Raw genomic sequence first — 57,671 nt, 5'->3', positions numbered from 1 at the left:
AAGCGGGCTCGGTCGCCGTCGAGGCGGCGATCTTCCCGGGCGACGAGGCGCCGGCGTGACGCGAATCTACAAGCTGCTGTCCCGTGCCGAGTGGGACCATGCCCTGGCGCTCGGACGGTTCGAGGGCTCCGAGGTCGACCTCGCCGACGGCTACATCCACTTTTCCACCGCCCCCCAGGCGCCGGAGACCGCGCGACGCTACTTTTCCGGTCGCACCGACCTGATGCTGGTCGCCGTCGAGGCCGAGCCGCTGGGCGAGGCCCTGAAGTGGGAGCCGTCTCGCGGCGGCGATCTTTTCCCGCATCTCTACGCGCCGCTCGAAGTCGCCTCGGCGCTCGAAGCGCGGCCCCTGGGGCTCGGTCCGGATGGGACGCCCGATCTTGGAGAGTTGATTTGAGCGTCTTGCACGGCTTGGCGACCGCGGCCCTGCGCCGGCTCGATCCGGAAGACGCTCACCGCCTGGCGATCCGGGGGCTGAAGGCCGGCTTCGGTCCGCGCGCCGGCGCCGCCGACCCGATCCTGGCGACCGAGATCGCGGGTCTCGCCCTGCCCAACTGCATCGGCCTCGCCGCCGGCTTCGACAAGGACGCCGAGGCGCCCGACGCCATGCTGGCGGCGGGCTTCGGCTTCGTGGAATGCGGCTCGGTGACCCCTCTGCCCCAGGCCGGCAACCCGCGCCCCCGTCTGTTTCGCCTGACCGAGGACCGGGCGGTGATCAACCGCATGGGCTTCAACAACGGCGGTCTTGAGGCCTTCGCCGCCAACCTGGCCCGCCGCGGTCGCAAGGGCGTGGTCGGGGCCAACATCGGCGCCAACAAGGATGCGGCCGACCGCATGGCCGACTACGTGGCCGGGCTACAGCGACTCTGGCCCCTGGCGGACTATTTCACGGTCAACATCTCCTCGCCCAACACGCCCGGTCTGCGCGCCCTGCAGACCCGCGAAGCCCTGGCCGAGCTGCTCGGCCGTCTGGCCGAGGCGCGGGCCCCGCTGACCGCCGCCGCCGGCCCCCGCCCGGTGTTCCTGAAGGTCGCGCCCGATCTCGAGGACGGCGAGGTCGAGGCCATCGTCGAGACGGTGGCCCGGGCCGCCTTCGACGGGATCATCGTTTCCAACACGACCGTGTCGCGCCCGGCGAGCCTGCGTTCGGCTCAGGCCGGGGAGATGGGCGGCCTGTCCGGAGCGCCGCTGACGGCGCTCTCCACCCAGGTGCTGGCTCGTTTCCATGCGGCGTCGCGAGGCCGGCTGACCCTGATCGGGGCGGGGGGGATCGGATCGGGCGCCGACGCCTACGCGAAGATCCGCGCCGGGGCGCACGCCGTGCAGCTCTACTCGGCCCTGGTCTATGAAGGCCCCGGACTCGTCACCCGCATCGCCCGTGAGCTGGCCGAGCGTCTGCGGGCCGACGGCTTCAAGACCGTCGCCGAGGCCGTGGGGGCATGAAGATCGTGGCCGAACAGGCCCTGGAGTTTTTCCAGCGCTTCGGTCTGCTGATCGCCTGCGCGGTCGCCCTCGTCGTCGTTCTTTCCAGCGGCGTGCTCGACCACCTGACCCTCGCCGAGCTGTCGATGCGACGGACCGAACTCGTCGCCTACGCCGCCGCCCATCCGCTGCGCACCGTGGCGATCTACATCGGCCTCTATGTCGTGGTGGTCTCGCTCTCCCTGCCGTTCGCCCTGATCTTCACCCTGACGGGCGGGCTGCTGTTCGGTCCGATCTGGGGCGGGCTGGCGGCGGTGACCGGGGCGACCCTCGGCTCGACGGTGATGTTCCTGGCCTGCCGCACCGCGATCGGCGACTGGCTGCGCGGCAAGGCCGGCCCGCGTCTGCAGCGGATCGAGAACGCCATCCTGGCCGACGCCTTCACCTGCATCATCGCCCTGCGCCTGATCCCGGCCTTTCCGCTTTGGATCATCAACATCGGCGCGGGGCTCGTCGCCATTCCGCTGCGCACCTACGTCGTCGCCTCCTTCCTGGGCATGGTCCCGTCCAGTCTGGTCTACGCCAGCGTCGGCTCGGGCTTTGGTCACGTGCTGGCCAAGGGTGATGCGATCGATCTGCGGCTGCTCACCGAACCCCAGGTCTGGGCGCCGCTCCTCGGCCTCGGCCTGCTGTCCCTGACCCCGCTCCTCTACCGCCGACTGCGCGGGCGCGTTGCCGGGGAGCCGCCGGCGGCGTAACACCTAGATCGATGGCCGAGGCGGCGCCGAGCCCTGAACCCGTAACGGAACAAACCGACCCGCAGCCCGCGCGGCGGCGGCTGAGGCTGACTCTGCCCGGCGGCCTCTCGGCGCGGCTGTTGATGGTCACCGCCCTATTCGTGGTCGGCGCGGGCCTCCTGGTGCTGCCGCCCGCCCTGGCGGCCTTCGAGGAGCGCTGGCTGCTCGACCGGGTGCGGGCCGGAGAGCTGGCGTCCCTCGCCGCCGAGGTCGATCCCGAACGCGGCGTCACCGAGCGTCTGTCTCAGGAACTTCTCGACGGCGCCGGGGTGATCAGCGTGGCGGTGCAGACCGAGGGCGTGCGACGCCTGGTGCTGGCGGGGCCGCGCTACGGCGATCCGCCCTATCTCGTCGACCTGCGGCGGCGTCAGTTCGGGTCCTGGCTGGCGGCGCCCTTCTACACGCTGTTCGCCGGCAACGGCATGGTGCGGGCGGTGGCCGAGCCGCGTTTCCGCCAGGCCGACTTTGTGGAGATCGTCACGCCCGACCGGCCGCTGAAGGCCGAGCTGGTCGGCTATCTTGTGCGTCTGATCGCCGGCGTCGCCGCCGCCTCGCTGCTGATCGGGTCGGTGATCTACTTCTCCCTGAACGTCTTCCTCGTCCGTCCCATGCAACGCATTACCCGCGCCATCGAGCGGTTCCGCGTCGCGCCGGAGGATCCGGCGGCCCGGGTGAGCCCTTCCGGCCGTCGCGACGAGATCGGCCGCGCCGAGGCTGAGCTCGACCGCATGCAGGCCGACCTGCTGGCCGCCCTCAACTCCCGCGCCCGCCTGGCCGCCCTCGGCGAAGCGGTGGCCAAGATCAATCACGATCTGCGCAACATGCTGACCAGTGCACAGATCGCCTCCGACCGCCTCGCCGCCCTGGACGACCCAAAGGTCAGCCGCGCCCTGCCGCGCCTGGAGCGGGCGCTGGACCGCGCCGTAACCCTGGCCACCGACGTCATGGCCTATGGCCGCAGCGAGGAGCCGGCGGCGGTCGCCAAGCCGACGCCGCTGCGCGCGGCCGTCGAGGCGGCGGCGGAGGACGCCGGGCTGGGGATCGGCGTCGCGCTGAAGACGGTGATCGACCCACGCGATCAGGTGCTGGCCGATGGCGAGCAACTGCACCGCATCCTGGTCAATCTGATGCGCAACGCGCGTGAGGCCATCGAAGGCGCGCCGGATCGCAACGGACGCGGCACGGTCTTCGCCGAGCTGAAGCGGGACGCCGCCGCCGAGACCAGCATCATCCGCTTGACCGATGATGGCCCCGGCCTGCCGGCGCGGGCGCTGGAGCATCTGTTCCGCCCGTTCGTGGGCTCCTCGCGACGCGGCGGCACAGGTCTTGGCCTGGCCATCGCTCGCGAGCTGGCCCAGGGCCATGGCGGCGACCTGGCGCTGGTCGAGACGGGGGCCGGCGGTTCGGTGTTCGAGCTTACCCTGCCGGGCGTTCCGCCGCAGGCCGCGAAGCCCGGACGCCGCAAACCGGCCGCGGATGCGGCCGACGCCTAGAAGCTGAGAACCACGCCTTCGCGGCGCGGATCGGCGCCGCCTTCCAACCCGGTCGGCCGGCGGATGATGCCGTGCAGACCGGAATTTTCGTTCTGGCCCTCGCGCACCGTCACCCCCCGAGCCTGAAGGGCGGCCGACAGTTCAGGCCCGAACAGGTTGGTCTCGCCCGAGAAGTTGTTCCCCCGCGCCACCAGGTTGGGCAGGCTGATCGCCTCCTGCATCGACAGTCCCCAGTCGAAGACCCCGATCATGGCCTTCAGATTGTAGGAGATGATCGCCGGCCCGCCGGGCGAGCCCATGGCGGCGACGAAGCGGCGGTCCTTGTCGAGCACGATCACCGGCGACATGGCCGAGCGCGGACGCTTGCCGGGCGCGACGGCGTTGGCCACCGGCAGGCCCTGGGCGTCCTTCGGGGCCAGGGAGAAGTCGGTCAGCTGGTTATTGAGGAAGAAGCCGCGCACGAAGCGGCCCGAGCCGAACACGCTCTCCACCGTGGTGGTCATCGACAGCGCATTCCCGTCGGCGTCGATGATGACCATGTGGGTGGTGCCGCCGGGCTCCAGGCTGCCGTCCATGCCGCGCTTGGGCGCGCCGGGCGGGGTTCCGGGTTGCGGCGGGGGACCGGCCGTCTGGCCGATCAGCTTGGCGCGCTCGGCGATATAGCCGTCGCTCAGCAGACCGGCGGTCGGCACGGGCACCACGTCGGGGTCGGCCATGTACTTGTCGCGGTCGGCGTACATCAGGCGTTCCGCCTCGGCCATCTGCACCCAGGCGACAGGGTCCTTCGGGCCGCGGCTGGCGATGTCGGTCTTTTCCAGCAGCTTCAGGGCTTCGAGCAGGCTGGCTCCACCCGACGGCGGCGGCGGGGTGCAGACGATGTAGACCCGCCAGGGGACGCAGAGTCCGTCGCTCTTCAGCGGCTTGTAGGCGGCCATGTCGGCGAGGGTCAGGGTCCCCGCCAGACCCTCATGCACCTTGGCGACGATCGCCTCACCCACCGGCCCGGCCAGCAGGCCCTTGGGGCCTTCGGCGGCGATGCGGCGCAGGGTGTCGGCGTAGGCCGGATTCCTCAGGGTGTCGCCGGCCTTGTAGAGCGCGCCGTCGGGCTTGGTGAAATAGGCGCGGGCGTCGGCGCCGCGCGCCTGGGCGCCGTTCGAGGCGATCATTCCCGCCAGGCGAGGGCTGACGACGAAGCCGTCGTCGGCCAGTTTCTCGGCGTCGACGAACAGGCTCGACCACGGCAGCTTGCCATAGTCCCTTTGAGCCATGGCCAGCATGGCGATGGCCCCGGGCGCCCCGGTCGAGCGGCCGCTGGTCACGGCTTGGGGGAAGGGCATGGGGCGGCCGTCCGGGCCGAGGAACATATCGGGCGTGGCGCCGGCCGGGGCGGTCTCGCGGCCGTTGTAGGCGATCACTTTGCGGGTCTTGGCGTCGTAGAAGGTCATGAAGGCGCCGCCGCCGAGGCCGGAGCTCTGCGGCTCCACGAGCCCCAGCACCGCCTGCACGGCCACGGCGGCGTCCGCCGCCGAGCCGCCATCCTTCAGCACCCGGATCGCCGCCTGGGTGGCCAGGGGATTGGCCGCCGAGGCCATCACCCGCGGACCGGCGGTGGTCGCCGGCGGCGCGGCGGCGGTCGAGGCGGCCGTCGACGGCGAGGAGGAGGAAGCGCAACTCGCCAGCAAACCGGCGCCGAGCGCCAGGGCGAGCGTGAACGACGCGATACGAGACGCGGGAAGCAGCATGGAGCGATCCGACCATCGGCCCTGGAGAGCGGGCTTCACCGTGAACATAGTCCGACACGACCGCCGGGCAATCGTCCGGGCGCGGCGCCGGTCGAAGCTTGTTCGAATGCCGCGGAATTCAGCGCAAAAAGAGGGTTGCCTTCCCAGGACCCGCAAACTAGGTTCCGCGCCCTCGCCGGACCCCTACAAGGTCCTCCGCGAAGTGCGCGCCCGTAGCTCAGCTGGATAGAGCATCAGACTACGAATCTGAGGGTCGGACGTTCGAATCGTTCCGGGCGCGCCATTTTCCTCGGCCGACTCAGTCGGCTGGACTCCGACGCAGATCACTGAACTGGGCGGGCTTTCTTCGTCGCCGGAGCTCTCGCACGGGGGCGGTGAGCTTTCTGTCGCGAATTTCCGGTTTTCTAACGCCCCGATGTCCACGGTAAGCGTCCGGGCGCCTCGGCGATCGAACGGAAGTAGCGACGTTTTCAATGAAGCCCGCGGACACGTCCGATAGGAAGGGGCCGCGCGGCTTGGCTCCCGATCCGGTCTGGGTCGAAGACGAAGCCCGCCTGCGCAAGGCGATCGACCTCGCTCCCGATTCAGCGACGGCTCATGCCGATCTCGCCGCCCTGCTGGGACGGCTCGACCGCGCCCCAGAGGCGCTGGCCCTGCTTGATGAGGCGTTCGCCAGGCGGCCCGAAAGCCTCTGGGCGCTATCGCTCAAGGCCGCGGTCCTTGAATCCGAACGTCGCAGCGGCGAGGCGTTGGGCGTCCACGAAGCCCTGATCGCGCGGGCGGCGCGGGCCTCCGTCCCGTGGATGAACTACGGTCGCGCCTTGAACGCCGTCGGTCGCCTGAACGATTCGGAACTCGCCTACCGGCGGGCGGTCGATCTCGATCCGGCGAACGGCTTCGCCTGGTGGGGGCTCGCCAACCTTCGCACCATCCGGCTCGGGCCGGAGGATGTCAGGCGGATGGAAGCGGCCCTTCCGCGCGCCGTGCATGCGCTGAGCCGATGCCAGCTTCACTATGCGCTCGGGCGCGCCCTGGGCGATCAGGAGCGGTTCGAAAGCTCGTTCCGCCATTACGAGACGGCGAACGCCCTACGCGGCCGTATGTCCCCGTACGACGCCCCCGAGCTGAGCGACCTCGTCCGGCGGGCGGAGGCAGTGTTCACCCCCGAGTTCCTGGCCAAGAGCCGGGGCCACGGATGCGCCGACCCCAGTCCGATCTTCATCATCGGCATGCCGCGGTCCGGCTCGACGCTGGTCGAACAGATTCTCGCGAGCCATCCGTTGATCGAGGGCGCGGGCGAGCTTCCCGAGTTCGGCGAGATCGCTGCGAAGGTGGTCCCCGCGGAACTCGGCGCCGGAGAGTTCCGCGCCCTCGGCGAACGGTACCTCGCCGCGACTCAGCGATACAGACGCGTCGGCCGGCCCTTCTTCACCGACAAAATGCCGGCGAACTGGCGCCACGTCGGGCTTATCCGGCTCGTCCTGCCGAACGCCAGGATCATCGATGTCCGCCGCCGGCCGCTCGCCTCCTGTTTCTCCAGCTTTTCGACCTACTTCAGCAGGACAACGAGCTTCCCGACGACGCTGGCGGACATGGCTCGATATCACCAGGACTATGTCCGCCTGATCGAGCATTTCGAGACGACGGCGCCGGGCGCAATCCACCGGGTGCGATATGAGCGTCTGGTCGAGGATCTGGAGGGCGAGGTGCGGCGTCTGCTCGCCTATCTGGGCCTGCCGTTCGATCCGGCTTGCCTGCGCTTCCACGAGACCCGGCGGGAAATCCACACGCCCAGCGCGCAGCAGGTTCGCCGGCCGATCAATCGGGACGGCCTCGACCGCTGGCGGAACTATGAGCCCTGGCTGGGGCCGTTGAAGGACGGCCTCGGCGGCGTCGCCGAGGCGGTCGTATAGGCCGGCGGCGCGAGCGGACCGGTCCCCCGCGGTCAGCCGAGCAGCCGATTTCCGATACGTAAATTTACAGTTGAGTTTTCGGGACGTGCTCGACCTGTGGTTTACCTGCTAACACATTGAATTCTCGTGACTATATTTGTCTCGACGGTGTCGGTTGACGTTATTGGAGCCGTAAAGGTTCACCCCGTTTGTTAGGAGTTTGTGCACATTCGGGTCAGATTGTCGCACCCGGGCGCTCAACCTGTGGTGTGCTTTCTTGAGCGGCCTTCAGCGTGGCGTCGGGGTGGCTTGCGCGCCAAGCGTGCAGTCCGTGTGAGTTTGGGGGCGTTCATGTTCAGTAAGGCCAAAGCGGCGACCCGCGTCGACCGGGCCCGTCGCCTACTGTGCGGCGCTTCGCTCAGCGTGCTCGCCCTGGTCGTGGTCTCTCCGGCGGCCCGGGCCCAGGACGCCACCCGCTATTGGGACGCGAACGGCGCCCAGCCCACCGGCGGCGGCAGCGGGAATTGGGACACGACCAGTCAGCTCTGGAGCGAAAGCAACAGCGACGTCCTGGGCCCCTACCACACCTGGAATAACGCAGGGCTCGACAACGTCATCTTCGGTTCCGTCCCCGCTGGGACGACGAGCACGGTGGGCACGATCGGGCTGACGACGCCGATCACGGTCCACAACATGACCTTCCAGACCTTCAATGGCTGGACGCTGAACGGCGGCGCGCTCACGCTGGGCGGCGCGGCCCCCACGATCAATACCGCCAGCAACGCCGTGATCAACTCGATCATCGCGGGAACCGCCGGGCTGACGAAGACGGGCGCCGCTCAACTGCAGCTCACGGGGGCCAACACCTTCAGTGGCGGGATCACCCTGAGCGGAGGCGGCCTGCGCGTCACCAACGACGCCTCGCTCGGCGCCGCGAGCAACGGCGTCACCACCACGGCCAACGCCAGCCTGACCATCGATGCCGGCACGACCAACCGGACCGTCACCATCGGCGCCGGCACGACCCTCACGATCGGCGGCCTCGGAGCCGGATCGGCGCTATATACTGGCAGCGGCGGCCTCAGCGCCCTTTCCGGCGTGCGCCTGACCAACGATGCGAACACCTACACGGGGCCCACGCGGCTGAACGGCGTGAACCAGGGATCGGGGGCCGTCTACTTCAGCTCGGTCCGAAATCTCGGCGAGGCGAGTTCGCTGGGCGCACCGACCACGGTCGAGAACGGCACGATCACCTTCGCCGGCGGCAGCCAGTATTCCGACAACATCATCTACACCGGCGACGGCGACAGCTCGGATCGCAAGTGGGTGCTGTCGGGCGGACCTACCCGCGTTTTCAGGCAGCGAGGAACCGGCACGCTTACGCTCCTCGGCGACATCTCGCTGACCAACTCGCAGTTCATTGCGGAGACGGCCGACTTCGAGCTGCTGGGCGTGCTCAGCGGGACCGGCTCCGCCACTTTCACGGGCAGTGCGACGAGCAGCATCACCCTCGCAGGCGCCAACACTTTCGCAGGGAATGCCGGCGTTTCCGGGGGAGTCGTCCGCGCGTCGGTCCTTGCCGACTCGGGTTTGGCGAGCTCCCTCGGCGCCGGGACGGCGATCAGCCTCGGCCATCTCGGCCAGCTCAGCTACACGGGTGTGGGCGGCGCCAGCAATCGCACCTGGGCCAGCGACGGCGCCACCTCCATCCTGAACGACGGCTCGGGCGGGTTGAGCTTCAGCGGCGATCTGGCCTTCAACGCCGCCGGGTCCGCCGATACCCTGACCTTCGGCGGCGGCTTCGCTGGAACCAACACATTTTCGGGCGTCATTTCGGGCGCCGGCAACCTCGCCAGCAGCGGCTCCGGCACGTGGGTGCTGAGCGGCGCCAACACACGGACCGGCACGGTCACGGTGAGCGGCGGGACCCTGCGGGCCGGCGATGCTTCGGCCCTCGGCACGACCACCGGCGTGACGGTCAACGGCGGCGTCCTCGACCTGAACGACTTCAGCCTGACCACGCCCGTGCTCCATGGAACCGGCGGCGTGATCGCCCTCGGCTCGAATCCCGCGACCACCTTCACCGTCGACGGCCCGGCGGCCAGCGACTACGCCGGCGCCATCACCGGCGCGGGTGGGCTGACCAAGCTCGGCGCGAGCACGCTGACGCTCACCGGCGCCAATACCTATACGGGCCCGACGACCATCGGCGGCGGTACGCTGGCCCTAAGCTTCGCCGGCGCGGGCGCGCCCGCGAACAACATCATCGCGAGCGGCTCTTCCCTGAACCTGACGGGCGGAACGCTGAAGGTGACGGGAGCGGCCGGCGTCGCCAACGCGCAGACTTTCGCCAGCACGACGATCAGCGCCGGCGCCAACACCGTCCAGGCGGTTTCCGGGACGGGCGGCGGCATGGACATAGACCTGGGCGCGATCTCGCGCACCAGCGGCCTGGTCAACTTCGTCCTGCCGACCAGCGGGAGCATCAAGACTTCAAGCGTCAGCCTCGGCGGCTGGGCGACCATCAACGGGACTGACTACGCGAAAGTGGTCGGCGGCGAGATCCTTCCGTTCGTCGACACCGACTACACCGACCAGGACGATGTCTCGCAGTGGGCGGCCGGACAGTTCATCTCCGACAGCGACGGGGACGGCCTAGGCTACGTCGGCACGCTCGGCAGCAGCATGCAGCTCGGCGGCCTGCAGTTCACCGAGGCGGCGGCGGGCAACGTCGCCCTGGGAGGGCAGACCCTCGGCGTCGACGGCGCCATCATTGTTGCGCCTTCGGTCGGCGGCGCCGGCCAGACGATCAGCGGAGGGAATCTCACCGGGGCCTCGGGCGGCGTCCTCGGTATCCAGCAGAACGGCACGGGCATTTTCACGGTTGGGGCGACTATCGTCGATAACGGCGGCGCCACCGGCTTCACCAAGGGTGGGGCTGGCATCGTTCGGCTGACTGGCGCCAACACCTATACCGGCGTCACGACATTGAGCGCCGGCCGGCTGGTGATCTACAGCCTCGCCGACGGCGGCTCTGCGAGTAGCATCGGCCAGTCGGGCTCCGGCTCCGGCAATCTCGTCCTCCAGGGCGGGACCCTCGCCTGGGCGGGCGGGACGGATGCCGCGACGAACCGAGGTTTCACGCTGGTGAACGGTGGCGCGGGCGATCCGACAATCGAGGTCGGGAATCCCTATACCGTTGAGTTTTCGGGCCTGGTGACCAGCCCGGACGACGCCGGCCTGACCAAGACCGGTTGGGGAACGCTGGTCCTTTCCAATCCTGCCAACGACTACATCGGCGTCACCAAGATCACCGGCTCCGGCGGGAGCGGGAGCAATAGCAGCACCCTTTCGGTCAACACCCTCGCAGACGGCGGTCAGGTCAGCGGGATCGGCAAGTCGTCGGCCGCCTCGTCCAACCTCGTGTTGGATGCCGGGGGGCAGCTTCTCTACACCGGCGCTACCGACAGCACCGACCGAGGCTTCACCCTGTCCGGCGGCGGACGGATCGGCGTGTCGCAGGCCAGCACGACCCTGACCGTCAGCGGAGTGGCGGTGGGGACCGGGGGCTTCACCAAGGAAGGCGACGGCACGCTGGTGCTCTCGGGGACGAACACCTACGCCGGCGGGACCACCGTGAACGGGGGGAAGCTGGTCGCCGGCTCCAACCAGGCCTTCGGCGGCGCGGCCAACGGGTCCGGCGCGGGCCGGTTGACGGTCAACGCGCCCGGCAGCGTCGACTTCGGCGCCTTCGACGTCTATGTCGCCGGGTTGCAGGGCGATGGTAATGCAAGCGTCGGCGCCGGGGGCACGCTGCAGATCAACGGCAGCGGCGCGTTCACGGGCGCTGTCAGCGGCGCCGGCGCCGTGAAGACGACGGCCGGCACGCAGGTCATGACCGGCTGCACCAATACCTACACCGGACCGACGACGATCGGCGGAATCCTCAGCACCGATTGCCTGGCCGACGGCTTGCAGGCCAGCGGCATCGGCGCCTCGGGTCCGGGCTCGGCGAACCTCGTGTTCAGCGGCGGCACGCTCACCTACACCGGAGGAAGCGTCAGCATCGATCGTGGCGCCCAACTGCTCAGCAACGGCGCCGTCACCGTCCAGAACGCCGCGACCACGCTGGGAATCGAAGGACCGATCATCGGCGCAGGCAACTTGGCCAAGAACGGCGCCGGCGTCTTGGAGCTGTCCGGCGCCAACACCTACTCCGGCGGGACGAACGTTAACGCAGGCACACTACGAGCGCTGTCGGCCAGCGCCCTCGGGACCGGTGGCGTGCGGCTGGGGCCGACCGGAACGCTGCTCGACCTCACCGCCGTTCCCGGCTCGGCTATCTCGGTCCTGTGGCTCGACGACATCACCCTCAACGCCAACGCCGCGAGCGTGGGCAATGTCGAGCTGGGCGCCACGACCTTGACGATCACGGGGGGCGGCGCCCCGCAAGGGGTGGGCTCCACTGTGAACTACGCCGGCGTGATCAGCGGGACTGGCGGGATCACCAAGACCAGCGCGAATATCCAGCAGTTCTCAGGATGCAACAGCACCTATACCGGCGCCACCACGGTTAGCGGCGGCATCCTGGCGATCGATTGCCTGGTCGACGGCGGCGCCAACAGCAGCATCGGCTCCTCGTCAGGCGCCGCTGCTAACCTGATCCTGAACGGGGGTACGCTGCGTTACATCGGCGCGGGTGACACCACCAACCGCCTGTTCACCCTCGGCGCCTCGGCGACGAGCGCCCTCGACGCCTCCGGCACGGGCGCGGTGGTGTTTTCCAACACCGCCCCGATCACCTTCAGCAGCGTAAACACCAACCAGACCGTGACCCTGACCGGGACCAGCTCGGCGGACAACAAGCTGGGCCTGCAGATCACCGAGAACGGGACCGGCAAGACGGGGCTGACCAAGTCCGGCCTCGGCACGTGGATCCTGACCAATGCCGCCAGCACCTACACCGGCGTGACCAGGATCAACGGCGGCGTGCTGGGCGTGGACAAGCTCGCCGACGGCGGCGAGGCCAGCAGCCTCGGCCAATCCACCAACCTCGCCTCGAACCTGGTGATCGGCGGCGGCGGGACGCTGCGCTACACCGGCGCCGGCGACACCACGGACCGCCGATTCACCCTGGGCGTCGGGACCACCGCCATCGAGTCTTCGGGCTCCGGCGCGGTGGTGTTCGGCGCCACGGAGGCGATCTCCTACACCGGCAACGGACAACGGGTCGTCTCGCTGGGAGGAACCAACACCGGCGACAATGTCATGGGCGCCACGATCGGCAACCAGACCGCCGCCAATATCAGCTCGCTGGCCAAGAACGGCGCGGGCAAGTGGATCCTTACCGGAAGCAACACCTATACGGGGGTCACCAACATCAACGCCGGCGCGCTGGTCCTCGGCGATGGCGGGACCAACGGCTCCATCGCCAGCCAGACGGTCAACAACTTCGGCGTTCTGGGCTTTGACCGCTCGGACACGCTGACCTACGGCGGCGTCATCTCCCAGACCGGCTCGGTCGAGCAGATCGGCGCGGGCATGACCCAGCTCACCGGAACCAACACCTACACCGGAGGCACGACGATCAGCGCCGGCACGCTGGAGCTCGGCGCGGGCGGCTCCACCGGCTCGATCCTCGGCGACGTGACGGACAACGGCGTTCTGTCGTTCAACCGCGACAACCATTACGCCTTCACCGGCTTGGTTTCAGGCTCCGGCGAGCTGCGGCAGGCGGGATCGGGCGTAACCGTCCTGTCCGCCGCCAACAGCTACCTTGGCGCCACGAACGTCATGGCCGGGACGCTGCGGATCAACGGGGACCAGTCGGCGGCCACCGGGCTGACCACGGTGTTCACCGGCGGCACGCTGGGCGGCTCCGGCACGGTCGGCGGCGACGTGATCGTGCAGAACGGCGGCGTGCTCTCACCGGGCAACAGCCCGGGCACCCTGACGATCAACGGCGACCTGACGCTGAACAGCGCCTCGGTGCTGAACATGGAGTTCGGCCAGGCGAACGTCGCCGGCGGGCCGCTGAACGACCTGATCAAGGTCAACGGCGACCTGACCCTCGACGGAACGCTCAACGTCACCGAGCCGGTCGGCGGCCTGTTCTCCGCCGGCGTTTACCGGGTGATCGACTACACGGGCGCGCTGACGAACAACACGCTGGACGTCGGCGCGTTGCCGGCCGGCTCGAGCGCCACGGTGCAGACCTCGGTGGTCGGCCAAGTGAATCTGGTCAACACCGCCGGTCAGTCGCTGTTCTTCTGGGACGGGCCGACGGGCGGCAAGAACGACAGCATCGTCACCGGCGGCGCCGGGACCTGGCGCCTGGGCGGCGGCGCGAACGACTGGACCAACTTCACCGGCTCGGCGAACAGCGACTACCAGCAGGACGCCTATGCGGTGTTCCAAGGAACGCCCGGGATCGTGGCGGTGGACAACGTCGGCGGCGCGGTCGGCGTTTCGGGCATGCAGTTCGCGGTGGACGGCTACACGGTGACCGGCGCCGGCCTGACGCTGGCAGGACCCGAGACGCCGATCCGCGTCGGCGACGGCACGGTGGCGGGCGCGGGCATGACCGCCACCATCAGCTCCGTGCTCTCGGGCGCGGGACAGCTCGTCAAGGTCGACGACGGCGCGCTGGTGCTCTCCGGAACCAACACCTACACCGGCGGAACGCTCGTCGCCGGCGGCGTGCTCAGCATCTCGAACGACTCGAACCTTGGGGACGCGGCGGGCGGCCTCACCCTGGATGGCGGGACCCTGAGGACCACCTCGACGGCGACGTTGGGCCGGGCGATCACGCTGGCGGCGGGAGGAGGCACGATCGCGCCCGTTGTCGGCGTCACCCTCTCGGGCGCCATCACCGGGGGCGGTGGGCTCACGAAGGGCGGCGCGAGCGTTCTCAGGCTGACTGCGACCAACACCTATTTGGGCGGCACGACCATCTCGGCCGGTACGCTGGTCCTTGGCGATGGCGTCGCGACGGGATCCATCGTGGGCGACGTCCTGAACAACGCCCAGCTGGTGTTCAACAACCCGGGCGTGCAGACCTTCGACGGCCTGATCTCCGGCAGCGGCCAGGTGAGGAAAGCCGGGGCCGGCACGCAGATCGTCACCGGCGCCAACACCTACACCGGCGCAACCACGGTCGCGGGCGGGTCGCTGCTGATCAACGGCGATCAGTCCGGCGCGACGGGCCTGACGAATGTGACTTCCGGGACTCTGGGCGGTTCGGGGACCATAGGCGGTGACGTCACGGTCGCGGCCGGCGCCGCGCTCGCCCCAGGTGGCGCGGCCGGCGCGGCGGGCACGCTGACCATCGTCGGAGACCTCACGCTCGGAGGGGTGACGACCACGCTCAACTACGAGTTCGACCAGGCCAACCTGCCTGGCGGCACGCTCAACGACCTGACCAAGGTGGGCGGGAACGTCGATCTCGGCGGGGCCACGATCGATGTCGCCTCAAGCGCGCCGAGTTTCGGCCCGGGCCTCTATCGGGTGATCGACTACGCCGGAACCCGGACCGGGACCCTGACGCTGGGCGCGATGCCGGCCGGCGCGAACTTCACGGTGCAGACCTCTGTCGACAAGCAGGTCAACCTGGTCAACACCGCCGGCCTGACCCTGAACCTCTGGGACGGCGACGCGGGCGTGCGCAACGACGGCGACATCGCCGGCGGCGGCGGGACTTGGCAGGGCGGCGGGGCCGGCGGCAACGACAACTGGACAACCGCCGACGGTTCCCTCAACGCGCCGTTCCAGGACAACGCCTTCGCCATCTTCACCAAGACCGGTGGGACGGTGACGGTCGATGCGACCACGGCCGGCCCAATCAACGTCTCGGGCATGCAGTTCGCGGTCGGGGGCTATCAGCTCGACGGCGGCCCGATCAACCTCACGGCGCCGCAGTCCAACATCTGGGTCGGCGACGGCACGGCCAACAGCGCGACCATGTCCGCCCTGATCAACGCCACCCTCGGCGGGACCGGAGGGCTGGTGAAGACCGACGCCGGCACGCTTCTTCTCACCGGAAACAACATCTACAGCGGCGAGACGATCGTGAACGGCGGCACGCTGGTGCTCAACGGCGACCAGTCGAGCGCGACGGGGGCGACCACTATCAACAGCGGCGGCGTGCTCCAGGGCAACGGGGTCATCGGCGGGGACGTGACCGTCAACGCCGGCGGGACCCTGTCGCCCGGCTTCCTGTATGGACAGATGACCATCAACGGCGGGCTGACGCTGACTTCCGGCGCGACCCTGGCCATGGAGCTCGGCCAGGCGGGAACCTCGGGCGGATCGCTGAATGACCTGATCACGGTGGGCGGCGACCTCACCCTCGACGGCGCGCTGAACGTGACCGAGAGCGCCGGCGGGACCTTCGGACCGGGCGTCTACCGGCTGATCGACTACACCGGCGCCCTGGTCGACAACGGGCTGACGGTGGCAAGCGCCCCGGGCGGGGTCGCGGGGCTGAGCGTGCAGACCGCGGTCGCCGGCCAGGTCAACCTGATCAACAGCGCCGGCCAGTTGCTGAGCTTCTGGGACCGGGCCGGCGCCGACAACGACGGCGTGGTTTCCGGCGGCGCCGGGGCCTGGCGCCTCGGCGGCGGCGGCACCGATTGGACCAACGAGACCGGGTCGGCCAACACCGACTACGCGCAGGACACCTTCGCGGTATTCCAGGGAACGGCGGGCACGGTCACGGTCGACAACAGCGCGGGCAATGTTCGCGCCACCGGGCTGCAGTTCGCGACAGACGGCTATCTACTTACCGGCGGACCGCTCGAGATGACGGGCTCCAACGCGTTGATCCGCGTGGGTGACGGCAATGCGACGGGAGCCGCCTATACCGCGACGATCGCGGCGGCGATGACGGGCGCCGCCGATTTCGAGAAGGCGGATCTCGGCACGCTGGTGCTGACCGGGGCCAGCAACTTTGGCGGCGATCTTTATGTCAGCGCGGGCGAACTGCGGCTGGCCGACGGCGGCTCGCTGGAAAGCGCTGGCGGCTGGATTGGCGGGAGCGTCGCCGATCAAGCCAGGCTCACCGTAACGGGCCACGATGGCGGCGGCGCCGCCTCGATCTTGACCGTTGGCGGCGACCTGGCGGTCGGCTCCGGCGATACCGGGATGTTGAACGTCGCCGATGGCGGTAAGGTCGTCAGCGACCGGATCAGCGTCGGCCTTGGCGGCGTTGGAACCTTGCGCGTCGAAGACGGCGCTGCGGTGTCGAACGGCGATGGGATCGTCGGCGCCTCCTCGCAGGGCGACGCCGTCATCACGGGGCCGGGCACGACCTGGGTCAACGCCGGGCAGCTGGTCGTAGGCAGTTTCGGCGCCGGCGCCTTGCGCATCGAAGACGGCGCGAGCGTCACCAGCAACCAGGGCTATGTCGGGGCCAACGCCGACGGCGCCGCCGTCGTGACCGGCGTGGGGTCCCAGTGGCTGACGGCGACAACCCTGACCGTCGGCAACATCGGGAACGGCGCGTTGACGATCGAAAGCGGCGGACTTGTTCGGGCTGCGGACGGCATTCTCCTCGGCATGGCGGCTGGCTCCAGCGGCGCGCTGACCTCGCAGGGGACGACGGCCGATCGCGCGGTTCTGGAGACTGCCGGGTTCCGTGGCGGCTCCGGGGCGGTTGACGTCGCCTTTGACGGCGGTCTGTTGCGCGCCACTCAGGACAACCTCACGTTTTTCGACGGCTTCGACACCCACGACGTTACCCTGGGCGCCAACGGAGTCGTCGTCGATACCGATGGCCACTCCGTCGGCATTTCACCTCGCCTCGTCGGGGTCGGCGGCCTGACCAAAGCCGGCGCGGGCGCGCTCACCCTGACCGGCGCCAATGCCTACGGCGGCGAGACCACGGTTACAGGCGGGACGCTGCTGGTCAACGGCGACCAGTCGCTGGCGACCGGTCTGACGACCGTCTCGGCCGCGACGCTCGGCGGTTCTGGAGCCATCGGCGGCGACGTCGTCCTCGCCGATGGGGCGACCTTGACCCCGGGCTCGGCGGGGCCGGGCACGCTCACCATCGGCGGCGACCTGTCGTTGGCGGCGGGCGCGAGGCTTGCTTACGAATTCGGTCAGGCCGGCGTCGTCGGCGGCCCGCTCAACGACCTCGTCAAGGTGGGCGGCGACCTCACTCTCGACGGCGTGATCGACGTGACCACGTCGGCCGGCGGCGCGTTCGACGTCGGCGTCTATCGCGTCTTCAACTACGCCGGCGCGCTCATCGACAACGGCCTCACCGTCGGTTCCCTGCCGGGCGGCGGGGCGGCGACCGTGCAGACCTCGATCGCCGGACAGGTGAATCTGGTGAATTCGGCCGGCCTCGCACTCCACTTCTGGGACGGCGCGGCCGGTCCCAAGAACGACGGCGCCGTCAATGGCGGCGATGGCGTCTGGCAGAACGTCTTGGGCAACGACAACTGGACGGACGGCGACGGTTCGGTGAACGGCTCCTTTGCGGATCGCGCCTTCGCCGTGTTCCAGGGCGCCGGCGGCGCGGTGACGGTCGACAACAGCCTTGGGCAGGTCGTGACGAGCGGCATGCAGTTCGCCGCGGACGGGTACAAGATCGTTGGCGAGACGATCTTGTCGTCCGGGCCGCAGACGGTCGTCCGCGTCGGCGACGGCAGCGCCGCGGGAGCCGGCTTTACCGCCACGATCAACGCCACGCTCTCGGGCGGCGCCCAGCTTGTGAAGACCGATGCGGGCACGCTCGTGCTCGCCGGCTCCAACAGCTACACGGGCGGCACGGCGATCAATGGCGGCGCCGTGCAGATCGCGAGCGACAGCAACCTCGGCGACGCGGCCGGTGATGTAACGTTCAACGGCGGAACGCTCGTCACCAGCGCCGACATGGCGAGCACGCGTGACATGACGATGGCGGGCGCGGGCGCGATCTCGACCATGGGGGGCACGACGTTCTCCTTGGGCGGCCTGCTGTCCGGGCCTGGCGCGCTCACCAAGACCGGCGCGGGTACGCTGCTCCTCACCGGAGACAACGGCGGTTACGCCGGGGCGACGACGGTCGCCGCCGGTACGCTCGCGGTCACCGGCAAGCTTGGCGGGGCGGTTGCGGTCGAGAGCGACGGCCGCCTGGAAGGCGTCGGGTCGGTCGGCGACCTCATCAACGCCGGCGTCGTGGCGCCGGGCCGCGACGGTTTCGGCACGCTGACGGTGACCGGCGCCTACGCGGGTTCGGGCGGGCGGCTCGAGATCGAGACCGCGCTGGGCGGCGACGACGCTCAGACCGACCGGCTTGTGATCACGAACGGCGCCGCTGGTGCGACGCAGCTTGTCGTCACCAATCGCGGCGGCTTGGGCGCCCAGACGGTCGAGGGCATCAAGATCATCGACGTGACCGGCGACAGCGCGGGGGGCGCCTTCACGCTCAAGAGCGACTACACCTTCGAAGGCGATCCGGCGGTGATCGCCGGGGCCTATGGCTACCGTTTGTACCAGGGCGGCGTGTCCACGCCCGCCGATGGGGACTGGTATCTCCGTTCCGCGCTCCTGGATCCGCAAGAGGAGCCGCAAGGCCCGCTCTACCAGCCCGGCGTTCCCATCTACGAGAGCTATCCGGCGACGCTGCAGGCGCTGAATCGTCCGGGGAGCCTCCAGGAGCGCGTCGGCAACCGTCAGTGGTCGGGCTTCACCCAGGCCGGGGTTGGAATGTGGGCTCGAGTCGAAGGCGTTCGCTACCGGTCCGAAGCCGCCGTCTCGACCAGCGGGAGCGATCTCCAGGTCGACAACTGGTCGTTCCAGGCGGGGTTCGATGGGGCGCTGCACGACAGCACGGCGGGGACGCTCATCGCCGGCGTCAACGCCCGCTACGGCGAGGCGAACGCCGGTGTGCGCTCGCGGTTCGGCGATGGCGGCATCGATACCCAGGGGTACGGCGTCGGCGCGACGCTGACCTGGTACGGCCAGGCCGGCCTCTATGCCGACGCCCAGGCGCAGGTCAACTGGTACCGTAGCGACCTCGCGTCCGCCGCGCTTGGCGAACTCGTCGACCAGAACCACGGCTCGGGAGAGATGTTGAGCCTCGAAGTCGGCGACCGCGCGCCGCTGGGCGGAGGTCTCAGCATCACGCCGCAGGCGCAGGTCGTGTATTCCAACGTTCGCTTCGACCGGTTCGCCGATCCGAGCACGGCGACGGTTTCATCCGACGACGCCGACAGCCTGAGAAGCCGCTTGGGCGTGTCGTTCGATCACCAACGGAGCTGGGAGAGCGGCGCGGCGACGCGGCAGCGCCACCTCTATGGGATCGTCAATCTCAACTACGAATGGCTCGACGGGAGCGTCGTGGGCGTGTCCGGCGCGCCGCTTGCGCGCCGTGACGATCGGCTGTGGGGCGAGGTCGGGTTCGGGGGGAGTTACAGCTGGCGGGACGGGCGGTTCACGGTCTTTTCGGAAATCTCCGCCAGCGCCGCGGTCGACAACGCCGACGACAGTAACCGCCTGCGCGGCAACGCCGGTTTCCGGATGCGGTTCTAGACTGTGCCGCCGATCGCATCTCTACGACAAAAAGGCGGCCGCCGTGCTGAACACGGTGAACACCGCGCCGGCCACGCCCCATTCCAGGCCGAAGTTTAATAGGCCGCCGCGGCGCTCGGCGGCAGCGCGAGCGCGCTCGATGCTGTCCATGACGTGGCCGAGGCGCCAGTATTCGGCGTCTTCCACCTCGAATGTTTCGAGCTCCGCGGTCGTCCAGAACGTCGGCGTGACGCCCGGCAAGCCGATGCTGCGTGTCCCTATGCCCGCGGCGCAGAACGCGGCGCCGGCGGCGAAGCAAAGGGTGGACGCCAGGGCCGCGATCCTTGCAAGCTCGGGCGCCTTGTCGTTGAAGGCCAGACCGGCGGCGAAGGCGGTCGCGGTGAGCATGAAGGCGGCCCCTTGCGCGAGCCGCTGCTCCAGGGCGCCGCTCAAAGCCAGTCGAGCCTGCAGGTTGAGTTCCCCCTGTGAGAGGATCAGTTGTCGAACCCCCGGTCGTTTCGCGCGCCAATAGGCCGCCAGGGCGGCCGTCTTTTCAGGAGAGTCTACCGTGTCGGAACCGCGAGACCGCCCGCCGCCGCCGCCGCCGCCCCCTCCGCCCACGGAGAAGGGCAGCGTGACCTGGCCCAGCCAGCCACGCCCCACCGGGCGCTGAGCCGCTGGCATGCGTTTCGTCGTCCAGAGCATGAGCAGGGCCGCCGCATAGGCGGAGACGCCGATCAGGCCCAGGCCGACGCCGACAAAGATCATCGAATCGGAGGGCATCTCGGGTCCCCGGTCACTCGCAGGATGGTAGCTCGACCGCGGCCGCGAGAATTGGACCTTCGCCTGAGGGGCGAACCGCGCGGAGGGGCCGACCAGGTTCCGGCTTTGGAGCCTGCCGAACCGCGAGCCGGTCTCGGAGAGAGCTCACAAACTCTGGCGCTTATTTTGCGGGGAGGCCGGCAACCGTCTCAGATGGAGAATGGTTAACGAGGCGTAGACCTTGGAGCTGCCGATGAACACGAAGATCGTTGCGGGATTTACCCTGTCCGCGGTGCTGTGGAGTTCCCTTCTCGCCGGCGTTACCGCCATTGTCTCCGCGGCGCTCGCCTGATGTGTCTTGCGGAGGGCATCCTGTGACAGGCGCGGCAGCCACGCTTGCCGGATGGGTTATCGGAGCCGTCGGCGTCGTCGCCTACTTGGTCGTGGCGGCGCAGCTGGCGTTCCGTACGACCCCGCGGTGACACGCGCCTAAAATCGGGCCGCCGGCGCCGTGCGCGCGAGCAATTATCGGCCTGGAAGGCTGAATACGGCTGTCCGCCTATCAAGCGCCCAATTCATATCCGTATAACATAAGGGATATACCGCCATCGTAAGTCGATGGCGCGCACGCGTGCCGCAATGCGGAGCTGTGATTATGCCCAATACCGACTTCCAATTGTCAAGCTTCGTGCCGGATGATGCTCCGCCCGGATCCGAAATCGGCGTCTACTCAATTCCAGACGGATTCGACGCCTCAAGTCTGACGCTGCTTTGGGATGAGGCGGGCGCTTTCGCCCTGGACGGCGACAAGCTGGTGGTCGGGTCGACATTGCTGACTCCCGGATCCTACCAACCCATTGCCCGCATCCGTTCCCTCGCGACGCCCTATACCTACGCGATCTTCTCGGAAGACATCGTCGTGACGCCCCGTTGGGCCCCATCGCAGCTCAGCAGCTACGTGACCGGTTGGTATCCCGAGGCCGGCTTGACGGTGAACGACCTGAACCAGGTCACGTCGTGGATCAGCGACACGGGCGACTACACGGCGTCCCAGGCGGCCGGGAGCGCCTGCCCCACGCTGGAGCCGGGCTACGGCCCAGGCGGCAAGGATGTCGTCAAGTTCGATGGAACCCAGTCGCAGTTCCTGAACATCAGCCCCGCGCTGCCCTTCAGCGACGGCGCCATCGTGGCGATTTACCAGCCCCGCAGCACATCGGCCAACAAGACGCTGCTGGGTCAGACGTCCGGCGGGCGCTTTCTTTGGCAGACCTCGGCGACGTCCGTCAGCCTCAACATGGGAACGACGCGGGCGGTGACGCCGGTAGCGGCGGCGGCGCTTTCGACGAACCGGCTTTCCTGCCTGATCCTGTCGTATGATGGAGCGACCGGCGCGCTCTCGGCGGAGGTCGACGGCGTCCCCACGGGCGGCGGCGGCGGCGCCGGCGTGTCACCGGCCAACTTCACCCTGCTGGGCAAGCACTCGACGGGCAATTTCGGCAACTACTACCTGTCGGCCCTCTTCCTCCTGGACGCGCCGCCGACCATGGATGTGAAGGCGCGGATTCAGGCCTGGGCGAGGGGCCGGCGCACGACGGCTTTCGTGTTCGCCAACAGCGGTTCCAACGCCAACACCGGCTTTAACCTGGCCAACGCCAAGGCCGATCCCATGGCCTATGTCAGCGGCCTGTCCGCCAACGGTCTGCGGGCCGGCGACAGGATTCTGATGCGAGGCGGCGACACCTTCTACGGCGCCATCGCGACGGCGGCCGGGCTCAACCTCAGATCCGCCAGCCAGCCTTTGATTTTCGACAGCTTCGGAGCGGGGCTGGCGAATATCTACGGCACGCCGCCCGCGGAGCTCACCTGGGCGCCGGCCGGCGGCGATCAATGGTCAGCCTCCCTGGCGCGGGACCACGCCCCGCTGATCCTCTGGGCCTACCCGGACGGCTTGGGCGCCAGTCCGGTGCGGATTTACAGCCGCCCGGTCGGCCAGGCTCAGAGCTTCCAATACGCCGCGGGCGTGCTCACCATCAATCTGGGGCCGGGGCTCGATCCGAACGCCGTTCCGATCTTCATCCCAAAGGACGCCTCCGATCAGCAGTTCTTCGGTCTGTCGGGGAGTTACTTGAAGTTCCGACGGCTCAGACTACGCCACTTCGTGGGGCAGGTGTTCGCGCCGCAGTCCGGTACCGGAACAGCTGTCATCCAATGCGAGATAGGCTGGTCGGCCGACGACGGCGTGAGCCCGGGCGGCACATCGACCGGCGCCGCGATCTGCAACACCATAGTCGCCACCGGCAGAAGCCGGTCGACGACCTCGGGGCCGGGCGACGGCATGTCCGTGCACGGCGGAACCTTTCACTCGCAGAGCAATGTTTTCCGGCAGTGCGGGATCGCCGGCATTCGCAATGAGATGGGGACGAACTTCCTCTCGGAGGGCGACACGATCGAGGACTGCAACGAGCCGCTCAGGGTGCTGTTCAACGCCGCCTACGCGGGACCGGCGACCCAGACCTTCATCGGCGCCAAGATCGTGCGATCGGTCGACGACCAGCAGGCTGATGGATTGCTGATCGATTCCGGCGTGACGTCGGCGATCTCCGTCACCGTCACCGGCTGCAGCTTCACGGGGCAGGGGCCGGTCCGCGGCAAGGCGATCAACAAGGCCGGCGCCGCAGTGTTGACCCAGACGGGCAACGAACAGTCGGGCTTCAATAGTTTGACCTAAGGCGCGCGCTGGCGGGCCTTTAGGCATCGTCGCGCGCGACAAGCCTCTCGCTCGGTCCAGGGCGCGGGAAGACATCCGTCACGGCGGACGACGGCGTCGCATGGAAGCCACCCTTGTATCGGACGGCGCGACTGCGCCGTCGATGGCCAAGCGCGCCTCGCGTCCGGTTGTCGGGTGAAACTTGGCCGCTCGCTTGCGAGTCGGACCGTTCAGGACGGTCGACCGTCCCAAAATGGGTCGCCGCAATCCGCGGAAAGACAATTGTTTACAGAGGCGGAACCGCATTCGGTGTACACCCTTAATAAAGGGTTAACACACTGGCGTCGGAGGAGGATCGCATGAAGCTTCAGTGGTTATGCCTGTTAAGCGTCGCGACACTCGCCGGCGCTAGCGCGAACGGCGCCCTTGCTCAGCAGCGTTGTGATCGCCCTGCCGAACTCCGCGGCGCTCTTTCCGAGACCGGTCCGCTCGCCGAGGAACTCGGTCGAACGGCCACGGCCTGTGGCGCGGATTGGACGGCCGCAAACCTTCTGGAGCGATCCAACGCCCTGCGTTCGCCGCCGTCCGCGCGTTTCAATCTCGCCACGGCCTACCAGAATTCCGGGCGCTATGACGCGGCGCTCGACCTGTATCGGACGCTTCTGACCGATGGGCAGTTCACGCGGGTAACCCTCGACCCCCAATACGAGCGGCCGGCCGACTCGCTGCAAAGCGTCAACATCGCCGACGAAGCGAGGCGGCGCATCGCCGACATCCAGTTCGACGTCGCCATGCGCAAGGCGGCGGGCGCGCCTTCGGCCGCGGCGGCGACGGACGCCGCGCTCAACGCCTCGAGCGTCGGTCCCCAGACGGCTCGGTCGGCTGAAGACGCGGCTGTTAACGCCTCGGCCGTGACCTCCGCAACCGAGCCGCAGTCGCCAATCGCCGCGACCGTGGCCGCCAATCATGTCGTGGACGCGGTGGCCTTCGAGCGCGACGGTCTGTAACCGCCCGCCGGAGCCTTGGCGGGCCCGAGCCTTGGGTCACCTGAGGCGGCGGCTCAAGCTTTCCTCAACGCCGTCGGCGGGGTGTAGGGGCGGGCCTCCCTGCGCGCGATGGTGAGCCGCCAATCGTTCTTCGACCTGCCGAGGGGGAGGTCGCGACTCGACCTCCGTTTGTTCGCGCTCATGTCCGAATTGCAATGTTCGTCGAACATTGAGCCGGTATCATGTATATTAACGAATGAACGATGTGGGCTTGAGTTTCGCACGGCGGTTGGGGGTCAGACCGCGTGGCGACGTTAATCTTATGGCCCCAGCAACACGCGGCGCCACGCCGGTCATGTTCGGATGGAGGGCCATCCGCGCGGCCGAGGGGCCTGCTGCGAGGCAGCTGCAATGACCACGGAGGCGCCCTGAGTGGGACAATACATGAGCGTTGGGAGGACGGGTTCGCGATCGGGGCGCGCGTCACAGCGATGGGCTTGGCGCACATCTGAGAATCAATCGCAGATTGCCTTCCGACTGAGTTTCGCGCGCGAGGAGCGCCCGATGCGTTGGCAGCTCGTTGAAGCCCTTTGTCTCTGCGCGGCGCTTGAGCGACAGTGCGGTTTCGTCACCCCTGCGCTGATCTCGGCGTCCCTCGCGCCCGAGGAAGTGAAGACCGAAGCGTTTCAGCTCATCGCGAAGATGAAGCGCGGGGCGGTGAAAGACGTTTCCTCTCCTCAATTCTAGTCTCGCCAAAATCCAAGGCCTCGAGCAGGGCGGCCGCATCCCGGAGCCTTTGCAGGCGGGGCGACCTTCAACGCTTGACGGAAGCAAACGGCGTATGTCCGGCCGTCGAGGCGGCCGGAAGATCCGAGACGACGCCTCTTGCCGGGAAGAGATGGGGCGAGCGGCGCGGTCAATTGGTGCGGCTGCATTGCTTGTTGTTGAGTCGCCATTAACCTCGCAGTAACCTTTCCGGGTCCGCAGACCCAGCCGCCTCCTTGGATGACGTCCGCATTTCCCCGGGCGGCATTGCTTGGCTCAGCGATTGCTTAGCTGAGGATAAGCGGGTGGAGGCGTCCTAGGGTGGAACAGCTGCAAGACTTGGCCGTCACGGTGAAGGGCGGCTTGCCGGCGCCGGCGCTCACGAAGCGCTGGCTAGCCGTGCTGCGATCGACGTTCAGGCAAGAGCGCGTCAAACGCTGGGTTCGCGTGGAAGCGCTCTGCCTCTGTGCGGATCTGGAGCGTCGCCACGGCAATATCGCCGGCGCACTGATCGAGGCCTCGCAGGCGACGCCGGAGGTCAAGGCCGAAGCCCGCACGCTCGCCAACCGATATGGACTGCGATCGACCGCGCCGGCGGCGAGGCCGTGGGCGACCTCGCGGAGCTACGATCACGCGGGGCGTAGCTTCAGGCTCAGTTAACGGCGGTCCCGCGGGAGGCGCTGGGGGCGGCTCGCGTCTTCAGACCTTCAAGGACACCCGCCGAATCTCGCCGACCACGAACAGGTAACATACGAGCGCCGCCACCGCGTTCACCGCCACGAACACCAGGGCGCCGGTAAAGGACCCTCCGCTCGCCTTGACGATGTAGCCGATGGCGATCGGGGTGGTGATGCCGGCGATGTTGCCGAAGGTGTTGAACAGGCCGGCGTTGAGGCCAGGCGCTTCCTTGGGCGAGGTGTCGGCCACCACCGCCCACCCCAGGGAGCCGACGCCCTTGCCGAAAAAGGCCAGGGTCATCAGGCCGATGACCAGACCGGGCGCCTCCACATAGTTGCAGCCGATGATCACGGTCGACAGCAGCATGCCGCCGACGATGGGGATCTTGCGCGCCAGCGTCAGGGAGCCGGTGCGGCGAAGAATGGCGTCCGAGATCGCGCCGCCGAGGACGCCCCCGAAGAAGCCGCAGAGCGCCGGCAGGGTGGCCGCGAAGCCGGCCTGCAGGATGGTTAGGCCGCGTTCCTCGACCAGATAGATCGGGAACCAGGTGAGGAAGAAATAGGTCAGCACCGTGATGCAGTACTGGGCGATGTAGACGCCCAGCAGCATGCGGTTTGAAAGCAGCTGCCGGATGGCCGCCCAGCCTGGGCCCTGCTTGGAGGCCCCGGTCTTCTTCTCATCCAAGTCGAGCAGGGCGCCGCCCTCGACGAGGAGGTCCATTTCCGCCTGGCCGACCATCGGATGGCGGCGAGGCGGCCGAATGAACTTGATCCAGACGATGGCCGCCAGGGCGCCGATGACGCCCATCGCCCAGAACACATGCCGCCAGCCGAAGTCGTGGACGATCCAGGCCATGAACGGGGCGAAGATCACCGTCGAGAAGTACTGGGCGGAGTTGAAGGCGGCCGAGGCGAAGCCCCGCTCGGCGGTGGGGAACCAGGTGGCCACCACGCGGGCGTTGCAGGGAAAGGAGGGCGCCTCGGCGAGCCCGACCATGAAACGCAGGGCGAAGAGCAGGCTGACGGCGGCCGCGCCGGTGAAGAAGCCGACGGCGCCCTGCATCAGGGTGAAGGCCGACCACAGGGTGATGCTGACGGCGTAGACCCACTTGGAGCCGAAACGGTCGAGGATCCAGCCGCCGGGCAACTGGCCGATGACATAGGACCAGCCGAAGGCCGACAGGATGTAGCCCATCTGCACGGCGTCGAGTCCGAGCTCCCTGGACAGACTCGGCCCCGCGATCGAGATCACCGAGCGGTCGGCGTAGTTGATGACGGTGATGAAGAAGATCAGGCCGAGGATCAGCCAGCGCACGCCGATCCCCCGCGCCTTGCCCGCCGTGGCCGTGCTCATCCACGCCTCCCATGGTCCCGGGTCTTGCGCCCGCTGGACGGAAACCTAGGGCGCGGTTCCAATCAGGTCCATGCCGCTTGCGGCATCGGGTGATGCGCCGCACGCATCGATCTATCCCCTCTTTGGCTTGGACCGGCTTGGCGCGGGCGCCTACTGTCCTGCCGCTGCAACCGCGCCGGAAGGACCTGCCATGACCGACCTCAGCCCCCGCGAGATGATCCGCCAGGTGGGCTCCGGCCTGCTGTCCTTCCCGGTCACCCACTTTGACGCCGAGGGGCGCTTCGACGAGGGCGCCTATCGCGGCCACTGCGACTGGATGCTGTCGCACGAGGTCGCGGCCCTGTTCGCCGCCGGCGGCACCGGGGAGTTCTTCTCCCTGACGCCCGACGAGGTGGAGCGGGTGACCCGGGCCGCCGTCGCCGCCACGGCGGGCCGCAAGCCGGTGATCGCGGGCGCCGGCCAGGGCACGACCACGGCGATCGATCTGGCACGGCGGGCCGAGCGCGCGGGCGCCGACGGGGTGCTGCTACTGCCGCCCTATCTGGTCAATTCCACCGAGGCCGGGCTCTCGGCCCACATCGAGGCGGTTTGCAACGCCACCGGCCTGGGGATCATCGTCTACAACCGCGACAACGCCATCCTCGGCGACGAGGCCCTGGCGAGGCTCTGCGAGCGTTGTCCCAACCTGGTGGGCTACAAGGACGGCGTCGGCGACATCGAACTGATGATGCGCATCTACGCCCGCATGCGCGACCGCCTCGTCTACGTCGGCGGCCTGCCGACGGCCGAGACCTTCGCCCTGCCGTACCTGGAGCTGGGCGTCACCACCTACTCCTCAGCGATCTACAACTTCCTGCCGGAGTGGGCAGTGGCCTTCTACAAGGCCGTGCGAGCGCACGACCGCGAGACGGTGATCGGCATGCTCAGCGACTTCGTCCTGCCCTACATCGCCATCCGCAATCGCGGCCGCGGCTACGCGGTGTCGATCGTCAAGGCAGGGATGCGCTCGGTGGGCCGCCCGGCGGGGCCCGTCCGCTCGCCGCTGACCGATCTGACGACGGCCGAGCAAGCCGAGCTCGACGCCCTGGTGGCGCGGGCGAAAGCGGCCGTCTAACTTTAGGCTTCCAATTCAGGAGTTCGCCATGGCTGCCGCCGGTCGCGACGGAACCCCGATCATCACCGACCTGCGTGTCGTGCCCGTCGCCGGGCGCGACTCCATGCTGCTCAATCTTTCCGGCGCGCACGGCCCCTACTTCACCCGCAACATCGTGCTGCTGACCGACAGCACCGGCGCCGTTGGGATCGGCGAGGCGCCCGGCGGGCCGAAAATTCAGCAGACGCTGGAGCAGGCGCGCGAGCTGGTGATCGGCCGCGCGCTCGGCGGCTATCGCAACATTCTGCGGAACGTCACGACGCGCTTCTCCGAGCGCGACAGCGGCGGGCGCGGTCTCCAGACCTTCGATCAACGGGTGACCATCCATGCGGTGACCGCCCTGGAGGCCGCGTGCCTGGACCTGCTCGGCAAGTTGCTCGACCAGCCGGCCTGCGCCCTGCTCGGCGAGGGCCAGCAGCGCGACGCCGTGCCGATGCTCGGCTATCTGTTTTACGTCGGCGATCGCCGCAAGACCGACCTCGACTACGACGACGGTTCCGATGGCGACGACGACTGGACCCGCCTGCGCCGCGATGTCGCCCTCGATCCGGGCGCCATCGTCCGTCTGGCCGAGGCCGCCCAGGCGCGTTACGGCTTCAAGGACTTCAAGCTGAAGGGCGGCGTCCTGGCCGGCGAGGCCGAAGTCGACGCCATCGTCGCCCTGGCCGAACGTTTCCCCGACGCCCGGGTGACCATCGATCCCAACGGAGCCTGGTCGCTGGACGAGGCCATTCGCCTGATGGCGCCGCTGAAGGGTGTATTGGCCTATGCCGAGGATCCTTGCGGGGCCGAGCGCGGCTTCTCCGGCCGCGAGGTGATGGCCGAGTTTCGCCGCGCCACGGGCCTGCCGACCGCCACCAACATGATCGCCACGGACTGGCGCGAGATGGGCCACGCCATCCAGCTGCAGTCGGTCGACATTCCCCTGGCCGACCCGCACTTCTGGACGATGCAAGGCACGGTGCGCGTCGCCCAGATGTGCCACGAATGGGGCCTGACCTGGGGCTCGCACTCCAACAACCATTTCGACATTTCGCTGGCCATGTTCACCCACGCGGCGGCTGCGGCCCCGGGGAAGATCACCGCCGTCGACACCCATTGGATCTGGCAGGACGGTCAGCGCCTGACGCAGGAGCCGCTGCTGATCCGCGAGGGTCTGGTGGCGGTGCCGGAGCGTCCGGGCCTGGGGATCGACATCGATCTCGCCGAACTCGAGGCCGCGCACGATCTCTACAAGCGGGCCGGCGGCGGCGCGCGGGATGACGCGGCGGCGATGCAGTCCCTGATCCCCGGCTGGACCTACGACAACAAGCGCCCCTGCATGGTGCGTTAGGGCGTCGGCTCCAGCGCCAGGGTCCGGGCGAGCTCGACCACCTGGGTTACCAGCGGATCGTCGCTGTCCTTGCGCCAGACGAGATAGAGCTCGGCGTTGCGCGCCCGCCGCGTCGCCAGGGGGCAAAAGGTCACCCCTTCGTAGCGCAGGGCGGTGGCCGACGTCGGCACGATGGTCAGGCCGACCTTGGCGCGCACCAAGGCGAGGATCGAATGGATCTGAGTCAGGTGCTGGGCGTAGCGGGGCAGGACGCCGTGCTCCTCCAGCACGGAGACGATGAGATCGTGGAAGTAGCGGGCGTCGTGAGGCGAATACATCACGAAGGGCTCGTCCTGCAGATCCTTGGGCCGGATAGCCTCGGCCGCCGACAAGGGGTGATCCTGCGGCAGGGCGACGACGAGCGGTTCCTCGCTGACCCGAAGCCCGGCCAGCTCCGCCCGGCCAATCGGCGGGCGTAGGAGGCCGATATCGAGCTGACCGCCGAGCAGGGCCTCGATCTGGTCGCGGGTGACCATCTCATGCAGCACCAAGCCGACCTCGGGCAGGGCCGCCTGGCAGGCGGTGACGATCGACGGCAGCTGGCTGTAGGCGCTGGCGGCTGTGAAGCCGATGCGCAGGGCGCCGACCTTGCCGGCCCCCGCCCGCCGCGCCACCGAGACGGCCACGTCGGTCTGCCGCAGGATGCGTTGGGCCTCGGGCAGGAAGCTGCGCCCGGCCGGGGTCAGGCGCACGCTGCGACTGGTCCGCTCCAGCAACGAGACGTCGAGAATGCGCTCCAGCACCTGAATCTGCCGGCTGAGCGGCGGCTGGGTCATGTTCAACCGCGCCGCCGCCCGCCCAAAGTGCAGCTCCTCGGCCACGGCGACGAAGCAGCGAAGATGGGAGAGGTCGAACTGGGGGTGGGTCATGGGAAATTCATGAGCGCTAGCCGTCCTCCTATAAGGCGGCCTATCACCCGGCGTGAGCCTTCCGGTCGGAGACCCAGAGTGAAGCCTATTTTTGGTGTGCGTTCAGTGGCGACAGATTCCGCAGCAGAGACGGATATCCGGACCAGATCGCGAATGTTCTCTGGCTAAAGAGGCGCCTCGGCCCTGTATTCGAAGCTCTTCTGGGTGTCGGTTGTGAGGCCGCCTTGCCCCTCGTCGGCGACGACGTGAAGGAGTTTGTGGCGCTGCAAGGGGCCGGTTTTGGAGACCGAGGATGGTCGCAGGTCTTTTGGGCTAGACCCACCCCACAATTCGTGCGGGCGCTGAAGGCTCGGTGGGGGGGAGGCCTTGGTCGTTACGATAGAAGCGCCTCCTGTTCTTTTGTCAGCGCTCGAGACTGGAATTCGTTGGATTGAGGTTGGCGTCTCTCCCTTACGGTCCTACCGAATTGGGCGTTAAACGTCCGCGTCTCTCGACATTTCGACCTTCGAGCTGCGGCGGCCTTCGCCGTGCAGCCGGCTGACATCGCCGCTGCCGTTGATCACATTTCCACATACCATGCGGATATGAGAGTCCCTGAAAAGGCGCTGGTGTTTTTCGCTCAAACTAGCGTCGACCGAACTCTCATAGCTGACGAAGGGTTCGTGGATGCGGAAATAATGGCCGAACGCGTGACTGATCCGTCAGCGCGATTGGATCGACGGTGTTCAGCTCGTTTGGAGCTTAACGGCCAAACGCTCGCAGCCGATTACAAGTTAGGTCCCGCGCGGGACAACCCGCGATTCACTTTAGTCGCTTGGAAATCCAGAGGAGAAATAAGTTCGTGGATCGTGCATTAGGCCTAACTTGGCTGCGGACCGTGGCCTTGCCGTTGTGGTCGACGAAGGGGTGGGACGAGGGGGCAGGCTGCTTCCTTGAGGGATTCGACTTCGACACCCTGGAGCCGATCTCCGCCTATCGCCGTACCCGCCTGCAGGGGCGGCAGATTTATGTGTTCAGCCACGCGGCCTTGCTGGGCATCGGTCCGGCGGACGGGTTGGAGAAGGCTTGGCGGGCCTATGAGTTCATGCGCGAGGCTTGGTTGCCCGGGACGGGCTGGCCACGGCGCTTGACGCGCGATGGGGCGATCCTCGATCCGACGCCAGACCTTTACGACCACGCCTTTATCCTTCTTGCCCTCGCTTGGCTGTCGAAGGCGACGGGCGAGACTGCGCCGCTGGACACAGCAGTCGAGACCCTGGACTTCGTGAAGACTCGTTTCGCTCACCCCTCGGGAGACGGGTGGCTGTCGGAGCTGCCCGACGGCGCCTCGCTGCAGAACCCACATATGCACATGCTGGAGAGCCTCCTGGCTCTGCATAGCACAACGGGACAAGCGCGGTTCCTGGAAGAGGCGGACAAAATCGTCGCCCTGTTTTCCGATCGCCTGTTCCAGCCCGATCCGGGGGTCATCCCTGAATATTTTGACCGCCAATGGCGGCCCGAGACGGGCCGCGACGGGCGGCGTGTGGAGCCGGGCCATCAGCTCGAATGGTTCTGGCTGATGGAGCGGCACTTGGCCGCCGGCGGCCGCGCGGCGCCCGAGAAGATGAGAGCGATCTTCGACTTCGCCGAGCGCGCCTTCTCGGCGGGCGAGCATGGTTTGGCGGTCAACGAGGTGGATTTTGATGGCGCCGCCCTGGACGGGGACTATCGTCTTTGGCCGCAAACCGAGGCGCTGAAGGCTTACCTCGCGGTCGAGCGGCTGGCTGGCGCGCCGCAGGGCGAGGCTATCTCGCGCATCTATGGCAATCTCACCGGGCGCTTCATCGACCGCCCCGCGCCGGGCTTGTGGGTCGACCGCTTGGACCGGGGAGGCAGGCCGTTGGTGAAAGATATTCCAGGCAGTTCACTCTATCATATCTTCATCGCTTTTGTGGATCTGGGGGGACGGTTCGCCGAATGACCAAGCCTGTCTCCCAGGCCGTCGTGCTGGTGGGCGGCCGGGGCTCGCGCCTCGGTGACCTGAGCAGGACCCTCCCCAAGCCCCTGCAGCCGATTGCCGAGGGGCGGGCCTTCCTCGACTATCTCCTGGAATGGCTCGCGAGCCATGGCCTGAGCGAGGTGCTGTTGCTCGCAGGCTATCTCGGTGACCTGATCGCCACGCGCTATGGTTCTAGGGCCTTTTCCGGCTTGGCGATCCGCCAGGTGCGCGAGGATGAACCGCTCGGAACCGGCGGCGCCTTGCGGAACGCGCGCGCGGAGTTGGCCGAGCGCTTCGTCATGCTTAACGGCGATTCTCTGTTCGATTTCGACCTTACGCGCTTCGTGGCCGACGCCGATCCGGCGCGCATCGCCACTTTGGCGCTTCGCGAAGTCGAGGATGCCGCGCGGTTCGGCGCGGTGCACCTGAACGGCCGGAACGTGACCCGGTTCGACGAAAAGACCGGGGTTGTCCAGCCGGGGCTTATAAACGGCGGGGTCTATCTGATGAGCGCGGCGGTCGTCGCCGAACTGCCGGAGGGGGCCTCATCGCTGGAGCGCGATCTGTTCCCCAGGCTGGCGTCGGATGGCCGCCTCGGCGGCGCCGTCTGCGACGGCTATTTCATCGATATCGGCCTGCCGGAAACCCTAGCGGCGGCTCGTCTGGAGATGGCGCACCGCCGCTGGAGGAAGGGCGGCTGAGCTCACTCCTCCCAGAGGATGTCCTGCAGCCCCACGGTGGCGGCCGTCATCTTGCGCTGGCCAAGCTTGGCGCCGACATAGATGTAGTGGAGGAACGGGTCCTTCGCGGCGAGCGCCGACCCCACCGCGACGCGAAGATAGGTTTCGGCGGCAAAGTCGGGGTTCGGTGAAAGTTGGGCCTGGCGCCCGTGCAGAACGTAGTGCTCCAGCCCCGACAGAGTCGATTCTCCGCCCATATTGGTCTTATATAGTCTCTCATGAAACTCCGGCCGCGGCGAAAAGCCAAACAGGTGGCCGAGTTCGAGATAGTGCATGAGGCCGGGTGTCGGCCGATTCTGCAAATACGTTCGCTGATACCAGGTCTCGTCGAACAGAGGGTGCGGCGAGCAGCCGAGACGGAAACCCGTCCGCAGGTAATCGGCCAGCGGCGCCTCGCTGCATCGGCCGCGCTGCGATGTGTACCAAGCGGGATCGAACAGCGGATGAGGCGGCAGTGGCCACAGGGCGGGATCGTCGAGGTAGCGTTCCAGGAGGCCTGCGGCCTCCGGCGGCTCCAGTCCACGTTCCCGAGCGCCGGCGGCGATATAAGAAGGGTCGAACAGCCGGTTCGGGCGGCGGGCTTCGCTCGCACCCTTGGACAGATAGTCTGACAGGGCGTCGGCACCCTCCATCGGTCGATCCAGCTTGGCGAGGTAGCTGCGCGTGTGGAACATAGGATGCGGCTGGAGCCCCTTGTACTGGCCCTGGGCGACGAAGTGTTCAGCCGGTGTCAGGGCTCCTACGGCGCCTGCCTGCTCAAGGTAGTAGTGGCTATCGAACAGGGCGATAAGAACGCCTTTCTCGCCATCGACGATGTAGCGCCTTAGGGGGTCGCCGTAGGACGAGACAGCGTCCGCGCGACGCGGCGACGGCTTGACCAGCCGGGTCGGCGGGGTGGTGGAGGCGCGGGCGCTGGCGAGGTAGTCCTCGAGCGGGCTGCGATCCCGCTTGCGCGAGGGCTTGTAGAGTGTCGGATCGAACAGGGGCGAGGGGGCCCGGCCCTGACGCCAGCCGATCTCGAGGTAGTGTTGCAGCGGCTCTGCGCCGGAGAGCACGGCCTCGGGCGACTGGTCGAGGTAGAAGCGCGGAGCGAACAGCGGGTTCGGCCGCTGGCCGTTGCGCCAGCCGGTTTCGAGATAAACCGCGAGCGGCGAGCTCGCCGTAGGCGTTGCGACGCGCATGACATAATCTGGGTCGAACATCGGATGCGGCGCATGGCCGATGCGGTGGCCGACGTCCTGATAATGTGCCAGCGGCGGGGTGTTCTCGGGTAAATCCTTCGCTTGGCGCAGATAAAAGACAACGTCGAACAGCGCGCAGGGGGAAAGGCCTTCGCGCCAACCTCGGGTGAGGTAGTGCTCAAGCGGCGACCGGTCGCCGCTCTCGCCGCCTGTGGTCGCATAGTAGGCGGAATCGAACACCGGCGAAGGTTCGCGGCCTTCCCGCCACCCCTTCTCGAGGTAATGGGTCAGCGGTTCGAGCGCGCGGAGGCGAACGTCCCGGTTCAGGCGGAGGTAGTAGTCGACATCGAACAGGGCGCTCGGAGAGCGGCCTTCGCGCCAGCCGTAGGCCAGATAGTCGGCGAGCGGATCGAGGGTGGGACGATCGGCGGCAGTTTCGCCTTGGCGCAGGTAAAAGGCCGGATCGAACGCGACGTTAGGGCTGAAGCCCCTCTGCACGCCCATGGTCAGATAGTGACACAGGGGGTTGGCGCCCGCGGGCTTGGGCGATTTCAGGCCGGCGACCATCCGGTAATGCGCGGGGTCGAACATCAACGACGGTCTGGCGTCGTCCTCCCCCCCATGCCGCAGATAGTATGCGAGCGGATCTTCGCGTTCAGCGTCTAGTCCTTCGACCTGTGCGCCGTAGAAGCCCGGGTCGAAGAGGGGGTGCACCCTGCGCCCCTCGCGCCAGCCGCGCTCGGCGTAGTGGGAGAGGGGCTCGATCCCGAGATCGCCCACGTCCAGGTGAGTGACGGAATAGTACGCCGGATGGAAGATCGGATTGGGACGCAGCCCTTCGGTCCAGCCCTTGGCTAGGTAGTGCGTCAGCGGGGCGACGGTCGCCGTTTCGGGAAGCTGCGAGATGTAGAATCGCGTGTCGAACAGCGGATGAGGATCTGGCCCGTCTGCCCAGGCACGGGCGACGTAATGCTCTAGGGGCGAGGTGTCGCCCTCCAACGCCACGCCCTGCATGTAGAAGGCAGTATCGAACAACGGATGGGGGTTGGCTCCGCTCCTCCAGCCGGCGCCTTGATAGTGTTCCAGCGCGCTGATGTTGCCGGCGGCAAGGTCGGGGACCTGGGCCCTATAGAAGCGGTCGCTGAACAGGGGGTGAGGATCGAGACCTTGCCGCCAGCCGATCTCGATATAATGCGCCAAGGCCTCCTGGGCGATCTCGTCGCCACGCTGCCGGCGCTGGGCGTCGTAGAACTCCGCATCGAACAGTCGGTTGCCCGACCGGCCTTCGCGGGCGCCCTTAGCTACATAGTGCCCCAACGGATCGCGATCGCGCGGAATATCGGGATTGGACCGCCAGTAGGTCTCCAGCGAGAACAGACCGTTGGGGTCACGTCCCTGCCGGTATCCGTGACGCAGGTAATGGGCGAAAGGCTCACCGCCCGCCAGCTCCACCGCGTTGCGGCGTTGGTAAAAGGCCGGGTCGAACATCGCGCTGGGCCGGTGTCCGGTCTTCCACCCCTGCGTGGCGTAGTATCCGAGCGGTTCGACCTTCAGCTTTTTCAGTCTGTTCAAGCCTACGTAGGCCCTGGGATCGAAGAGGGCGTTGGGGCGATTCCCCTTCCGCCAACCGATCTGAATATAGTGCTGCAGCGGCTCGACACCCGACTTCCGCACGTCCTTGTTCGCGGCGATGTAGTGGGCGACGCTGAACAAGGGATGGGGATCGCGCCCCTCGCGCCAGCCCTGCTCGACATAGTGCTGCAGTGGCTCCATGATCTGATCGCCGAGACCGGCGCGGTAGAAGGCGACGTCGAACAAGGGGTGCGGGTTGCGCCCCTCGCGCCAGCCCGTCACCAGGTAATGGTCAAACGGCTCAACGCCGGCCTCGACCACGTCGCGATTGGTTTTCAGATAGTGAGCGGTGTCGAACAGCGGGTGCGGCGCGGCGCCCTCGCGCCAGCCGATCGTGCGATAGTGTTCGTAGGCGGCGGCCGCATCGGCGAAATCCGCTTCGGGGTGCGACTCGATATAGAATGTGGCGTCGAACAGAGCAGGTAGGGGCTGCAAGGGCGACTGCGGCGAGGCCGGAACGCCTTGGCTTCGTTGGAAGCGAGTCGCTAGCCGTTTGTAGAGCCCTATCATTTGACGCCCCTGGTACCGCCGCCGACACCTCTAGTCACGGCGGCAATGCGCTACAACGAGGGAATTGCGTTCGGTGAATTTTAGTCGCCCTTCGCGACGATTTGTTAGTTTGGGAGCTCGGACGGCGAGCGATGAGCCGAGTGTCAGGGTTGAGGCGTTTCTCGACGCATCGTATGGCGTAGCCGTGATTGTCTGACCGGCTTGGAGCGCTCTGGCGTATGTCCGTAATTCGCGCGCGCGCGCCGCTTCGGCTCGGGCTGGCCGGCGGGGGGACCGACGTGAGCCCGTTCGCCGATACTCACGGCGGCCTGATTCTCAACGCCACCATCGACAAGTATGCGTTCGCTTCGGTCGAGCCGACGACGGACGGAATGGTCGAGTTCGTGTCGACCGACCTGCAGCAGCGGGAAAGCTTCGAGGCGTCGGAGCAGCTACCGATTGACGCCGGCCTGCGCCTCCACCGCGGCGTTTACAACCGGATCGTACGTCAGTTCAACGGCGGTCGTCCGCTACCGATACGGCTGATCACCAACGTCGAAAGCCCGCTCGGGTCGGGCCTCGGCTCGTCGTCTGCGCTGGTAGTCGCGATGGTCGAGGCGCTGCGGGAAGTGGTTGGAGCGCCGCTCGGCGAGTACGACGTGGCGCGTCTGTCGTTCTCCATCGAGCGTGAAGATTTACGCCTGAACGGTGGGCGGCAGGATCAATACGCCGCAGCATTCGGTGGCTTCAACTTCATGGAGTTCGGCGCCGGCGGCCAGGTGATCGTCAATCCGCTGCGCATCCGCAGTTCGATCATCCACGAACTCGAAGCCTCGCTGGTGTTGTTTTACACGGGCGCATCGCGGGAATCTGCGGCGATTATCGACAATCAGTCGCAGGCGGTCGCGGCCGGCGGTTCATCGCTGGAAGCCATGCACAAGCTGAAGCAGGAAGCGACGCGGATGAAAGAGGCGCTGCTGTTCGGCGACCTTGATGGCATGGCTGAAATCCTAAAACGCGGTTGGGAAGCCAAGAAACAAACCTCGGCCGCTGTCTCCAACCCGCAGATCGAGCACGTCTTTGAAGTCGCCATGACCAATGGCGCGCGGGCGGGTAAGATTTCCGGCGCTGGCGGCGGAGGCTTCATGATGTTCCTGGCCGATCCGACGCGACGGGCGGATCTGGCGAGAGCGCTTGAAGCCCAACCGGGCGGCCGGGTCGAATTCTGCCGCTTCACTCAAGAAGGTGTGGTGGTCTGGCGTACGCGAAGCCAGCATCTCGCCGCGCGAGATCTTGCTTTCGACACTACCGAGAGCCCGATCTAGTGCTCCGTCTTCAGGTGGAATGCTCATGATCCTCCGCTATTGGCTGCAGGGCGAAGACACGCAGAATTTCGGCGACTTCCTGTCCGAACTTTTTGCTGCTCGGTTGTTCACTGCACCCAAGGTGCAGGCTGATGTCGTTCGCGTGGTCGGCAGCTGCCTAGCCGACTGGCTCGTCGGCGATGACCTTCAAGGTGTCGGCCGTCCGCTCGATGGCGTGCTGGCCGCTTGGGCCTGCGGTTCGCGCGACGGCGAGCCGATCAGCGAAGAGACTTGGAAGCATCTGGCTGTGTTCGGCGTGCGCGGCCCGCTCACGCGAGACGCCTTGGGCCTGCCCGCCGATACGGCGCTTGGCGATTCCGGTCTGCTCATACCGCTTCTGCATGCGCCCAAGAAAAGCCGCCTAGCCGGCAAGACGCTGTGCATTCCACATTTCCATGACCGCTCTAGCGACGCCGAGCTTCTGGAACGCACCGGCGTTGAGGCCGTCGTGCGACCGGGCGTGGCCAATTCGCTGGACGCTTTGGAAGCCTTGCTCGACACGATTGCCGGCGCCGATTTTATCCTCAGCGGCTCGCTGCACGGCGCTATCGTCGCCGCCGCCTATGGCGTTCCGTTCGCCTACTTCGACGTCGGCCAACTCGACCTCCCATTCAAGTGGCGAGATTTTTCGGCTTCGGCGGGCATTCCGACCCTGTTCATCTCTAATTTGGCCCAGGGCCGAAAAGCCTATAACGAACTTATCAAGCCGGCCCTGCGCCTGCCGCTGCTGACCCCAATCCTCGACGTCTGCCCGCTTGAGGTGCAGCCGCATATCCGGCTTGCCGCCATGGTTCGTGACAGGGTGATCTCCGAGGCAGAGGCCGCGCCGGCAATCAGCGCCCTGGCGAGGCAGGCCGCCGGCCGCGTCTGGACGCCGCCGACGCCCCAGGCCGAGTATCAGCGTGGCCTGAACGCCCTGCAGGGCTCGCTCGACGAAAGCCTCTCCGCCCTGGCGGCCGGTGAGGCGGCGAGAGCAACGCTTGAGGCGGAGATCGTCGCCCTGCGTCGGAGCCTTGAGGATGCGAATGCCGCCAAGGCTGCTCAGGCCGCTAAGGCGGAAGGTCTCGGCGCACGCCTTCTGGCTGCAGACGCAGTGGCAGTCGAACTGCGCCAGCAAGTAGAGGTCGCTTCGACGCGTTTGCTGGAGCTTTCGGCGGCGGCTAGCACCGAACGCTACCGTCTGGAGCAGGCGCTAGAGGCTCAGGGCGAACTGGCGACCGTTCTCTCACAACAGTTTGAAGTCGAGCGGGAACGTCTCCAAACTTCAGAGGCCGCCGAGGCCGAATTGCGCCAGGAAGTCGCGAGTCTGACCGACGCCGTCCGCAATCTTGAGGCTCTGCTGTTTGTCCCGACCGTCCCGCAGCCGGTGCTCGAGACGACGGCCTCCACCGCCATTGAAGCGGCGGCGTGGACCGCGGCGGCGTTTGTGGAGCCCGAACCGGCGCCTTCCGCCGAGCCGATGGAGTCGCTGGAGGATCGACCGCATCACGATTGGCCGGTTGCGCTGAATCCGGCGGCTGACCGCAACGAACTCGGCCTCTACGACCGGCGTCCCGACGATAGCGTTCCCATCGAGGGGCAGCGGGGCGCGATCTTTCTCGAACGTTTCGCCCTGCTCAACAAGAAAAGCAGCGATTTCAAAGGCGCCGTCGAGTATCTCAACGACCTGGAACGGCCGGAGCCAACCGCCTCGCCGACGGTTTCGGTGATCATTCCAGTCTATGGTCAGCTGAACTATACGCTGAATTGCCTCGACTCGCTGCTGACTCACAAGTCGCGACATTCATTCGAGGTTATCGTCTCAGATGACGCTTCGCCGGACAAAAGCGAGAAATATCTCCGCCGCATCCAAGGCATCACCTACGTCAAGCGAGCCGAGAACGGCGGCTTCATCCGCAACTGCAACGATGCGGCGGCCGCTAGTCGCGGCGAATACATCGTCATGCTCAACAACGACACGCGGGTTGTCGAGGGGTGGCTCGACGAGTTAATTGGCTCGTTTGACATCTTCCCGAAGGCAGGCCTGGTCGGCTCGAAGCTGTTCTATCCAGATGGCGTGCTGCAGGAAGCCGGCGGTATCATCTGGCGAGACGGCTCGGCCTGGAACTACGGCCGTAACGACGATCCCAACCGGTCACGCTACACCTACGCCCGTCGGGCCGACTACATCTCCGGGGCCTCGATCGCCATGCGCCGCAGGGACTGGGACGCGCTCGGCGGCTTCGATACGGAGTATGCGCCGGCTTATGCAGAGGATTCCGACCTCGCCTTCCGGGTTCGCGCAGCGGGCATGGAGGTCTGGATGCAGGCGCTGTCGCGCGTCATCCACTACGAAGGCAAGACGTCTGGAACGAGCGTCGCCAGCGGAACGAAGGCCTATCAGGTGGTCAATCAACGCAAGCTGGCCAAGCGCTGGCGGGGGGTGTTGGCTGGGCACCGCCCGAACGGGGAAAGCCCCTGGCTAGAGCGCGACCGCGACAGTGAGAAACGGGTGCTGGTGCTCGATCTTCTGACGCCGACGCCGAACCAGGATGCTGGATCTGTGACCACCGTGAAGGTGATCCGCTCCTTCCAGGAGATGGGCTACAAAGTCGTCTTCGCGCCGGTCGACAACATGCTCTATGTCGAGCCGGCGACGCAGGATCTGCAGCGCATGGGGGTGGAATGCCTCTACCACCCCTTCGAATCGCTCGAGCGCCACCTACAGCAGATGGGCGGCTACTATGAAGTAGTCCACGTCTTCCGCCCGTCGGTGATGAAACGGGTCAATGACCTGATCAAGACCTACTGCCCGCGCAGCTCCGTCATCTATAACAATATGGACCTGCATTATCTGCGGGTGGCCCGCCAGGCGGTAATCGAGAAATCCGATGCCCTGGCTGAGAGAGCGCGCACCCAGAAGGCCGACGAATTCAACACCATGTCCTTCGCGGACGTGGTCTGCGTGCCGTCGACCAAGGAGAAGGAAATTCTTCAACGCAACGCGCTCAGTCGGCCGGTGATCGTCATGCCGTTCATGGTCGATCTGACGCCGACGGCCTCCAGCTTCGCCGAGCGTAGGGATGTGGTTTTCGTCGGCGGCTATAGCCACACGCCGAACGTCGACGCCGCCGTCTGGCTGGCCGAGGAAATATGGCCGCTGATCGAGCCGCATTGTCCCGAGGCGCGGCTCATTTTGGCCGGCTCTAAGCCGCCCAAGGCTGTGCTGAATCTGGCCTCCGAACGGGTGATTGTCACCGGCTTCGTTGAGGATCTGGCCCCTTTGTTCGAAACCGCCAAGGTCTCCATCGCGCCCCTGCGCTTCGGCGCCGGCGTGAAAGGCAAGATCTACAGCTCGATGTCCTACGGCGTGCCGGTGGTTACCACCACGCTCGGCGGCGAGGGCATGGGCATCATCGACCGCGAGCTGGCTATGGTCGCCGACACCCCCGAAGAGATCGCCCGGCGCACGGTGGAGCTGTTCTCAGACCGGGCGCTATGGGAGAAGCTGGCGCGCGCGGGTATCGAGTTCATCGACTTCCATCACACGCTGAAGGCCGGTGTGCGGGCGATGAAGGAGGCGGTCAGCCTCGCAAGTGGCGTGGAATTGCGTGGGTGACGATGGGCGTCGGATTACACGTTTCGAAGATTGGTTAAGCCGATGTCGTCCTTGATCAAAGCTTTCCTGTCCAGCGCGCACCACGTGCCCCTTCCTGTCAATTGCGATCAGGAAACCCCTTTTCCCGGCCCGCGTTACCGCGCCACCGACGTTACGCCTAGTCCGTTGAAGCTTCATCGGGTGAATAACGTCGAGATCTCGGCGTGGGACTACGGCATAATTGTCAGAGATGGTGATGGGGGGGTTATGGAGGATTTGTCCTTCTCTATTGCGCATCCGCCCGAGAAATTCCCAGACCCTGTATTTGTGAGGGGGCGATCTGCGATCATAAACCACTGGTTGTCGGCTAACTACTGCCATTCTATGCTCGAGTCACTGCCTCTGATACACGCGTTATGTGAGGCGGAGGTCTTGGGGGATATACAGAATGTCATATGCGACGTTTGGGCCCGATCTCTGACGCGGGAGGTCCTCTCTATCTATAATTCTTATGCCACGATATTGCCGGCAAGCAGTCCTGTCCGTCTTGTTTTCGAAGAACTCTATGTCTTCGAGCCTCTCCATCATCCAGCCCACAATGGGCACGATCTTATCGGTCGATTTTTCGACCGGGTAGTCTCTGCTGCGCCGAAGAGAGATGTCGATGATCGAATAATGATCGTCGCGCGGCCTACTGGGCGGCGGGGGTTCGAAAATTTAGACCAACTTGTTTCTAGATTAGGTCCGAGCGCGGTGAACATCGTTTCGTTAGACTCTTCGATGACGCTTCTAGAGCAGGCCGCGCTTTTCAATGCTAGCACAACTATAATTGCAGCGCACGGGGCTGCTCTGGCCAATATAGCGTTTTGTCATAGCGGTGCCCGTGTAATAGAGATTTTCAATTCCAGATATGCAACACCGGCGTTCTGGGGTCTGGCCGGAATGAAAGGTATTAACTACGCGGCCTTACCGGATGCGCGCGGCGTATTTTATTATGATGAAACAAAAAAATACGACGATATATTGATCAGTGTGGATGCGGTTTGCTCGGCGTTACGTGCGCGATAGGGAAATTGAATGCCCAGAATTCATACCAGCGATCTTGAGGACGATATCCCTCTATTTATAAGGGAGAGAATACCTCTCGCCAGAATAGAAACTGTTTTTGACGTCGGCGCGAATGTTGGATGGGTTTCTTTGTCCTATCTTCGTCGCTTCTCGACGGCCCACGTCTGGGCTTTCGAGCCTGTTCCGTCGATCTTCCAAGAGTTGGAGCAAAATATTGCGCGACATGAAAAGCTTGAAAGCGTCACGCTAAATCGGTGCGCCTTGGGGGCGAAAAGGGGGCAGGTTTTCATGACCGCTACGCCAGGCGTGACCGTAAATAAGGTTGTCGAATCCGAGGGCAATAATACGACGGTCGTCGATGTTCTTAGGGGTGATAATTACTGCCAGGATGCGGGGATACGACACATAGATATGCTCAAGATTGATGCCGAGGGCTACGATATGCGTGTTCTGCTTGGATTTTCGGAGATGCTTAGCGACGGTGAGATAGATTTTATCCAAGTGGAGGCTGGTATGAGCAGGGATAACAAGCTGCACATACCGTTGGATCATTACGCTGGTGTCCTGTATTCTATGGGGTACAATATTCTCACAATTAGAAATCAGGCCTCCGATGAGGAGCCCATGCTCAAGTGGGCCGATGTAGTCTTTATCCACGAGAGTAAGTCGAAGGCCTACGCCTAACGGCCTGCTCCAACGGTGCGATATGGCGCCGTAACGTTTGGATAAACAATGGGGCGTTCCTCATGACACCTTGCGCAGTTTGCGGCTGCGGGCGTCTTATTCATCACGCTCTGATTGACCGCCATGAGTATCTCTCGTGTGAAGAGTGCGACTCAATCATGATCCATCCCGACACGATCAAGGTAATCGATGAAGGAAGATTCGTTCGAAATTACGATGACAGCTATTGGGCTGAGGAATTAGGAGCGGCGCGCCACCGATCCTGGGGTAGTTCCCTGGCCCGCGTCGCCGAACTCGTTCTTTATGCCCGTAGACCGCTACGTCGCGTGGTCGATATTGGTACTGGGCCTGGCTTCCTGCTGGATGCGTTGGCTACTTATCTGCCGTCTTCGAAGCATATCTTCTGGGGCGTGGAGGCTTATCCTCCCGAAGAACATAGCCCCCACCCTAATTATATATCTGGCACCCTCGGTTCGACGGAAGGGCGCTTTGACGCAGGCGTGTGCGTTGAAGTTCTTGAGCACCTTACGCCGGCAATGGCTCGGGCTCTGGCTGCGGAAATGGCCGAGAAGTCCCAGCCCGATGCGCTTTATCTGTTCAATACGGGGCTGCCGAGTTACGTCCGCAACGAGGATCCGCGCTATCTAGATCCGACGAGACGGGGTCATATAGTCTCGTATGGTCTCGAGGGCGTACGACGTATCTTTGGCCCAGTTGGGTTCACTGTGATCCCACTGAGAGGGAAGAGTTGGGCGTTCCTTCTGGAGTTCGGGCAGCAGCCGGGACGCCCTGAAGATCGTATATGGTCCGCCTTACCTGAAAATCGTGCGATCCTTGAAGATCCGGTTATGGGTAGCCTGATGTATTCCGTCGGATTGGACGCCGCGCGTGCCTATTAGGCGGCGCGACCTGGCCCTCCTGTCCGCCTAACGTTTAGAGGACCGCGGCGCCGCTTGATACTCAGGCGCAGCGCCCCCAACTGACTGCGCCCCACCCACAGAGCGGCGAGCCCAGCCATGCCCAGGCTCGCCGCTGCGAGACACCAGCCACAGTGGGGTGTTTGCGGGCCGGCGCCGCACAGGGTTCCCATGATCGCCATGTGCAGCTGAGCCTCGGCGAAAGCGCGGGCGGCGCAGGCGAGGAGGAGAGCGCCGCCGAGAGCGGCGGCGAGGCGGCGGACGATGTCGGGGATGTAGGACGACGGTCGCATGCCGGTCTCCGAGTGCGCGGCCCTCTTGCCGCGGGCCGCGCCGGCCGCCCTTGATCGATGTCAACGCGCCGGCGGCGTGGCTGCGGCACTGGCTGCCGCAACCTCAGCAATCGCCTGGACGCCATGGCCCAGCTCGCCGCCAAACCTTCTTCAGACGCGCCGCCCGACGCCATCGCGCTCTATGTCTTCACGGGCGTGGCCGCGCTGCTCAGCCTGGCGGCCACCGCCCTTAGCCCCGACCCGGCGTTCCGGTTCCACGGCTGGGTGTTCTCGGCCGCCTTCGTCATCGCCTTCTGCGTGCTGACCGTGGGCATAAATTCCGGCCGCCTGCGGTCCGAACCGGACCGCTACGCCGACGGCGTGATCCGCGCCGGGGTCATCGCCACCATGGTCTGGGCCATTGTCGGCCTCTCGGCGGGGGTGTTCGCCGCCGCCCAGCTCAGCTGGCCGCGCCTTCTCTATTTCCCCGAAGCCCCGTGGCTGAACTTCGGCCGCCTGCGCCCGCTGCACACCTCGGCGGTGATCTTCGCTTTCGGCGGCAATGGCCTGATCGCCACCTCCTTCTATGTCGTGCAGCGCACCTGCAAGGCGCGCCTGGCCGGCGGCGTCGCGCCCTGGTTCGTCTTCTGGGGCTATCAGCTGTTCATCGTGCTGGCCGCGACGGGCTATCTCGCCGGGATCACCCAGAGCCGCGAGTACGCCGAGCCCGAGTGGTACGTCGATCTGTGGCTGACCCTCGTCTGGGTCGTCTACCTCCTCGTCTTCCTGGGCACGATCTGGAAGCGCAGGGAGCCGCACATCTATGTGGCCAACTGGTTCTACCTGGCCTTCATCGTCACCATCGCCATCCTGCACTTGTTGAACAACGCGGCGGTTCCGGTCGGCCTGCTGGAGTCCAAGAGCTACTCCGCCTTCGCCGGCGTTCAGGACGCCCTGGTCCAGTGGTGGTACGGCCACAACGCCGTCGCCTTCTTCCTCACCGTGCCGTTCCTGGCGATGATGTACTACTTCGTGCCCAAGCGCGCGGAGCGGCCGGTCTATTCCTACCGGCTTTCAATCGTCCACTTCTGGTCGCTGATCTTCATCTACATCTGGGCGGGCCCGCACCACCTGCACTTCACGGCCCTGCCGCAGTGGACCCAGACGCTCGGCATGACCTTCTCGATCATGCTGTGGATGCCGTCCTGGGGCGGCATGATCAACGGCTTCATGACCCTCTCGGGCGCCTGGGACAAGGTCCGCACCGACCCCGTGATCCGCATGATGGTGGTGGCCATGGCCTTCTACGGCATGGCCACCTTCGAGGGGCCGCTGATGAGCGTGCGGGCGGTCAACGCCCTGTCGCACTACACCGACTGGACCATCGGCCACGTGCACTCCGGCGCCCTGGGCTGGAACGGCTTCATCACCTTCGCCTGCGTCTACATGCTGGTTCCCTGGCTGTGGAAGAAGGACCGGCTGTACTCGAACACGCTGGTCGAGTGGCACTTCTGGATCGCGACCACCGGGATCCTTCTCTACATCTCCTCGATGTGGGTCTCCGGCGTCATGGAAGGCCTGATGTGGCGCGAATACACGCCTCAGGGCTACCTCGCGAACGCCTTCGTCGAGACCGTCGCGGCCAAGCACATCCCCAACATCATCCGCACCGTGGGAGGCCTGATGTTCCTCTCCGGCGCCCTGATCATGTCCTACAACCTGTGGCGTACGATCCGTATGCCGGGCCGAGCCACGGCCGGCCTGGCGACCGCGATCACGCCGCCCCTCTCCGCCCCCGCGGCGGCCGAGTGAGGGCCCTGTCCATGTGGAAGAAACACCAGAAGTTCGAGCGCAACTCGATCATCCTGACGCTCGGCATCATCGTCGCCGTGTCGATCGGGGGTCTGATCGAAATCTCGCCGCTGTTCTACCTTGAGAGCACCATCGAGAAGGTGGACGGCGTGCGCCCCTACACCCCGCTGGAGCAGGCCGGGCGCGACATCTATGTGCGAGAGGGCTGCTACGTCTGCCACTCGCAGATGATCCGACCTCTGCGCGACGAGGTGGAGCGCTACGGCCACTATAGCCTGGCCGCCGAGAGCATGTACGACCACCCCTTCCAATGGGGGTCGAAGCGCACGGGCCCGGACCTTGCGCGCGTCGGCGGCAAATACTCCGACGGCTGGCATCAGCAACACCTGGACGACCCGCGCTCGGTGGTGCCGGAATCCAACATGCCGCCCTACGCCTTCCTGGCGAGCACCGAGCTCGACTACCGCAACATGACCCAGCGGCTGAAGACGCTGAAGGCGGTCGGCGTGCCCTATACCGACAGCCAGATCGCCAACGCCAAGGCGGACCTGGAGACCCAGGCCGATCCCTTCGCCAGCGAGACCTCGGACCTGCGCCAGCGCTACGACGCCAAGGTCGCCCAGCGCGACTTCGACGGCGATCCCGCCCGGATCACCGAGATGGACGCCCTGATCGCCTACCTGCAGGTGCTGGGGACCATGGTCGATTTCCGCACCTACAAGGCGGAAGACCCGGAGAACATGCGATGAGCGGCCTTCTCCAGCTGGAATATGAGGCGGTCGCCCGGTTCGCTCAGCAGGGCGGCACGATCTTCTTCGGCCTGATGTTCGCGGCGGGCGTCGCCTACGCCCTCTGGCCGCGCCACCGCGAGACCTTCAAGCGCCTCGCCCACCTGCCCCTCGAAGACGACGAGCGCGACCATGGCTGAGCATCCGCAACGTGAGCGCGACGACCACAGCGGCGTGGAAACCACGGGCCACGAGTGGGACGGCATCAAGGAGCTCGACAACCCCCTGCCGCGCTGGTGGCTGTGGATTCTCTACGGCTCGATCGTCTGGGCCGCGATCTACTGGGTGCTGATGCCGGCCTGGCCGGGCGTGCGCGGCTATACCCATGGCCTGCTGAATCACTCCGACCGCGCGGAAGTCGCCGGCGAACTCGGCGTCCTGGCGTCTCAACGCAAGACGGGCGAGGCGCGGCTGGCCAGCGCCAGCCTGGAACAGATCGAGGCTGATCCCGAACTGCAGACCCTGGCGACGCAGATCGGTCAGTCGGTGTTCGGCGACAATTGCGCCACTTGTCATGGAGCGGGCGGCGCGGGCGCCAGAGGCTATCCCAACCTGCGCGACGACGTCTGGCTTTGGGGCGGTTCGTTGGAGGAGATCCGGCGGACGATCGCCGTGGGCGTGCGCTCCGGCCACGCCGAAACGCATGCCGGCGTCTCCATGCCGGCCTTCGGGCGTGACCAGATGCTCACCGGCCCGCAGGTGAACGACCTCGTGGAATACGTAACCGGCCTCGCCGGCCGGCCGGCCGACCCGGCCGCTGTCGAACGCGCCCGCCAGACCTTCGCCGATCAGTGCTCGGCCTGCCACGGGCCGGACGGCAAGGGCGGGGTCGCGCCCGGCGCGCCGGACCTGACCGACGCGGACTGGCTCTACGGCTCCGGCCGCCAAGCGATCCACGACCAGATCTGGAACGGCCGCAACGGCGTCATGCCGACCTGGCAGGCCCGCTTCTCGCCGGAGACGATCAAGGCCCTGGCCGTCTATGTCCACGTGAACGCGGGCGGCGACGCGAAATGACCGTCGTGATCGACCGCACCTCGCCCTCGCCCCGCACGCCGGTCTCGGCGGCCGCGGCGGCGCGGGCGCGCGCCGGTCGGACCAGCAACAAGGGTCTCTACAAGCCACGGGTCCCGATCTATCCGAAGGAGGCGCATGGCCGCTGGCGCCAGATCAAATGGGTCCTGCTGGTCGCCGCCCTGGCGGTCTACTACATCACGCCGTGGCTGCGCTGGGACCGGCCGGGCGATCTGCCGGATCAGGCGGTGCTGGTCGATTTCTTCGGAAGCCGCTTTTATTTCTTCGGCCTGCAGTTGTGGCCGCAGGAAATCCATTTCGTCGCCGGCCTCCTGGTGATGGCGGCCCTGGCCCTGTTCCTCGTCACCGCCCTGTTCGGGCGGCTGTGGTGCGGCTACGCCTGCCCCCAGACCGTGTGGACCGACCTCTACATCTTCGTGGAGCGGCTGTTCGAAGGCGACCGCAACGCCCGCATGCGTCTCGCCGCCGCGCCCTGGTCGCCGGACAAGCTGTGGCGCAAGGCCGGCAAGCACGCCGTCTGGCTGGCGGTCGCGTTCGGCACCGGCGGGGCCTGGATTTTCTATTTCCGCGACGCACCGCTGCTGCTGCGCGAGTTCTGGACCGGCGCGGCTCCGATTACCTCCTACGTCTCCTGCGCCCTGCTGACGGCCACCACCTACGTCTTCGCCGGGCACATGCGCGAGCAGGTCTGCATCTACATGTGCCCCTGGCCGCGCATCCAGGGCGCCATGCTCGACCAGCATTCGCTGCAGGTCACCTATCGCTACGACCGCGGCGAGCCGCGCGGGGCGCACAAGAAGGCTGAAAGCTGGGAAGGACGTGGCGACTGCATCGACTGCCACGCCTGCGTCGTCGTCTGCCCCATGGGCATCGACATCCGCGATGGCGCGCAGCTGGAGTGCATCAACTGCGGCCTGTGCATCGACGCCTGCGATGAAGTCATGCCCAAGGTCGGGCGGCCGACGGGTCTGATCGCCTATGACACCGACGCCGCCGTCGAGGCGCGATCCAAGGGCGACAAGCCGATCTATCGCCTGTTGCGTCCCCGCACCCTCTACTACGCCGTCGCCCTGGTCGCGATCGGCGGGCTGATGGCCTGGGGTCTGACCCATCGGGCGATGGTCGAGCTGCACGCCCTGCGCGACCGCAACCCGACCTATGTGCGTCTGCACGACGGCCAGGTGCGCAACGGCTACACCCTGAAGATCGCCAACCGCGCCTTCGAGGCCCGCACCTTCGAGGTGCGGCTGGAGGGGCTGTCCGGCGCCGTCCTGCGCAGTCCCGGCGAGCCCAGCGGCCAGGTCGTCCGCGCCGTCGTGCCGGCCAATGAGGTGCGCGCCTTCCGCGTTTTCGTCACCGCCCCGGTGACGGGCATCGCCGCGCCCAGCCTGCCGGCCGCCTTCCGCATCCGCGACGCCCGCGAGACCGCCCTCGCCAGAACCGTCTTCCTTACCGGCGTGGAGACCGAGCAATGACCGAGGCTGCGGCGACCGGCTTTCGCCTGCGTGGCGTGCATGTGCTGTTCGGCGTGGTCGCCTTCTTCGCGGTGATCATCGCCGTCGACGCGACCTTCACCGTGATGGCCGTGCGCAGCTTTCCCGGCCAGGTATCGGTGACCCCCTACGAGGACGGGCTGATCTACAACCAGCGTCTCGCCCAGTTGCATCGCCAGGATGCGCTCGGCTGGGCCGCCGCCGCCAGCGCCGCGCCCGGCCAGGTGGTGCTCGACTATCGCGATCGCGATGGCCGCCCGGTCGAAGGTCTGGCGATCACCGGCAAGCTCGAACGACCGGCCACCGAGGCTGGCCGTATCGCTCTACGATTTGAGGAGCATGGCGGCGGCCGCTACGTCGCGATGCATGCGGGGCTCGCCGGAGCGTGGGATCTGACCGCCGAGGCCAAGGCCAGGGACGGCGCCCGGTTCATGGCCGAGCGGAGGCTGACTTGGCCGTAACCGAACTCATTCCGCAAGCGGATCTGCGTGCTTTCCTCAGGCCCCGCGACGACGGCGGCTCCCGCCTCGACCTGTTGGTTCCCGACATTCGCTGCGCCGGCTGCCTGGGCAAGATCGAGCGCGTGGTGGCGGCGCTGCCCGGCGTCTCGGCCGCGCGGGTGAACCTGACGCGCAAGCATCTGACGGTCGACTTCTCGCGGGGGGGCGCCGACGCCGGCCAGGTGATCGTGGCGCTCGACAAGCTCGGTTATCCCGCCAGTCCCTACGATCCCGCCCAGGTCAAGCGCCGGCGCGACCGCGAGGGGTGTGAACTGGTTCTGGCGCTCGCCGTCGCCGGCTTCGGCGTGATGAACACCATGATGTTCTCGGTGCCGATCTGGGCCGGACTGTTCGGCCAGGAACTCGGGCCGGCGGCGCGCACCCTGATGATGTGGTTCGCCGGCGCGGTCGGCGCGCCCTGCGCCATCTTCGCCGGCATGCCCTTCTTCCGCTCCGCCTGGCGGTCGTTGAAGGCCCGGCGCGCGAACATGGACGTGCCGATCTCCATCGGCGTGATCCTGACGCTGGCGATCAGCTTCTCCGAAACGGTGCTGCGTGGGCGAGACGTCTATTTCGACGCCGCCGTCTCGCTGCTGTTCCTGCTGCTCATCGGCCGGTGGCTGGAGCATCGCCTGCGCGCCCGGGCCTCCAGCGCCGCCGCCGACCTTCTGGCTCTGCAAGCGGCGAGCGCCACCCTGGTCGATGGCGACGGTCGGATGCGTTCGGTTCCGCTGGCCGAGGTCGCGCCCGGCGACCGCGTGCTGGTGCGGCCCGGAGACCGCATCCCGGTCGACGGCCGCGTGGTGGAAGGGGCGGGCCAACTCGACAACAGCCTGCTCACCGGCGAGACGGCGCCGGCCGCCGTCGCGGTCGGGGCGCCGTGCCGCGCCGGGGCGGTGAACCTCTCGGGCGCGCTGACCCTGGTCGCCACGGCGCGGTCGGACGATTCCGCTGTCGCCGAGATCGCCCGCCTGGTCGAGGTCGGGGCTCAGTCGCGCTCGAAGTACGTGCGCCTCGCCGACAAGGCGGCGGCGATCTATGTGCCGGTGGTTCACGCCGCGGCCCTGGCCACCTTCGCGGGCGGCTGGGTTTTGGGGCTCGGTCCCCGCGAGGCCCTGATCCGCGCGGTCGCCGTGCTCATCGTCACCTGCCCCTGCGCCCTCGGCCTAGCCGCGCCCGCCGTGCAGATCACGGCTTCGGCTCGCCTGTTCCGCCGTGGGGTGCTGGTGAAGTCGGGCGCCGCGCTGGAGCGTCTGGCTGAGGTCAGTCACGTCATCCTCGACAAGACCGGCGTTCTGACTCTCGGCCGTCCGCGATTGATCGACGCCCCGAAGCGCGTCGTCGCTCAGGCCGCGCCGTTGGCGCGCGCCTCGCGTCACCCCCTGGCCCGCGCCCTGGCCGAGGCGGCAGGCGACGGGCCGTTGGCGAGCGAGGTGGTCGAGCATCCCGGTCAGGGCGTCGAAGGCGTTATCGACGGCCGTCGCGCGCGCCTCGGCCGCGCCGCCTTTCTCGGAATCGGGGAGGAGGGTGACGAGACCGAACTGTGGTTCGGATTCGAGGGCGACACCAAGGTGCGTCTGCGGTTCGAGGACGCGTTGCGCCCGGATGCGGCGGCGGCGGTCGAGGCGCTCGCCGCGCGGGGACTGTCGGTGGAGATTCTATCCGGAGACGTCGCGACCGCCGTGCGCCGCGTCGCCCGTGAGGCCGGCGTCACCGCCTGGCGCGCCGGCTGCACGCCGCAGGACAAGGCGGCCGTGATCGAGGCCCGCGCGGCGGCGGGTCTGAAGGTCGTGATGATCGGCGATGGGCTGAACGACGCCCCGGCCCTGGCCAGGGCCCACGTCGCCATGGCGCCCGGCTCGGCCCTGGAGGCCAGCCAGAACGCCGCCGACCTGGTCTTCTCGGGCGAGGCCCTGATGACCGTGGTCGAGGCCGTGGACATCGCCCGCAGCGCCCGGGGACGGGCGCTGGAGAACTTCGGCTTCGCGGCCCTCTACAACGCCGTGGCCGCGCCGGCCGCCATGTTCGGCCTGATCAATCCGTTCGTCGCCGCCCTCGCCATGTCCGGCTCCTCGCTGGTGGTGACGCTCAACGCCCTGCGCACGGGCCTGCTGAGGAAGGGGAGGGCGGCATGACCATCGTCCTCTTCCTCGCGCCCTTCTCCCTGGGGCTTGGCCTCCTGGCGGTGGCGGCCTTCTGGTGGACGCTGCGGGACGGCCAGTACGAGGACCCCGCGGGCGACGCGGCCCGGATCCTTGTCGACGAGCCCGAGGACCGTCCGGCGGTTTGATCGAGATCAGGGCGCGCCGTCGGCGCCCGCGTCACGAAGGCGGCATGACCCTGCATGTCCTGCCCGATCCTCGCCTGCGTCGCCTCGCCGACCTCGTCGCCCGCTACGACGGACGCACGCCGCGCTACACCAGCTACCCGACGGCGGTGCAGTTCGGGCCGGCGGTGGACGAGGCGACCTATCGCGGCTGGCTGGCGGCCCTGCCGCCTGGCGAGGCGATCTCGCTCTACCTGCACATCCCATTCTGCGCCCAGCTCTGCCTCTACTGCGGTTGCAACACCCGGGCGGTGCGGCGGCGTGGGCCGATCTCTGACTACGTCACCCTGCTGATCCGCGAGATCGCCATGCTCGCCGAGGCCCTGCCGGCCCGACTGAAGGTGCGCGCCATCCATCTCGGCGGCGGCTCGCCCAACATGCTGGCCCCGGAGGACCTCAATCGCCTGTTCGCCGCCATCGGCGAGGCCTTCGAGATCGAGAAGGGCTGCGAAGTCGCCGCCGAGCTCGACCCGTCCGCGACGTCGGCCGAATGGATCGAGGCGGCCGGTCACCACGGTCTGAATCGCGCCAGCCTGGGCGTGCAGAACCTCGACGTGGCCGTGCAGGCGGCGGTCAATCGTCACGAGACCTTCGATCAGGTGGCCCGCGCCGTGCACCGCCTGCGCGCGGTCGGCGTTGGTTCGATCAATCTCGACCTGATGTACGGCCTGCCGCGCCAGACCACCGCCGGTACGCTGGAGACCTTGAACGCCATCCTGACCCTGGCGCCGGAGCGCATCGCCTTGTTCGGCTACGCCCACGTGCCGTGGATGAAGCCGCACCAGGCCCTGATCGACGAGGCCAAGCTGCCATCGGCGCTCGAACGCCTGCATCAGTCGGAGGCGGCGGCCGAGCGGCTGGCCGAGGCCGGCTACGTCCGGATCGGGCTCGACCACTTCGCCCGCGCCGACGACGACATGGCCCGAGCCCTCTCGGACGGAACTTTGCGGCGCAACTTCCAGGGCTACACCACCGATCAGGCCGGAACCCTGCTCGGCGTCGGCGCCTCCTCGATCGGGCGCCTGCCGCAGGGCTTCGCGCAGAACGCAGCGGTCGAGATCGCCTGGCGCGCGTCGGTCGAGGCCGGTCGGTTGCCGGTGGCGCGGGGCGTCGCGGTGACCGATGAGGACCGAATGGTCGGCGAGGTGATCGAGCGACTGATGTGCGACCTCGAAGTCGATCTGGAGGCCGTGGGCTTGCGTCATCGCGCCCATGCCGGGGTGTTCGACGCCGCCCTGCCGAAGCTGACGCCCTTCATCCGCGATGGCCTGGCCACGCTTGGCGGCGACGGCGTGTTGCGGGTGGTCGGCGACGGCCGCCTCCTGGTCCGCTCGGTGGCCGCCGCCTTTGACGCCTATCTCGACGGCGACGGAACGCGGCACGCAAAGGCGATCTGAGGACCGGCCTCAGATCGCATGGTCAAATCCGCGGGGAGATCACGCGGCCATCGCCTCGAGAGCGGCCCACTTGCGCACCTCGAAGCGGCGCGTGGACGGAAAGGTGACGATGGCGTCGCCTTGCAGCCGGGTCAGCATGCGCGAGACGGTCTCGATGGTCAGGCCTAGATAGTCGGCCATGTCCTGCCGGCTCATCGGCAGGTCGACCTCGCTCTTGGTCTGGCGGTGGGCCAGGCCCATCAGGAAGCAGGCCACGCGCTCGCGGGCGCTCTTACGGCCGAGCATCACCACATGGTCCTGCAGGCGTTCCATTTCGCGGCCGGTGGCCTCCAGAATGGCGCGGTTGAGTTCCGCCTCGCCGGCGAAGGCGCGCATGGCGCTGCGACGCACGACCAGCACTTCGCAGTCGGTCAGGGCCTCGGCGGCGAAACGGTGATCGGGGCCCGGCTCCAGGCCGAAAACCTCGCCGGCGTAGTAGAAGTCGCCGACCTGGCGACGGCCGTCACAGGTGACCCGGCTGGTGCGAACCACGCCGCGGACGACCTGATAGAGGCGCTCGGCCTCATCGTCCTGAGCGTAGATCTCGCTGTCGCGCTCGAAGGCGACACGTGCGCCGAGGCGGCCAAAGGCGTCTGCGAGGGCGAAGACGGCGGGGCCGTCGGCGGTGAAATCGTGGGCAAGGCTCATTTTCGACATCCCCCGAACTGATGTTTCAAGGGGGTAGGGCCTCGCGATCGCGCGCGAAATTTCGGAAAGTCCCCTACGTAGTGTTACGGAGCACTACGAAGTCGAGATTGAGGGGGCCGCCCAGCGGGCCAAGATGAACAAGGCGACCAGGCCCCACACGGGCAAGCCGGCGACGATCAAAGATGTGGCGGAGGCCGTCGGGCTTTCCATCGCCACGGTTTCGCGAGCCCTGAGCAATCCGAGCATGCTCAACGCCGCGACCCTGGAGCGGGTGTCGAAGGCGATCGACGAACTGGGCTACCGGCCCAATCTGGTGGCGCGCAACCTGAAGACCAACGAGACGCGGCTGGTCATCGTCACCGCTCCCAGCCTCTCGCCCTTCTTCCTGGAGTTTTTCCGCGGTGCGGAGCAGGCCGCGCGCGAGACCGGCTACAGCGTGCTGATCGGCCACACCGAGCGTGACCCGGCCCGCGAACGCGGCTTCGTCGACCAGGTGAACAGCCGTCGCGCCGACGGCATGGTTCTGGTGTCCTCCATGGGCCTGGCGAACCTGGCCGAGGGCGCCCGCCGCCTGCCGCCCATCGTCATCGCCGTGGACATCGGGCCGGACAACGACCTGCCGAATGTGCGGGTCGATCACGCCGCCGCCGCCGCCGAGGTGACCGAACACCTGCTGGCCCTCGGCCATCGCCGTATCGCCCATATCTCCGGCGCGGCCTTCTCGCCGATGACCGGCCACCGGCTGGAAGGTTTTCAGCGCGCGCTGGCGGCCCGCGGCGTGCCCTTCGATCCCGCCCTGGTCGCCTCGGGCGCCTTCACCGTGGAGTCGGGCGAACAGGCCATGGAATCGCTCCTGGCCGCCGGCCCGCCGCCGACAGCGGTGTTCGCCGCCAACGATGAAATGGCGGTCGGGGCGATCCGCGCCTTGCGCCGCGCCGGGCTGCGCACGCCGCAGGATGTCTCCGTCGTGGGCTTCGACGACCAGCGCATCGCGGCCCTTTACGAGCCGGCTCTCACCACCGTGCGGATACCGACCTTCGAGATCGGCTATCTTTCGATGATCAAACTCGTGCGGATGCTGGCGGGCGACAGCGTCGAGCAGGACACCGTCCTGCCGTGCCAACTCATCGTTCGCCAATCGACTCTGCCGCTCAGCACTGGAAGCTGAGATCAAGATGGCTCTGTGAAGGAAGGCTTAAGTGAGGCCTCCGGGATGTCTCGTCAAAGCATCCGCAAGGCGATACTGATCCAAAGCGCATGGAACGCCGCGCAAGCGAGTACGCATAAGATGAATTCCCAGCGGATTCGATACCGCGCCGGCTTGCTTCGCAGCAGCGAATTCGTATGTTGCACATGCGAAGTGCTGATTGTTTGAGACACCAACCCCTCCCGCATCTTCTCGAATGCTTGCATTGAGGTAAGCACAAATCGATTGCGGAACTCCTACTATTTTTCGCCTCGTGCGAGAGTGTGCGTCTCTGAAAACAACTCGCGCGGGCGCGGGGGGTGACGCGCGGTAGGGCGCGCGCCGAAATCTCCTGCATTATCAGCCCCATGAATGATGGCGCGGGCGAGCCGGCGTGGCGCCGTTCGAGCGGGCGTTGTGACAACGCGTCGCGGGTTTAAGGGGCGGCTTTCGTCGAATCTCCGCCGTCCAGGCGCCATCGGGATGACCCTGGTGATTCGCGCCGCGAGACCTTCCGACGCCATGCTGCAGCCGCGCTGAGGTTGCGTTCCATCGGGCGCCGATCGGCGATCGCCCGCGGTCTAAGGGCGGCGCTTTCGCCGACGCGGCATTTGATCAACTCGGTTCGATCGGCCCAACTATGCTTGCCGTGACATTGTGCAAGACCAACTTCCGGCCCTCGCCATATCCGTATCCCGAGGTGACCGGGTCACGGCTCGCCAGCACGATCCGCATCTGCTGCGTGATGAACTCTCGGCTCTCGTCAAAGGCGTCGGATACGTAGAGCCTCACGAAGTGATAGCCCCCGGGGATGCTCCTCGCGCCCTCGACGTGACCGAGGACATGATCGTTTTGCACGATCTCATCCGCACGCGGGCGGCGGATGGCGGGCGGCGGCTGGACCAGAGCCGGCGTGGCGTCGGTCGCTCCAGCCTTGTCGGCGAGTTCAGCGGCCTTCTCTGGGGCGGGGCGATCGGCGACTTGGCCGCCGTCGTCTCTCGACCGTGGGTCGGGCGCGACCTCATCGGGTCGGCGTGCGAGCACCAACGCCATGGCCGCCAGCATGAAGATGACGCCTTGCCCGATCAGGAGGTCTTGCGTCTTCATATCGCTGAGCGGCGCCACAACCGGTATCAGGCAGACGACGACGCCGCATGCGAGGCTGAGAAAGGCTAAGAGGGCGGCCATGCGCGATCTGACCTCACCGTCCGGAGCGCTCGGATATTCTTGTCATCCGCGGCAGCTTCCGGGATCTATAAAGCCAAGAAAGCTGCCTCTGTATAATATACAGGCGGGGGATAGGTTGTCGCTCAAGTATTAGTCTGCGTCACGCCCCCTCTTAGACGCCTATCCGCAATTCTTATCGCTTCCAACCGCACCCGGGCCGTCGCCCCCGACGCCTGGATCAGGTCCATCCCGACCCTTCCATGCCGCCGCTCCAGGCAAGCACAAAGGCAAAGCGCCTCGACAAGAACCCAGCGTTCCGCCCGTTCCTTGCGAGTGAAGGTCTTCGTAAGCCTGGCGCGGAACTGGCTTAGAAGCGCGACGCGGGGCAGCGCAAGGGGTCCAAGACCCACCCGCAACTTGTCCCTGCTGACACCCTCCAGCGGTTCCAATTTGGGACTCTCCCGCGCTTGATCGCATTGCAAAGCAAGCATCAGACCGGCCAAAGATGAGCCGGGCGGGGGGGCTTGGCGCCGAGTCGCGACAATGGGCGACCAAGCGCCCTCCAGGTGCAGTCCTCCTGAAATCTTGCGCCGAGGCTTCCGCGAGGCAGGCCCGATTGCGTTAGGGGCGGAGGCCCGCGAACAGGCTCCCGCCCATGCCGGCCGGCGCCAGCTTTGAGCCGCGCGCGGTGGTCGCGCCAACTCCCCGTTCGTCGGTCACGCCGTCGCCCGGTAGGGCTGGACGGCTGATGGGAAAAAATTCGACGGTCGCGCCGGAAAGTGGCCGCCCACACTCTAGCTTGTTGTCTTTCCAGGGAAAGCTTGGCCATGTGGACGAGAGGCGCCTCTCGTATACACCGTATTGACAACGTTTTCAGTCGCGCTCA

The 57,671-nt window shown here is 67.0% G+C and carries 37 protein-coding genes and 1 tRNA gene (1 of these 38 only partly in view); 31 read left to right on the top strand and 7 right to left on the bottom strand.

From position 1 onward, the window contains the following. The 5 genes in view from ACFLIT_RS06730 to ACFLIT_RS06710 are tightly spaced (at most 11 nt apart) and all read left to right on the top strand, a layout consistent with a single transcriptional unit that may run on beyond the window. Positions 1-59: the end of a SixA phosphatase family protein gene (locus ACFLIT_RS06730; RefSeq protein WP_479910440.1), read on the top strand. The gene continues 430 nt to the left of window position 1, outside the view; only the last 59 of its 489 coding nucleotides appear in the window; the start codon falls outside the window, past its left edge; its stop codon occupies positions 57-59. Further along, entirely contained in the window at positions 56-397 is a 342-nt protein-coding gene (locus ACFLIT_RS06725) for a DUF952 domain-containing protein (RefSeq protein ID WP_479910439.1), read from the top strand. Before ACFLIT_RS06730 ends, ACFLIT_RS06725 begins: the two co-directional genes overlap by 4 nt. A gap of 5 nt (positions 398-402) precedes the next feature. Beyond that, positions 403-1,443: a quinone-dependent dihydroorotate dehydrogenase gene (locus tag ACFLIT_RS06720; protein ID WP_479910753.1), complete on the top strand. Its 1,041-nt coding sequence runs from the start codon at positions 403-405 to the stop codon at positions 1,441-1,443. Further along, the gene (locus ACFLIT_RS06715) at positions 1,440-2,180 is read left to right on the top strand and encodes a TVP38/TMEM64 family protein (RefSeq protein WP_479910438.1); all 741 of its coding nucleotides are present in this window, start codon (positions 1,440-1,442) and stop codon (positions 2,178-2,180) included. Before ACFLIT_RS06720 ends, ACFLIT_RS06715 begins: the two co-directional genes overlap by 4 nt. A gap of 11 nt (positions 2,181-2,191) precedes the next feature. Further along, positions 2,192-3,712, top strand: coding sequence for a sensor histidine kinase (locus tag ACFLIT_RS06710; RefSeq protein WP_479910437.1), 1,521 nt, complete (start codon positions 2,192-2,194; stop codon positions 3,710-3,712). On the opposite strand, the gene ggt is transcribed toward ACFLIT_RS06710, so the two are convergent. Next, complete coding sequence (ggt, locus tag ACFLIT_RS06705; protein ID WP_479910436.1) at positions 3,709-5,454, bottom strand: gamma-glutamyltransferase; 1,746 nt, start codon at positions 5,452-5,454, stop codon at positions 3,709-3,711. The genes ACFLIT_RS06710 and ggt overlap by 4 nt on opposite strands. 206 nt (positions 5,455-5,660) lie before the next feature. Here ggt and ACFLIT_RS06700 point away from each other — a divergent pair. The 3 genes from ACFLIT_RS06700 to ACFLIT_RS06690 all read left to right on the top strand — a co-directional run bounded on the left by ACFLIT_RS06700 (position 5,661) and on the right by ACFLIT_RS06690 (position 19,865). Beyond that, positions 5,661-5,737: transfer RNA gene (locus tag ACFLIT_RS06700), tRNA-Arg, on the top strand. Between the two features lie 232 nt (positions 5,738-5,969). After that, entirely contained in the window at positions 5,970-7,367 is a 1,398-nt protein-coding gene (locus ACFLIT_RS06695; protein WP_479910435.1) for a tetratricopeptide repeat-containing sulfotransferase family protein, read from the top strand. A 330-nt stretch (positions 7,368-7,697) separates the two neighbouring features. After that, complete coding sequence (locus tag ACFLIT_RS06690) at positions 7,698-19,865, top strand: autotransporter-associated beta strand repeat-containing protein (protein WP_479910434.1); 12,168 nt, start codon at positions 7,698-7,700, stop codon at positions 19,863-19,865. Between the two features lie 21 nt (positions 19,866-19,886). Here ACFLIT_RS06690 and ACFLIT_RS06685 read toward each other — a convergent pair whose 3' ends face one another. Further along, on the bottom strand, positions 19,887-20,627 hold the full coding sequence (locus ACFLIT_RS06685; protein WP_479910433.1) for a hypothetical protein: 741 nt from the start codon (positions 20,625-20,627) through the stop codon (positions 19,887-19,889). A 634-nt stretch (positions 20,628-21,261) separates the two neighbouring features. Between ACFLIT_RS06685 and ACFLIT_RS06680 the strand changes: the two genes are divergently transcribed. From ACFLIT_RS06680 to ACFLIT_RS06665, 4 genes are all read left to right on the top strand, one after another. Beyond that, a complete protein-coding gene (locus tag ACFLIT_RS06680) occupies positions 21,262-23,334 on the top strand; it encodes a hypothetical protein (RefSeq protein ID WP_479910432.1) in 2,073 nt (690 codons plus the stop codon). A 338-nt stretch (positions 23,335-23,672) separates the two neighbouring features. After that, the gene (locus tag ACFLIT_RS06675) at positions 23,673-24,320 is read left to right on the top strand and encodes a hypothetical protein (RefSeq protein ID WP_479910431.1); all 648 of its coding nucleotides are present in this window, start codon (positions 23,673-23,675) and stop codon (positions 24,318-24,320) included. Positions 24,321-24,863: 543 nt separating this feature from the next. Continuing rightward, on the top strand, positions 24,864-25,046 hold the full coding sequence (locus ACFLIT_RS06670; protein ID WP_479910430.1) for a hypothetical protein: 183 nt from the start codon (positions 24,864-24,866) through the stop codon (positions 25,044-25,046). A gap of 339 nt (positions 25,047-25,385) precedes the next feature. After that, the gene (locus tag ACFLIT_RS06665) at positions 25,386-25,724 is read left to right on the top strand and encodes a hypothetical protein (RefSeq protein WP_479910429.1); all 339 of its coding nucleotides are present in this window, start codon (positions 25,386-25,388) and stop codon (positions 25,722-25,724) included. 39 nt (positions 25,725-25,763) lie between these two features. Here ACFLIT_RS06665 and ACFLIT_RS06660 read toward each other — a convergent pair whose 3' ends face one another. Beyond that, positions 25,764-27,095, bottom strand: coding sequence for an MFS transporter (locus ACFLIT_RS06660; protein WP_479910428.1), 1,332 nt, complete (start codon positions 27,093-27,095; stop codon positions 25,764-25,766). A 190-nt stretch (positions 27,096-27,285) separates the two neighbouring features. Between ACFLIT_RS06660 and kdgD the strand changes: the two genes are divergently transcribed. Together kdgD and ACFLIT_RS06650 are read left to right on the top strand one after the other, a co-directional pair. Then, positions 27,286-28,209 carry a 5-dehydro-4-deoxyglucarate dehydratase gene (gene kdgD / locus ACFLIT_RS06655; protein WP_479910427.1) on the top strand — a complete coding sequence of 308 codons (924 nt, stop codon included), beginning with the start codon at positions 27,286-27,288 and terminating at the stop codon, positions 28,207-28,209. Positions 28,210-28,237: 28 nt separating this feature from the next. Next, positions 28,238-29,581 (top strand): enolase C-terminal domain-like protein, encoded by a 1,344-nt coding sequence (locus ACFLIT_RS06650; protein WP_479910426.1) that lies wholly within the window; start codon positions 28,238-28,240, stop codon positions 29,579-29,581. Here the strand turns inward: ACFLIT_RS06650 and ACFLIT_RS06645 are convergent. Next, positions 29,578-30,489, bottom strand: coding sequence for a LysR family transcriptional regulator (locus tag ACFLIT_RS06645; protein WP_479910425.1), 912 nt, complete (start codon positions 30,487-30,489; stop codon positions 29,578-29,580). The genes ACFLIT_RS06650 and ACFLIT_RS06645 overlap by 4 nt on opposite strands. An 877-nt stretch (positions 30,490-31,366) precedes the next feature. Here ACFLIT_RS06645 and ACFLIT_RS06640 point away from each other — a divergent pair. Continuing rightward, positions 31,367-32,452, top strand: a complete 1,086-nt coding sequence (locus ACFLIT_RS06640) for an AGE family epimerase/isomerase (RefSeq protein ID WP_479910424.1) — start codon at positions 31,367-31,369, stop codon at positions 32,450-32,452. After that, a complete protein-coding gene (locus tag ACFLIT_RS06635; RefSeq protein WP_479910423.1) occupies positions 32,449-33,171 on the top strand; it encodes a nucleotidyltransferase family protein in 723 nt (240 codons plus the stop codon). The genes ACFLIT_RS06640 and ACFLIT_RS06635 overlap by 4 nt, the downstream gene beginning before the upstream one ends. Positions 33,172-33,173: 2 nt before the next feature. Here ACFLIT_RS06635 and ACFLIT_RS06630 read toward each other — a convergent pair whose 3' ends face one another. Continuing rightward, positions 33,174-36,533, bottom strand: a complete 3,360-nt coding sequence (locus ACFLIT_RS06630) for a hypothetical protein (protein ID WP_479910422.1) — start codon at positions 36,531-36,533, stop codon at positions 33,174-33,176. Positions 36,534-36,751: 218 nt separating this feature from the next. Between ACFLIT_RS06630 and ACFLIT_RS06625 the strand changes: the two genes are divergently transcribed. From ACFLIT_RS06625 to hemN, 14 genes are all read left to right on the top strand, one after another. Further along, positions 36,752-37,837: a GHMP family kinase ATP-binding protein gene (locus tag ACFLIT_RS06625; RefSeq protein ID WP_479910421.1), complete on the top strand. Its 1,086-nt coding sequence runs from the start codon at positions 36,752-36,754 to the stop codon at positions 37,835-37,837. Positions 37,838-37,862: 25 nt separating this feature from the next. Then, a complete protein-coding gene (locus ACFLIT_RS06620) occupies positions 37,863-41,474 on the top strand; it encodes a glycosyltransferase (protein ID WP_479910420.1) in 3,612 nt (1,203 codons plus the stop codon). A 42-nt stretch (positions 41,475-41,516) separates the two neighbouring features. After that, positions 41,517-42,521 carry a glycosyltransferase family 61 protein gene (locus ACFLIT_RS06615; RefSeq protein WP_479910419.1) on the top strand — a complete coding sequence of 335 codons (1,005 nt, stop codon included), beginning with the start codon at positions 41,517-41,519 and terminating at the stop codon, positions 42,519-42,521. A gap of 9 nt (positions 42,522-42,530) precedes the next feature. Further along, a complete protein-coding gene (locus tag ACFLIT_RS06610; protein WP_479910418.1) occupies positions 42,531-43,205 on the top strand; it encodes an FkbM family methyltransferase in 675 nt (224 codons plus the stop codon). A gap of 158 nt (positions 43,206-43,363) precedes the next feature. Continuing rightward, positions 43,364-44,104: a methyltransferase domain-containing protein gene (locus ACFLIT_RS06605; RefSeq protein ID WP_479910417.1), complete on the top strand. Its 741-nt coding sequence runs from the start codon at positions 43,364-43,366 to the stop codon at positions 44,102-44,104. Between the two features lie 434 nt (positions 44,105-44,538). Beyond that, entirely contained in the window at positions 44,539-46,206 is a 1,668-nt protein-coding gene (ccoN, locus tag ACFLIT_RS06600) for a cytochrome-c oxidase, cbb3-type subunit I (protein WP_479910416.1), read from the top strand. A 5-nt stretch (positions 46,207-46,211) separates the two neighbouring features. After that, positions 46,212-46,955 carry a cytochrome-c oxidase, cbb3-type subunit II gene (gene ccoO / locus ACFLIT_RS06595; RefSeq protein ID WP_479910752.1) on the top strand — a complete coding sequence of 248 codons (744 nt, stop codon included), beginning with the start codon at positions 46,212-46,214 and terminating at the stop codon, positions 46,953-46,955. After that, entirely contained in the window at positions 46,952-47,134 is a 183-nt protein-coding gene (locus tag ACFLIT_RS06590) for a cbb3-type cytochrome c oxidase subunit 3 (RefSeq protein WP_479910415.1), read from the top strand. Before ccoO ends, ACFLIT_RS06590 begins: the two co-directional genes overlap by 4 nt. Continuing rightward, entirely contained in the window at positions 47,127-48,011 is an 885-nt protein-coding gene (gene ccoP, locus ACFLIT_RS06585; RefSeq protein ID WP_479910414.1) for a cytochrome-c oxidase, cbb3-type subunit III, read from the top strand. The genes ACFLIT_RS06590 and ccoP overlap by 8 nt, the downstream gene beginning before the upstream one ends. Further along, on the top strand, positions 48,008-49,504 hold the full coding sequence (ccoG, locus tag ACFLIT_RS06580; protein ID WP_479910413.1) for a cytochrome c oxidase accessory protein CcoG: 1,497 nt from the start codon (positions 48,008-48,010) through the stop codon (positions 49,502-49,504). The genes ccoP and ccoG overlap by 4 nt, the downstream gene beginning before the upstream one ends. Next, complete coding sequence (locus ACFLIT_RS06575) at positions 49,501-49,983, top strand: FixH family protein (protein WP_479910412.1); 483 nt, start codon at positions 49,501-49,503, stop codon at positions 49,981-49,983. The genes ccoG and ACFLIT_RS06575 overlap by 4 nt, the downstream gene beginning before the upstream one ends. After that, on the top strand, positions 49,974-52,157 hold the full coding sequence (locus ACFLIT_RS06570) for a heavy metal translocating P-type ATPase (protein WP_479910411.1): 2,184 nt from the start codon (positions 49,974-49,976) through the stop codon (positions 52,155-52,157). Before ACFLIT_RS06575 ends, ACFLIT_RS06570 begins: the two co-directional genes overlap by 10 nt. After that, complete coding sequence (gene ccoS / locus ACFLIT_RS06565) at positions 52,154-52,312, top strand: cbb3-type cytochrome oxidase assembly protein CcoS (RefSeq protein ID WP_479910410.1); 159 nt, start codon at positions 52,154-52,156, stop codon at positions 52,310-52,312. The genes ACFLIT_RS06570 and ccoS overlap by 4 nt, the downstream gene beginning before the upstream one ends. A 44-nt stretch (positions 52,313-52,356) precedes the next feature. Next, positions 52,357-53,745, top strand: a complete 1,389-nt coding sequence (gene hemN, locus ACFLIT_RS06560) for an oxygen-independent coproporphyrinogen III oxidase (RefSeq protein WP_479910409.1) — start codon at positions 52,357-52,359, stop codon at positions 53,743-53,745. 39 nt (positions 53,746-53,784) lie between these two features. On the opposite strand, the gene ACFLIT_RS06555 is transcribed toward hemN, so the two are convergent. After that, complete coding sequence (locus ACFLIT_RS06555; RefSeq protein ID WP_479910408.1) at positions 53,785-54,432, bottom strand: helix-turn-helix domain-containing protein; 648 nt, start codon at positions 54,430-54,432, stop codon at positions 53,785-53,787. Between the two features lie 133 nt (positions 54,433-54,565). Between ACFLIT_RS06555 and ACFLIT_RS06550 the strand changes: the two genes are divergently transcribed. Further along, complete coding sequence (locus ACFLIT_RS06550; protein ID WP_479910407.1) at positions 54,566-55,600, top strand: LacI family DNA-binding transcriptional regulator; 1,035 nt, start codon at positions 54,566-54,568, stop codon at positions 55,598-55,600. Positions 55,601-56,233: 633 nt separating this feature from the next. Here ACFLIT_RS06550 and ACFLIT_RS06545 read toward each other — a convergent pair. After that, entirely contained in the window at positions 56,234-56,806 is a 573-nt protein-coding gene (locus ACFLIT_RS06545; protein ID WP_479910406.1) for a hypothetical protein, read from the bottom strand. Positions 56,807-57,671: the final 865 nt, after the last annotated feature.

It is taken from the genome of Caulobacter sp. HJHS_5, assembly GCF_056683955.1.
The sequence above is the reverse complement of the archived record's forward strand: the minus strand, read 5'-3'. Positions and strand labels throughout refer to the sequence as shown.

Bases quoted from the DNA above. Each gene is read 5' to 3' on its own strand.
- ACFLIT_RS06675 (WP_479910431.1), top strand. From the start codon at position 23,673: ATGAAGCTTCAGTGGTTATGCCTGTTAAGCGTCGCGACACTCGCCGGC.
- ACFLIT_RS06575 (WP_479910412.1), top strand. From the start codon at position 49,501: ATGACCGAGGCTGCGGCGACCGGCTTTCGCCTGCGTGGCGTGCATGTG.
- ACFLIT_RS06635 (WP_479910423.1), top strand. From the start codon at position 32,449: ATGACCAAGCCTGTCTCCCAGGCCGTCGTGCTGGTGGGCGGCCGGGGC.
- ACFLIT_RS06590 (WP_479910415.1), top strand. From the start codon at position 46,952: ATGAGCGGCCTTCTCCAGCTGGAATATGAGGCGGTCGCCCGGTTCGCT.
- ACFLIT_RS06605 (WP_479910417.1), top strand. From the start codon at position 43,364: ATGATCCATCCCGACACGATCAAGGTAATCGATGAAGGAAGATTCGTT.
- ACFLIT_RS06660 (WP_479910428.1), bottom strand. From the start codon at position 27,095: ATGAGCACGGCCACGGCGGGCAAGGCGCGGGGGATCGGCGTGCGCTGG.
- ACFLIT_RS06550 (WP_479910407.1), top strand. From the start codon at position 54,566: ATGAACAAGGCGACCAGGCCCCACACGGGCAAGCCGGCGACGATCAAA.
- ACFLIT_RS06685 (WP_479910433.1), bottom strand. From the start codon at position 20,627: ATGCCCTCCGATTCGATGATCTTTGTCGGCGTCGGCCTGGGCCTGATC.
- ACFLIT_RS06545 (WP_479910406.1), bottom strand. From the start codon at position 56,806: ATGGCCGCCCTCTTAGCCTTTCTCAGCCTCGCATGCGGCGTCGTCGTC.
- hemN (WP_479910409.1), top strand. From the start codon at position 52,357: ATGACCCTGCATGTCCTGCCCGATCCTCGCCTGCGTCGCCTCGCCGAC.
- ACFLIT_RS06615 (WP_479910419.1), top strand. From the start codon at position 41,517: ATGTCGTCCTTGATCAAAGCTTTCCTGTCCAGCGCGCACCACGTGCCC.
- ACFLIT_RS06620 (WP_479910420.1), top strand. From the start codon at position 37,863: ATGATCCTCCGCTATTGGCTGCAGGGCGAAGACACGCAGAATTTCGGC.
- ACFLIT_RS06680 (WP_479910432.1), top strand. From the start codon at position 21,262: ATGCCCAATACCGACTTCCAATTGTCAAGCTTCGTGCCGGATGATGCT.
- ccoG (WP_479910413.1), top strand. From the start codon at position 48,008: ATGACCGTCGTGATCGACCGCACCTCGCCCTCGCCCCGCACGCCGGTC.
- ACFLIT_RS06610 (WP_479910418.1), top strand. From the start codon at position 42,531: ATGCCCAGAATTCATACCAGCGATCTTGAGGACGATATCCCTCTATTT.
- ACFLIT_RS06670 (WP_479910430.1), top strand. From the start codon at position 24,864: ATGCGTTGGCAGCTCGTTGAAGCCCTTTGTCTCTGCGCGGCGCTTGAG.
- ACFLIT_RS06710 (WP_479910437.1), top strand. From the start codon at position 2,192: ATGGCCGAGGCGGCGCCGAGCCCTGAACCCGTAACGGAACAAACCGAC.
- ACFLIT_RS06715 (WP_479910438.1), top strand. From the start codon at position 1,440: ATGAAGATCGTGGCCGAACAGGCCCTGGAGTTTTTCCAGCGCTTCGGT.
- ACFLIT_RS06625 (WP_479910421.1), top strand. From the start codon at position 36,752: ATGTCCGTAATTCGCGCGCGCGCGCCGCTTCGGCTCGGGCTGGCCGGC.
- ccoP (WP_479910414.1), top strand. From the start codon at position 47,127: ATGGCTGAGCATCCGCAACGTGAGCGCGACGACCACAGCGGCGTGGAA.
- ACFLIT_RS06645 (WP_479910425.1), bottom strand. From the start codon at position 30,489: ATGACCCACCCCCAGTTCGACCTCTCCCATCTTCGCTGCTTCGTCGCC.
- kdgD (WP_479910427.1), top strand. From the start codon at position 27,286: ATGACCGACCTCAGCCCCCGCGAGATGATCCGCCAGGTGGGCTCCGGC.
- ACFLIT_RS06650 (WP_479910426.1), top strand. From the start codon at position 28,238: ATGGCTGCCGCCGGTCGCGACGGAACCCCGATCATCACCGACCTGCGT.
- ACFLIT_RS06690 (WP_479910434.1), top strand. From the start codon at position 7,698: ATGTTCAGTAAGGCCAAAGCGGCGACCCGCGTCGACCGGGCCCGTCGC.
- ccoS (WP_479910410.1), top strand. From the start codon at position 52,154: ATGACCATCGTCCTCTTCCTCGCGCCCTTCTCCCTGGGGCTTGGCCTC.
- ACFLIT_RS06555 (WP_479910408.1), bottom strand. From the start codon at position 54,432: ATGAGCCTTGCCCACGATTTCACCGCCGACGGCCCCGCCGTCTTCGCC.
- ccoN (WP_479910416.1), top strand. From the start codon at position 44,539: ATGGCCCAGCTCGCCGCCAAACCTTCTTCAGACGCGCCGCCCGACGCC.
- ggt (WP_479910436.1), bottom strand. From the start codon at position 5,454: ATGCTGCTTCCCGCGTCTCGTATCGCGTCGTTCACGCTCGCCCTGGCG.
- ACFLIT_RS06630 (WP_479910422.1), bottom strand. From the start codon at position 36,533: ATGATAGGGCTCTACAAACGGCTAGCGACTCGCTTCCAACGAAGCCAA.